This window comes from Myceligenerans halotolerans, assembly GCF_054782975.1.
This window is the reverse complement of sequence record NZ_BAAGRL010000022.1, coordinates 1-56630: the sequence shown is the minus strand read 5'-3', so window position 1 is coordinate 56630 and position 56630 is coordinate 1. Positions and strand designations below refer to the sequence as shown.

Annotated in this window: 51 protein-coding genes and 3 tRNA genes (1 of these 54 running past the window's edge); 35 read left to right on the top strand and 19 right to left on the bottom strand. The window is 72.2% G+C overall.

Annotation, left to right across the window (positions count from 1 at the left end):
- The 10 genes from ACYVK5_RS15165 to nagB all read left to right on the top strand — a co-directional run.
- Positions 1-3135 carry the 3' portion of a family 20 glycosylhydrolase gene (locus tag ACYVK5_RS15165; protein WP_460706415.1) on the top strand. Its footprint begins 540 nt before the window's first position, so the window shows 3135 of its 3675 coding nt (coding positions 541-3675); the start codon falls outside the window, past its left edge; the stop codon is at positions 3133-3135.
- A 17-nt stretch (positions 3136-3152) separates the two neighbouring features.
- A complete protein-coding gene (locus ACYVK5_RS15160) occupies positions 3153-4358 on the top strand; it encodes an alanine racemase (RefSeq protein ID WP_460706413.1) in 1206 nt (401 codons plus the stop codon).
- Between the two features lie 17 nt (positions 4359-4375).
- The gene (locus ACYVK5_RS15155; RefSeq protein ID WP_460706411.1) at positions 4376-4777 is read left to right on the top strand and encodes a RidA family protein; all 402 of its coding nucleotides are present in this window, start codon (positions 4376-4378) and stop codon (positions 4775-4777) included.
- A gap of 243 nt (positions 4778-5020) precedes the next feature.
- Positions 5021-6349, top strand: coding sequence for an extracellular solute-binding protein (locus ACYVK5_RS15150; protein ID WP_460706409.1), 1329 nt, complete (start codon positions 5021-5023; stop codon positions 6347-6349).
- A 73-nt stretch (positions 6350-6422) separates the two neighbouring features.
- On the top strand, positions 6423-7568 hold the full coding sequence (locus ACYVK5_RS15145; protein ID WP_460706407.1) for an ROK family transcriptional regulator: 1146 nt from the start codon (positions 6423-6425) through the stop codon (positions 7566-7568).
- 77 nt (positions 7569-7645) lie between these two features.
- Complete coding sequence (locus tag ACYVK5_RS15140) at positions 7646-8938, top strand: extracellular solute-binding protein (RefSeq protein ID WP_460706405.1); 1293 nt, start codon at positions 7646-7648, stop codon at positions 8936-8938.
- Positions 8939-9044: 106 nt separating this feature from the next.
- Positions 9045-10001 (top strand): carbohydrate ABC transporter permease, encoded by a 957-nt coding sequence (locus ACYVK5_RS15135; protein WP_460706403.1) that lies wholly within the window; start codon positions 9045-9047, stop codon positions 9999-10001.
- Positions 10002-10093: 92 nt separating this feature from the next.
- A complete protein-coding gene (locus ACYVK5_RS15130) occupies positions 10094-10927 on the top strand; it encodes a carbohydrate ABC transporter permease (RefSeq protein WP_460706401.1) in 834 nt (277 codons plus the stop codon).
- Positions 10927-12057, top strand: coding sequence for an ROK family protein (locus ACYVK5_RS15125; protein WP_460706399.1), 1131 nt, complete (start codon positions 10927-10929; stop codon positions 12055-12057). The genes ACYVK5_RS15130 and ACYVK5_RS15125 overlap by 1 nt, the downstream gene beginning before the upstream one ends.
- A complete protein-coding gene (gene nagB / locus ACYVK5_RS15120) occupies positions 12045-12824 on the top strand; it encodes a glucosamine-6-phosphate deaminase (protein WP_460706397.1) in 780 nt (259 codons plus the stop codon). Before ACYVK5_RS15125 ends, nagB begins: the two co-directional genes overlap by 13 nt.
- Positions 12825-12831: 7 nt before the next feature.
- Here nagB and ACYVK5_RS15115 read toward each other — a convergent pair whose 3' ends face one another.
- From ACYVK5_RS15115 to ACYVK5_RS15105, 3 genes are all read right to left on the bottom strand, one after another.
- A complete protein-coding gene (locus tag ACYVK5_RS15115; RefSeq protein ID WP_460706395.1) occupies positions 12832-14322 on the bottom strand; it encodes a nicotinate phosphoribosyltransferase in 1491 nt (496 codons plus the stop codon).
- A gap of 135 nt (positions 14323-14457) precedes the next feature.
- Positions 14458-16284, bottom strand: a complete 1827-nt coding sequence (locus tag ACYVK5_RS15110) for a DEAD/DEAH box helicase (RefSeq protein ID WP_460706393.1) — start codon at positions 16282-16284, stop codon at positions 14458-14460.
- A complete protein-coding gene (locus ACYVK5_RS15105) occupies positions 16281-16634 on the bottom strand; it encodes a DUF3039 domain-containing protein (RefSeq protein ID WP_460706391.1) in 354 nt (117 codons plus the stop codon). The genes ACYVK5_RS15110 and ACYVK5_RS15105 overlap by 4 nt, the downstream gene beginning before the upstream one ends.
- Before the next feature lie 156 nt (positions 16635-16790).
- Here ACYVK5_RS15105 and ACYVK5_RS15100 point away from each other — a divergent pair, with 156 nt between their 5' ends.
- The 3 genes from ACYVK5_RS15100 (at position 16791) to ACYVK5_RS15090 (ending at position 19391) form a co-directional block, all read left to right on the top strand.
- Positions 16791-18146 (top strand): AAA family ATPase, encoded by a 1356-nt coding sequence (locus ACYVK5_RS15100; RefSeq protein WP_460706389.1) that lies wholly within the window; start codon positions 16791-16793, stop codon positions 18144-18146.
- A gap of 115 nt (positions 18147-18261) precedes the next feature.
- The gene (gene clpS, locus ACYVK5_RS15095; protein ID WP_460706486.1) at positions 18262-18597 is read left to right on the top strand and encodes an ATP-dependent Clp protease adapter ClpS; all 336 of its coding nucleotides are present in this window, start codon (positions 18262-18264) and stop codon (positions 18595-18597) included.
- Positions 18594-19391 carry a DUF2017 family protein gene (locus ACYVK5_RS15090; RefSeq protein ID WP_460706387.1) on the top strand — a complete coding sequence of 266 codons (798 nt, stop codon included), beginning with the start codon at positions 18594-18596 and terminating at the stop codon, positions 19389-19391. The genes clpS and ACYVK5_RS15090 overlap by 4 nt, the downstream gene beginning before the upstream one ends.
- Before the next feature lie 52 nt (positions 19392-19443).
- Here the strand turns inward: ACYVK5_RS15090 and ACYVK5_RS15085 are convergent, their stop codons facing one another.
- Both ACYVK5_RS15085 and murI read right to left on the bottom strand, forming a co-directional pair.
- On the bottom strand, positions 19444-20274 hold the full coding sequence (locus tag ACYVK5_RS15085) for an MBL fold metallo-hydrolase (protein WP_460706385.1): 831 nt from the start codon (positions 20272-20274) through the stop codon (positions 19444-19446).
- On the bottom strand, positions 20274-21077 hold the full coding sequence (gene murI / locus ACYVK5_RS15080) for a glutamate racemase (protein WP_460706383.1): 804 nt from the start codon (positions 21075-21077) through the stop codon (positions 20274-20276). The genes ACYVK5_RS15085 and murI overlap by 1 nt, the downstream gene beginning before the upstream one ends.
- Positions 21078-21209: 132 nt before the next feature.
- Here murI and rph point away from each other — a divergent pair, with 132 nt between their 5' ends.
- Genes rph through rdgB form a run of 3 tightly spaced genes read left to right on the top strand, consistent with a single transcriptional unit; the run spans position 21210 to position 23082 of the window.
- A complete protein-coding gene (gene rph / locus ACYVK5_RS15075) occupies positions 21210-21971 on the top strand; it encodes a ribonuclease PH (RefSeq protein ID WP_460706381.1) in 762 nt (253 codons plus the stop codon).
- Entirely contained in the window at positions 21968-22426 is a 459-nt protein-coding gene (locus ACYVK5_RS15070; protein ID WP_460706379.1) for a DUF3054 domain-containing protein, read from the top strand. Before rph ends, ACYVK5_RS15070 begins: the two co-directional genes overlap by 4 nt.
- Complete coding sequence (gene rdgB, locus ACYVK5_RS15065; protein ID WP_460706377.1) at positions 22423-23082, top strand: RdgB/HAM1 family non-canonical purine NTP pyrophosphatase; 660 nt, start codon at positions 22423-22425, stop codon at positions 23080-23082. Before ACYVK5_RS15070 ends, rdgB begins: the two co-directional genes overlap by 4 nt.
- Positions 23083-23103: 21 nt before the next feature.
- Here rdgB and ACYVK5_RS15060 read toward each other — a convergent pair whose 3' ends face one another.
- The 6 genes from ACYVK5_RS15060 to ACYVK5_RS15035 are packed head-to-tail and all read right to left on the bottom strand — an operon-like array spanning position 23104 to position 29088.
- Positions 23104-24306: a sulfotransferase family protein gene (locus tag ACYVK5_RS15060; RefSeq protein ID WP_460706375.1), complete on the bottom strand. Its 1203-nt coding sequence runs from the start codon at positions 24304-24306 to the stop codon at positions 23104-23106.
- Positions 24307-24357: 51 nt separating this feature from the next.
- Positions 24358-25173, bottom strand: coding sequence for a LytR/AlgR family response regulator transcription factor (locus ACYVK5_RS15055; RefSeq protein WP_460706373.1), 816 nt, complete (start codon positions 25171-25173; stop codon positions 24358-24360).
- Between the two features lie 5 nt (positions 25174-25178).
- Positions 25179-26552 (bottom strand): histidine kinase, encoded by a 1374-nt coding sequence (locus ACYVK5_RS15050; RefSeq protein WP_460706371.1) that lies wholly within the window; start codon positions 26550-26552, stop codon positions 25179-25181.
- Between the two features lie 2 nt (positions 26553-26554).
- A complete protein-coding gene (locus ACYVK5_RS15045; protein ID WP_460706369.1) occupies positions 26555-28321 on the bottom strand; it encodes a solute symporter family protein in 1767 nt (588 codons plus the stop codon).
- A complete protein-coding gene (locus tag ACYVK5_RS15040) occupies positions 28318-28662 on the bottom strand; it encodes a hypothetical protein (protein WP_460706368.1) in 345 nt (114 codons plus the stop codon). The genes ACYVK5_RS15045 and ACYVK5_RS15040 overlap by 4 nt, the downstream gene beginning before the upstream one ends.
- 3 nt (positions 28663-28665) lie before the next feature.
- Positions 28666-29088, bottom strand: a complete 423-nt coding sequence (locus ACYVK5_RS15035) for a hypothetical protein (RefSeq protein WP_460706366.1) — start codon at positions 29086-29088, stop codon at positions 28666-28668.
- Between the two features lie 387 nt (positions 29089-29475).
- Between ACYVK5_RS15035 and ACYVK5_RS15030 the strand changes: the two genes are divergently transcribed.
- The 3 genes from ACYVK5_RS15030 (at position 29476) to ACYVK5_RS15020 (ending at position 33367) form a co-directional block, all read left to right on the top strand.
- Complete coding sequence (locus tag ACYVK5_RS15030) at positions 29476-29802, top strand: DUF4212 domain-containing protein (protein WP_460706364.1); 327 nt, start codon at positions 29476-29478, stop codon at positions 29800-29802.
- On the top strand, positions 29799-31475 hold the full coding sequence (locus ACYVK5_RS15025) for a sodium:solute symporter family protein (protein WP_460706362.1): 1677 nt from the start codon (positions 29799-29801) through the stop codon (positions 31473-31475). The genes ACYVK5_RS15030 and ACYVK5_RS15025 overlap by 4 nt, the downstream gene beginning before the upstream one ends.
- A 185-nt stretch (positions 31476-31660) precedes the next feature.
- The gene (locus ACYVK5_RS15020; RefSeq protein WP_460706360.1) at positions 31661-33367 is read left to right on the top strand and encodes an ABC-F family ATP-binding cassette domain-containing protein; all 1707 of its coding nucleotides are present in this window, start codon (positions 31661-31663) and stop codon (positions 33365-33367) included.
- A 121-nt stretch (positions 33368-33488) separates the two neighbouring features.
- Here the strand turns inward: ACYVK5_RS15020 and ACYVK5_RS15015 are convergent, their stop codons facing one another.
- Both ACYVK5_RS15015 and ACYVK5_RS15010 read right to left on the bottom strand, forming a co-directional pair.
- Positions 33489-34211 carry a hypothetical protein gene (locus tag ACYVK5_RS15015; RefSeq protein WP_460706358.1) on the bottom strand — a complete coding sequence of 241 codons (723 nt, stop codon included), beginning with the start codon at positions 34209-34211 and terminating at the stop codon, positions 33489-33491.
- A gap of 92 nt (positions 34212-34303) precedes the next feature.
- Positions 34304-34873 carry an NUDIX hydrolase family protein gene (locus ACYVK5_RS15010; RefSeq protein ID WP_460706356.1) on the bottom strand — a complete coding sequence of 190 codons (570 nt, stop codon included), beginning with the start codon at positions 34871-34873 and terminating at the stop codon, positions 34304-34306.
- A 198-nt stretch (positions 34874-35071) separates the two neighbouring features.
- Between ACYVK5_RS15010 and ACYVK5_RS15005 the strand changes: the two genes are divergently transcribed.
- From ACYVK5_RS15005 to ACYVK5_RS14995, 3 genes are all read left to right on the top strand, one after another.
- Positions 35072-35482 carry a VOC family protein gene (locus ACYVK5_RS15005; protein WP_460706354.1) on the top strand — a complete coding sequence of 137 codons (411 nt, stop codon included), beginning with the start codon at positions 35072-35074 and terminating at the stop codon, positions 35480-35482.
- Between the two features lie 87 nt (positions 35483-35569).
- On the top strand, positions 35570-36118 hold the full coding sequence (locus ACYVK5_RS15000; protein WP_460706352.1) for a GNAT family N-acetyltransferase: 549 nt from the start codon (positions 35570-35572) through the stop codon (positions 36116-36118).
- Positions 36119-36165: 47 nt separating this feature from the next.
- Entirely contained in the window at positions 36166-36345 is a 180-nt protein-coding gene (locus tag ACYVK5_RS14995) for a hypothetical protein (protein ID WP_460706350.1), read from the top strand.
- Between the two features lie 150 nt (positions 36346-36495).
- On the opposite strand, the gene ACYVK5_RS14990 is transcribed toward ACYVK5_RS14995, so the two are convergent.
- From ACYVK5_RS14990 to ACYVK5_RS14980, 3 genes are all read right to left on the bottom strand, one after another.
- Positions 36496-36568: transfer RNA gene (locus tag ACYVK5_RS14990), tRNA-Lys, on the bottom strand.
- 162 nt (positions 36569-36730) lie between these two features.
- Positions 36731-36803, bottom strand: a tRNA-Lys gene (locus ACYVK5_RS14985).
- A gap of 194 nt (positions 36804-36997) precedes the next feature.
- Positions 36998-37357, bottom strand: a complete 360-nt coding sequence (locus ACYVK5_RS14980) for a GroES family chaperonin (RefSeq protein ID WP_460706348.1) — start codon at positions 37355-37357, stop codon at positions 36998-37000.
- A gap of 44 nt (positions 37358-37401) precedes the next feature.
- Here ACYVK5_RS14980 and ACYVK5_RS14975 point away from each other — a divergent pair, with 44 nt between their 5' ends.
- The 10 genes from ACYVK5_RS14975 to ACYVK5_RS14930 all read left to right on the top strand — a co-directional run bounded on the left by ACYVK5_RS14975 (position 37402) and on the right by ACYVK5_RS14930 (position 47445).
- The gene (locus ACYVK5_RS14975; protein ID WP_460706346.1) at positions 37402-37884 is read left to right on the top strand and encodes a peroxiredoxin; all 483 of its coding nucleotides are present in this window, start codon (positions 37402-37404) and stop codon (positions 37882-37884) included.
- Positions 37881-38615, top strand: a complete 735-nt coding sequence (locus tag ACYVK5_RS14970; RefSeq protein ID WP_460706344.1) for an HAD family hydrolase — start codon at positions 37881-37883, stop codon at positions 38613-38615. The genes ACYVK5_RS14975 and ACYVK5_RS14970 overlap by 4 nt, the downstream gene beginning before the upstream one ends.
- Before the next feature lie 122 nt (positions 38616-38737).
- Complete coding sequence (gene phnD, locus ACYVK5_RS14965; RefSeq protein WP_460706342.1) at positions 38738-39730, top strand: phosphate/phosphite/phosphonate ABC transporter substrate-binding protein; 993 nt, start codon at positions 38738-38740, stop codon at positions 39728-39730.
- Between the two features lie 207 nt (positions 39731-39937).
- Complete coding sequence (gene phnC / locus ACYVK5_RS14960) at positions 39938-40717, top strand: phosphonate ABC transporter ATP-binding protein (RefSeq protein WP_460706340.1); 780 nt, start codon at positions 39938-39940, stop codon at positions 40715-40717.
- Positions 40714-41523, top strand: a complete 810-nt coding sequence (gene phnE / locus ACYVK5_RS14955) for a phosphonate ABC transporter, permease protein PhnE (RefSeq protein WP_460706338.1) — start codon at positions 40714-40716, stop codon at positions 41521-41523. Before phnC ends, phnE (ACYVK5_RS14955) begins: the two co-directional genes overlap by 4 nt.
- Positions 41520-42410 (top strand): phosphonate ABC transporter, permease protein PhnE, encoded by an 891-nt coding sequence (gene phnE / locus ACYVK5_RS14950; protein ID WP_460706336.1) that lies wholly within the window; start codon positions 41520-41522, stop codon positions 42408-42410. The genes phnE (ACYVK5_RS14955) and phnE (ACYVK5_RS14950) overlap by 4 nt, the downstream gene beginning before the upstream one ends.
- Positions 42411-42639: 229 nt before the next feature.
- A tRNA-Leu gene (locus ACYVK5_RS14945) sits at positions 42640-42721 on the top strand.
- Positions 42722-42771: 50 nt separating this feature from the next.
- Positions 42772-44088, top strand: a complete 1317-nt coding sequence (locus tag ACYVK5_RS14940) for an acyl-CoA dehydrogenase family protein (RefSeq protein ID WP_460706334.1) — start codon at positions 42772-42774, stop codon at positions 44086-44088.
- A 176-nt stretch (positions 44089-44264) separates the two neighbouring features.
- Positions 44265-45062 (top strand): tRNA (guanine(46)-N(7))-methyltransferase TrmB, encoded by a 798-nt coding sequence (gene trmB / locus ACYVK5_RS14935; RefSeq protein WP_460706332.1) that lies wholly within the window; start codon positions 44265-44267, stop codon positions 45060-45062.
- A 238-nt stretch (positions 45063-45300) separates the two neighbouring features.
- Positions 45301-47445, top strand: coding sequence for an acyltransferase family protein (locus tag ACYVK5_RS14930; protein WP_460706330.1), 2145 nt, complete (start codon positions 45301-45303; stop codon positions 47443-47445).
- Positions 47446-47521: 76 nt separating this feature from the next.
- Here ACYVK5_RS14930 and ACYVK5_RS14925 read toward each other — a convergent pair whose 3' ends face one another.
- Together ACYVK5_RS14925 and ACYVK5_RS14920 are read right to left on the bottom strand one after the other, a co-directional pair.
- Positions 47522-48109, bottom strand: a complete 588-nt coding sequence (locus ACYVK5_RS14925; protein ID WP_460706328.1) for a VanZ family protein — start codon at positions 48107-48109, stop codon at positions 47522-47524.
- A 118-nt stretch (positions 48110-48227) separates the two neighbouring features.
- Complete coding sequence (locus ACYVK5_RS14920) at positions 48228-50570, bottom strand: FdhF/YdeP family oxidoreductase (protein ID WP_460706326.1); 2343 nt, start codon at positions 50568-50570, stop codon at positions 48228-48230.
- 175 nt (positions 50571-50745) lie between these two features.
- On the opposite strand from ACYVK5_RS14920, the gene fdhD reads away from it, so the two are divergent.
- Entirely contained in the window at positions 50746-51660 is a 915-nt protein-coding gene (fdhD, locus tag ACYVK5_RS14915; RefSeq protein WP_460706324.1) for a formate dehydrogenase accessory sulfurtransferase FdhD, read from the top strand.
- 149 nt (positions 51661-51809) lie between these two features.
- Positions 51810-52904, top strand: a complete 1095-nt coding sequence (locus ACYVK5_RS14910) for a GNAT family N-acetyltransferase (RefSeq protein WP_460706322.1) — start codon at positions 51810-51812, stop codon at positions 52902-52904.
- 43 nt (positions 52905-52947) lie between these two features.
- On the opposite strand, the gene ACYVK5_RS14905 is transcribed toward ACYVK5_RS14910, so the two are convergent.
- Positions 52948-54159 (bottom strand): glycosyltransferase, encoded by a 1212-nt coding sequence (locus ACYVK5_RS14905; RefSeq protein WP_460706320.1) that lies wholly within the window; start codon positions 54157-54159, stop codon positions 52948-52950.
- A gap of 255 nt (positions 54160-54414) precedes the next feature.
- Between ACYVK5_RS14905 and ACYVK5_RS14900 the strand changes: the two genes are divergently transcribed.
- The coding region (locus ACYVK5_RS14900; RefSeq protein WP_460706318.1) for a Tex family protein at positions 54415-56630 on the top strand (2216 nt) is incomplete at its 3' end.

Below are 56630 nucleotides of genomic sequence, written 5' to 3'. Positions count from 1 at the left end.
GTCACCGACCATCCCCGGTTCGGCCATCGCGGCGTCCTGCTCGACGTCGCCCGGTACTTCCTGCCCAAGCACGACGTGCTGCGATTCGTCGATCTCGCCGCAATGCACAAGCTCAACGTGCTCCAGCTGCACCTCACCGACGACCAGGGCTGGCGGTTCGAGGTACGCCGCTACCCCGAGCTGACGCAGGCGGGCGCGTGGCGCGCGGAGTCCACGGTCGGCACGTGGCGCACCGGCACCGGCGACGGCACACCCCACGGCGGCTTCTACACGCAGGACGACCTGCGCGAGATCGTCGCCTACGCGCGAGACCGGGGGATCACCGTGGTCCCCGAGATCGACGTCCCTGGCCACGTCGAGGCCGCCACCGCCGCCTATCCGTTCCTCGGGACCCGCAAGGACCGCCGCGGCGTGCGCACCACCTGGGGGATCAGCGAGGACGTGCTGGACCCCTCGGACGAGTCGCTCTCGTTCTTCCGCCATGTGCTCGACGAGGTCGCGGACGTCTTCGACGCCCCCTGGATCCACCTCGGCGGCGACGAGGTCCCGCCGGACCGCTGGGAACGGTCGCCGGAGATCCGCGCCCGGGCCGCCGCGCTCGGTGGCCCGCTGAGTGGTCGGTCCGATGTCGAGAAGTCGGTCCCCCGAGGGACCGACCGCACGGACAACGAGCCGACCACCAGACAACAGACCGACCACACCTACCCCGACGTCGCCCGCCTGCACGGCTGGTTCGTCGCGCGGCTGGCCGATCACGTGCGGTCCCTCGGGCGGCGGGCGCTCGTCTGGGACGAGGCGTTCGGCCCCGAGCTGCCGCGCGACGTCGCGGTCATGGCCTGGCGGGCGGGCAGCCCGAGCATCGCCGCGCGGGCGGCCGCCGCCGGGCACGACGTCGTCGTCGCGCCCGAGGCCGCCTGGTACCTCGACCACCGCGGCGGCGAGCACCCGGGCGAGCCGGTCCCGGTCGGCTTCCTCCGCACCACCGAGGACGTCCTGTCCTGCGACCCGGCCTCGGTCGTCGGCGGGGCCCCACCCGGCCGGCTGCTCGGCGGGCAGGCGCAGGTGTGGACCGAGCACCTGGACTCCGCGCGACGCGTCGACTTCGCGACGTTCCCGCGGTTGGCGGCGGTGGCGGAGGTGCTGTGGTCACCGGCGGCCGACCGCGCGCCCGGGACGCCGTCGTCGGCGGAGTTCCTGGAGCGACTGGCCGAGTACCACCTGCCACGGCTCGACGCCTACGGCGTCGAGTACCGCCCCCTCGACGGCCCGCATCCCTGGCAGCGCCGGCCCGCCGTGCCGGGGGCGCCCCGGGATCTGGCGCGCGAGATGGCCGCGGCGCGCGAGGCCGAGACGACGCTCCACGGCCCCGCCGCGGGTGTGTTCGCGGACGTCTTCGCCCGCCCTGGGGGCACGGCCGAGCCGGAACCCGACCAGGCCGCCGTGCCCGGCCTGATCGCATCCGGCCAGGTCGCGGTGCGATCTGCCGCGCCAGGACCTGCGGCGCGATCGGCCGGTTCGGGCTCCGTCCCGCGCAGGGGCGGGCGGCGCACCGAGCACGTCACGACGGTCCGAGGGGTGCGGCTGCCGCTGCCCGACGGGTCGCTGTCCGAGCTCGCCGACCTCCACCTCGCCGACGGGCGGATAGCGCTGGTGACGCGGAGCGGCGCCGGCCCGTCGCCCAGCGACGGCCGGGTACTCGACGCCGACGGCCGCATCGCGCTGCCCGGCCTCGTCGACGCGCACTCGCACGCCGAAGGCGTCGTGTTCGATCCGGACGTGCAGCACTCGCTCCTGCGGCAGGGCGTCACGACGGTCGTGGCCGGGCAGGACGGCGTCTCGTACGCCCCCGGCGACGGAATGTGGCCCGCCGCGTACTTCGCCGCGATCCTCGGCGACCACCCGGAGTACCGCGGGCCCCGCGTCCGCGACCTCCTGGCCTGCTACGACGACACGGTCCCGGTGAACGTCGCGTACCTCGCCCCGCACGGGACCATCCGGTACGAGGTGCTCGGGGACAACCCGAAGCGCGCCACGAAGAAGGACCTCGCGCGCATGCGCGCGCTCCTGCGCCGGGCGCTGGACGACGGCGCCTGCGGGCTCTCCACCGGCCTCGAGTACGTACCCGGCGCGTACGCCGACGAACGGGAACTGGTGTCGCTCGCGGAGGTCGTCGCGAAGCGCGGCCTGCCGCACGTCAGCCACATGCGCGGGTACGAGGACAAGGCCGGTGACGGGTTCGCCGAGCTGGTGCGCATCGCGCGGGCGTCCGGCGTCGCCACCCATGTGTCGCACTACCACGGGCCCGCCGCCGAGCTGACCGGGTACGTCGACGAGGCGCGGGACGCCGGCCTCGACCTCACCTTCGACTCCTACCCCTACCTGCGGGGATGTTCGATCCTGTCGATGGTCTCGCTGCCGTCCTGGCTGCCGCTCGCGGACCCGGACGCCACGGTGGCCGCGCTGCGGGACCCGGCGGTGGTGGCGCGGCTGCGGCGCGAGCACTTCGCGGGGCTGGCGGAGCTCTGGCCGCGCGTCACGTTCGCGTCCGTGCCGGACCAGGGGCGGCGCAACCTCACCTGGGCGGAGGGGCGCACGCTGCCCGACGTCGCGGGCCTGCTCGGGCTCGACCCCGCCGCCGCCGTCATCGAGATCCTCGTGGCGACCGGGCTGCGCGCCACGTGCGTGTTCGCCCAGCCGCCCACGAACTCCGCCGAGTCGGTGCGGGCGCTCGCGAACCATGCCGCGCATCTGGGCGGGTCGGACGCGATCTACCTGGGCGGGCGCCCGCACCCGCGCGGCTGGGGCGCGTTCGCGCGGATGCTCGGCGAGCGAGTCGGCTCCGGGGACTGGTCGTGGCACGACGCCGCGGAGCACCTGTCCGGCCGGGCGACCCGCCGCTTCGGTTTCGCCGGGCGCGGGTCGCTCGCGGCCGGTTCCGTGGCCGACGTCGTCCTGGTCGACCCGGACACGATCCGCGACCGTGCCACCTACGACCTCCCGCGCGTGGTCGCCTCGGGCATCGACGACGTCCTGGTCGGCGGCGTCCCGGTACTCTCGGACGGCCACCTGACGAAAGCGACCCCGGGCCGCCCGGTGCGGCCCGCGCGGCCCGTGCGCCCCGTGCGGGGGCGATGATCCGGCAGGATGTCCCCGTGCGCATCGACGACTTCTCGCTGTCCTGGCCGCTGCTGACCGTCGACCAGGCGGCGCTCGAGCACAACATCGCCTGCGTGGCCGAGGTGTTCTCGGGTGCGGGGGTGGAGTTCGCGCCGCACGTGAAGACGCACATGTCCACCGGGATCTACCGGCGCCAGGCGGCAGCCGGCACCTGGGGCGCCACGGTGGCCACCCCTGCTCAGCTCCGGGAGGTCGTCTGGTGGGGCAAGGTGGGTCTGCGTACCCGGGTCCTGCTGGCGAACGAGCTCACCGACCCGCGCGAGATCCGCTGGCTGCGCGCCGCGCTGGACGCGGGCGACGTCGAGGAGGTCTGGGTATACGTCGACTCGTCCGAGGGCGTCGCGCTCCTGGACGCGGCGTTCGCCGAGGCGGTGTTCCCCGAGCGGCTCGGCGTGCTGGTCGAGGTCGGCGTGCCGGACGGACGCACCGGGGTGCGGTCGATCGCCCAGGTCGCGGCCCTGGCCCGGGAGGTGACGAGTGCGGGTCTGCGGCTCGTCGGCGTCGCCGGGTACGAGGGTCCGGTGGCGGTCGGGGCCGGCGACGCGGAGCTCGAGGCGGTGGCCGGCTGGTGCGCCGACCTGCGCGCAGCGGGCGCCCGGCTCGCGGGCCTCGTCGACGGCGAGGTGGTGCTCAGCGCGGGCGGAAGCGCGTTCGCCGACGTCGTGCTTCGCGAGCTGACCAAGCCGCTGACCGACCCGGCCGGGGCCGCGGTGGCGACGCGCGTGGTGCTGCGCTCGGGCGCGTACGTCGCCCACGACCACGGCCACTACCAGCGCACCGACCCGTGGCGCCGGCTGGGTGCCGGCCCGCTGCGCCCGGCGCTGACGGTGTGGGGCCAGGTGCTGTCGACGCCGGAGCCCGGCCTGGTCATCTGCGCGGTCGGGCGGCGCGACGCGTCGTCGGACATCGACCTGCCGACGCCGCTCACGGTCCGTACCGTGGACGACGACGGCCGCCTCGGTCCGGCGCGCGACCTGCCCGCCGGCTGGGGCGAGGTCACCGCGCTGAACGACCAGCACGCCTTCGTCCGGGTCGGGTCGGCCGCCGCGAGGGAGATCCGCCCGGGCGACGTCGTCGGTTTCGGCATCTCGCACCCGTGCACCACGTTCCAGCTGTACCGCACTGCGTATCTGGTGGACGGCGACGAGATCGTCGAGCCGCTGCAACTCACGTTCCACTGACACGGGGAGAGAGACCCATGACCAAGGAAGCCATCCGGACCGACTCCGCTCCCGCGCCCGCCGCCAGCTACGGCCAGGCCGTGCGGAAGGGCCCGTTCGTGCAGGTGAGCGGGCAGGGCCCCGTGGACCCGGCGACGGGGGAGTACCTGTACGCGGGCGACGTCGCCGCGCAGACCACGCGCACGCTGGAGAACGTGGCCGCGATCGTGGAGGCGTCGGGCGCGACGTTCGACGATGTCGTCATGCTGCGCGTGTACCTCACCTCGCGGGACGACTTCGCCGCGATGAACGAGGCCTACGCCGCGTTCGTGGCGGAGCGCTGCCCGTCCGGCGTGCTGCCGAGCCGCACCACCGTGATGGTGGGCCTCCCGCGTGCGGAGATGCTGGTGGAGATCGACGCCCTGGCGGTCACGGGCTGACCATGGGCACGAGGTTCCCGACCCAGGGATGAGCTTCCCTACGGCCCTTCCCGGGCGATGCGCGGCAAGCTCATGCGCGGGCCGGAAACCTCGTGCGAGCGGGTGAAGTGCGGGCCCATCCCGCCGTGATCGCTGGACTTCGCGCGCCCGAAGAGGTTCAGTAGGGGACCTAACTTACGAGTCGGCGCACAGGGGAGCCGATGCCGGCGGCGTGGTGCGCCGGCCCGTCGGAAGGGTCCCCGCATGAAGAAGAGCATCTGTCTCCTGGCCGCCGCGACGGCCGCGGTGTCTGCCGCGATGTCGGTCCTCGTGGGCTGTTCGCCCGGAGGTGCGGGCGGCGAGCCGAGCGCGTCCGGGGACCGGGAGCCCGCGACCGTGCGGGTGTGGCTGGCCGGCCAGGACACGCCGGAGGCGGCGATCGACCACCTGACCGCCGCGTTCGCGCAGGAACACCCTGATGTGGAACTGCTGGTGGAGCGGCAGCCGTGGAGCGGGCTGGTCGAGGTGCTGACCGATCGCCTGAGCGGCGGGTCGCACCGGGTGGTGCCCGACGTCGTCGAGATGGGCAACACCCAGGCGTCGGCGCTCGACGCCGGAGGTCTCCTCGCGCCGATCACGCCGGAGCAGTACGAGGAACTGGGCGGCGACGACCTGCTGCCCGGTTTCGTGGAGGCCGGCACCTACGACGGCGTGCGCTACGCGCTGCCGTACTACGCGGGTTCGCGGGTGATCTTCTACTCCGAGCGCCTGCTCGGCGACCGCCCGGTCCCGGAGACGCTCGACGAACTGGTGGACACGGCCGTCGGCATGCGGACCAAGGAGTTCTCCGGCATGTGGCTGCCCGAACGCGACTGGTACAGCGCGCTGCCGTTCATCTGGGAGAACGGTGGCTACGTGGCCGAGCAGCGCGACGACGGCACGTGGGACGCGGGCTTCTCGTCGCCCGGCGGTATCGAGGGCATGCGGCAGGTGCAGCGGCTCATGGTGTCGGCCTCCAACGCCCCGGCCGGGGACGACGGCACGGACCTGGTCGTGCCGTTCTGCGCGGGGATCGTGGGCTTCGTCTCGGCGCCGACGTGGCTGCGGTGGGAGATCGAGGCGCCGGAGGAACCCGAGGGTGACGCCATGCCGGGCTGTGCCTCGACCTACGGGCAGGACCTGAGGGCGATCCCGCTCCCGGGAAGCGAGCCGGGCGAGGTGGCTCCCGTGTTCGCGGGTGGGTCGAACATCGCGATGGCCGAGGACTCCGCGAACCCCGAGCTCGTGTACGACGTCATGCGGATCATGCTCGGGGACGAGTACCAGTCGATCCTGGCCGAGAACGGCCTGATCCCGGGGCGCCTGTCGCTGTCGGACGCGGTGGACCAGTCCGACCCGATCGCCGCGGCGGGCGTCGCCGCCGCCCGGCGGGCGCGCCTCACCCCGGCCACGCCCAAGTGGGGCGACATCGAGGACCACGGGATCATCCCGGCGGCCTTCTCCCGGCTGGCCTCCGGGGCCGACCCCGCCGAGGTCGCGAGGGACCTCGACGCCCAGATCGAGTCGATGCTCAACTGGCGCACCGCCGGGTGAGATCCGGTAACGGTCGGGTAACGGCGTCCCTTCGTGATGGACACCACGGCGTTAATCAGGTGTACTAACAAACATGGCGACGACGACACGAAGCAGCGGAAGAGTGGGGGCGCGCCTCCGCGCCACCTCCAAGGTGCTCCCCGAGCACGCCCGGGCGCACAATCGCTCGCTGGTGCTCCAGCACCTGTTCCACGAGGGCCCCACCTCGCGGGCCGACCTCGCGCGAGCCACCGCCCTCACCCGCGTCACCATCTCCGACCTCGTCTCGGTGCTCATCGCCGAGGGCCTCGTCGAGGAGCTCGGCACCCGGCCCGGCCAGCGCGTCGGGAAGCCCGCGATCCTGGTCGGCCTGCGTGGCGACGCGTTCCAGATCGTCTCGCTCGACCTGACCGACGCCGCCCAGATGCGCGGCGCCGTGATCAGCCTGACCGGCCAGGTGGTCGAGCGCCGCACCCTCGACGTCGACGGCCGCACCGGCGAGGAGCTCACCGACCTGGTCGCCCGCTTCGCGCGCCTCCTCGTCGCCCAGGCCACCTGCCCCGTGCTCGGCATCGGCGTCGGGTCGCCCGGCGTCATCGACGATCACGGCCGCGTCATCGAAGCGCCGAACCGCGGCTGGTACGACGTCCCGCTCGCCGAGATCCTCACCGACCGGATCGGCCTGCCCGTCCAGGTCGCGAACGACGCCAACACGGCCGCACTCGGAGAGTTCACCTACGGCGGCGCCGCCTCCGGAATGCTGCTCCTGCTCGTCGGGCTCGGCGTCGGCGCCGGGATCGTCGTCGACGGCATCCGGGTGCACGGCCTGCGCTTCGCCGCCGGCGAGCTCGGGCACACCACCGCCGTCGACGACGGCGAACTGTGCGCCTGCGGCCGCCGAGGCTGCCTCGAAACCGTCCTGTCCACCCGCGCTCTCCGCAGCGCCGTCGAGGGCAAGGACCCCACAACTGCTGACACCGACCTCGCGGAAGTCGGAAGGGTGCTCGGAACGACCCTGGCACCCGTCGTCAGCGCGCTGAACCTCGCCGAGGTGCTGCTGAGCGGTCCTGCGGACCTGCTCGACGGACCCCTGCGGGAAGCAGCGCACGAGACGCTCCAGAAGCGGACCATGCCGGCGGTCAGCGCCGGCCTCCAGCTCCGGATGTCGTCTCTCGGCCAGGACGTGGTGCTCCTCGGCGCCGCCGTCCTGGTCCTGTCCGCTCAGCTGGGGGTGTCGTGAACACACGGGTGTGGTCACGGGCGGGCGCGGCAAGACACCGCACCGACATCACAGGCAAGACCGAGAGGAACAACTTCGTGAGGAAGAACCGTCTCGTCGCCATCACGGCGGCGGCATCCATGACCATGGCACTGGGCGCGTGCTCGTCCGGCGCCGAAGCCGGCGACGGCGACGGCGGCCCGAGCACCGGCGAGGTCCGCGTCTGGCTGGTCGGCACCGACACGCCCGACGAGGCCCGCGACTATCTGAAGGAGACCTTCGAGGAGCAGAACGAGGGCTCCACGCTCGTCATCGAGGAGCAGTCCTGGGACGGCCTCGTCGACAAGTACACGACGGCGCTCGCGGGCTCGGACGCCCCGGACGTGGTCGAGGTCGGTAACACGCAGGCCTCGGCGTTCACGTCGTCGGGCTACTTCAGCGAGATCACCGCCGAGGAGTTCGAGGAACTGGGCGGCGGCGACCTGCTCCCCGGGTTCGTCGAGGCCGGTGACTGGGAGGGCGCGCACTACGCGATGCCCTACTACGCGGGATCGCGCGCGGTGTTCTACAGCCCGCAGCTCGTCGACAACGAGGCGCCGACCACGCTCGACGAGTACGTGGACACCGCGAAGGACCTCTACGCGGAGGGCAAGTTCTCCGGCGTGTGGTGGCCGGGCCAGGACTGGTACAACGCCCTGCCCTTCATCTGGGAGAACGGCGGCTACATCGCCGAGCAGGCCGACGACGGCACCTGGGAGGCGGGCTTCTCCACTCCGGGCGGCATCGCCGGCATGACCCAGATCCAGGACCTGATGGTCAACGCGTCGAACGCGCCGAAGGACGGGCAGGAGACCGACCTGCAGGTGCCGTTCTGCGAGGGGAAGATCGGCTACCTCTCCGCCCCGACGTGGATCCAGTGGTCCATCAACGCTCCCGAGGAGCCCGAGACCGAGGACGGCGTGCCGGGCTGCGCGTCGACGTACGGCGGCGACCTCGAGGCGTTCGCCCTGCCGGGCAAGGACGGCGGCGCCGCCCAGGTGTTCGCCGGCGGTTCGAACATCGCCATCGCGCAGAAGTCCGAGCAGCGTGACCTGGCCTACGAGGCGCTCAAGATCATGCTGAGCGACGAGTACCAGTCGACCCTGGCCGGGATCGGCCTGATCCCCGCGAAGGTCTCCCTGGCCGGTGAGGTCCCGCAGGACAACTCGATCGGCGCGGCGGGCGTCGAGGCCGCGGCCACCGCGAAGCTCACCCCGGCCACGCCGAAGTGGGCCGACGTCGAGGCGCAGACCGTGCTGCAGACCCAGTTCACGCGCCTCGCCAACGGTGAGGACGTGGAGCAGGTCGCGGCCGACCTCGACGCCGAGATCGAGTCGATCCTCAACGGCTGACCCAGCAGCCCACCTTTCGCGGTCCCCCGCCCGGCAGCCCCGGAGCCCGGGCGGGGGACCGTCACACTGCCCCACTGCTTGCCATCCCGTTCGTGATCGGAAGGCCATGAGCTCCCTCGCCACCGAAGCCGCGGCGCCACCCGCGCCGGCGCCCACGCCGTCGCGTCCCCGTCGCCGGCGCCTCCCCACCGTCCCCTGGCTCCTGCTGTCCGCGTCGATCCTGATCCTCGGCGTCCTGACCGGCTACCCGGTCGTGCGGATGCTGATCATGTCCTTCCAGGAGTACGAGCGCGCCCAGGTCATGGGCATGCCTGCCGAGTGGGTCGGCTTCGACAACTACGTCGCGATCCTGACCGACAGCGGCTTCTGGGCCGTCCTGGGCCGCAGCATCCTGTTCATGGTCGTCGCCGTGACGCTGACCATGGTGCTCGGCACGCTCATCGCGCTGCTCATGATGCGCCTCGGCAAGGGGATGCGGCTCCTGGTCGCCGTCGGCCTGCTGCTCGCCTGGTCGATGCCGCCCCTGAGCTCGACGACGATCTGGGGCTGGATCTTCGACACCGAGTACGGCCTCGTGAACAACGTGCTCACCAGGATCACGGGGGACCGCTGGTTCGGTCACTCCTGGCTGCTCGACCCGCTCGGCTTCTTCACCATCCTGACCTTCATCATCGTCTGGGGCGCCATCCCGTTCATCGCCTTCACGATGTACGCGGGACTGTCGCAGATCCCCGGGGAGGTGCTCGAGGCCGCCCAGCTCGACGGCGCCGGCGCGTTCGCGCGCTTCCGGCTCGTCATGCTGCCGTACGTGCGCACCATCGTCACGGTGCTCATCGTGCTCTCGATGATCTGGGACCTCAAGGTCTTCCCCCAGGTCTACGCGCTGCAGGACATCGGCGGCGACCGCGAGAAGACCAGCACCATGGGCGTGTACATCTACCAGATGGGCATGGGACAGGGGCACTTCGGGACGGCCAGCGCCATCGCGTTCATCTTCGTCGCGATCATGCTGCTGCTGTCGGTCTACTACGTGCGCCGCACCATCAAGGAGGAAGAACTGTGAGCCGGGGTAGGTTGGCGGAGCCGGCGGCTCCACCGCGCAGGTCTGGGAGCGCTGCACCCAGCACGAAGGTTCGCAGGTCACCCGCCAGACGCGTGAAGGACGCCGGGTGGGGGCTCGTCGCCGGCGTCGTCTTCGCGCTGTTCGTGTTCCCCGTCTACTGGATGCTGAACACGTCCTTCCTGCCGAACGACCAGATCCGCGGCGAGGAGATCTCGTTCTTCCCGACGCCGGACGTCTTCACGCTCGACAACTACCGCTCGGCGATGTTCAGCGAGGAGCGCGCGCCGTTCGGGCCCGCCGTGCTGAACTCGATGAGCGCCACCTTCCTCACCCTCGTGGTGTGCCTGGTGATCGGCTTCGTCGCGTCGATCGCGCTGACGCGGTTCACCTTCAAGGGGCGGCGCACCTTCATCATCCTCATCCTCGTGATCCAGATGATCCCGGGCGAGGCGATGATCATCTCCCTCTTCCGGATCATCGACGGCTGGGCGCTGATCAACACGATCATCGGCCTTTCCATGGTGTATGTGGCGGGCGTGCTGCCCTTCACCATCTGGACGCTGCGCGGCTTCGTCGCGGGCGTGCCGAAGGAGCTGGAGGAGGCCGCCCAGATCGACGGCTGCTCGCCGGCCGGGGCGTTCTGGCGCGTCACGTTCCCGCTGCTCGCGCCCGGGCTCGTGGCCACGGGCATCTTCGCGTTCATCAACGCGTGGAACGAGTTCATCATGGCGCTCGTCATCATGCAGCGCCCCGACGCGATGACCCTGACCCTCTGGCTGCGTACCTTCCTCATGGTCACGCAGGCCACCAACTGGGGCGCGGTCATGGCCGCCGCGGTCCTCGTGGCGATCCCGGCCGTGATCTTCTTCCTCATCGTCCAGGGCCGGATGTCCGGTGGCCTGGTCGCCGGCGCGGTGAAAGGCTGATGACGAACACGAGCACCAACCGGTCCGGGGCGGCGGCGCACACCGTCGGCCTGGACATCGGCGGCACCAAGATCCTCGGCGCGCTCCTCGACGCCGACGGCGGCCTCGTCGCCACCACCCGCCTGGCCACCGAGCTCGGGCCCGAGGGCGTCGTGCGGTCCGCCGCCCGCGCCGTGCGCGACGTCGTGGACGCCGCCGGTCTCGGCCTGGCCGTCGTGGGGGGCGTCGGGCTGGGCATCCCCGGCATCGTCGACGCCCGGGCCGGCACCGTGAAGCACGCGGTCAACCTCGGCGTCGGCGACGAACTGCCGCTCGCCGAGCGGCTGTCCGCCGCGCTCGGCGGCATCCCCGTCGTCGTCGAGAACGACCTCAACGTCGCCGCCGTCGGCGCCGCGCACGTGCTCGAACGCCAGGGCTCGACCGGGTCCGACGACGGCGCGGGCGCCGCGCTGGCACCCGGCGCGCCCGCCTCCGTCTACCACGAGGACCTCGCGTTCCTCGCGCTCGGCACGGGCGTCGCGTCGGGCCTCGTCATGGACGGCCGTCTGCGACGCGGCGTGAGCGGCGCCGCCGGGGAGATCGGGCACGTGCCCGTCGATCCCGCGGGTCCCGACTGCTCCTGCGGGCAGCGCGGCTGCATCGAGACCTTCGTGTCGGGCACCGCGCTGGCCGCCGCGTGGCCGGCACGGCACGGCAAGCCGTCACCGGTGGAGCTCTTCGAGGCGGCCGATGCCGGTGACGCCGAGGCGATCCGCGTGCGGAAACGGTTCGCCGACGCCGTCGCGGCGGCCGTGCGCCTGCTCGTGCTGACCGTCGACGTGCACTACGTGGTGCTCGGCGGCGGCGTCGCGCAACTCGGGCAGCCGCTGCTCGACGTCGTGCGCGACTCCCTGCGGGAGCAGGCGGAGGCGTCACCCTTCCTCGCGTCGCTCGGGTTGCCCGAACGTGTCACGCTGGCACCGTCGGACGTGCCCGTCGCCGCCGTCGGCGCGGCGGTGCTGGGCAGGCAGGAGGACCGGCCCGTCCCGCAGGGCGCCGGGCAGACGGTAGCCGCGGAGGATGCGGAGGCTGCCGAACCGGCGGCCCTGGCGGGCACGACGACGAAAGGGACACTGACATGGAGGTCGTGATCGCACCGGCCGACGAGCTCGCGCGGCTGGCCGCCGACTCGATCGAGGCGCTGCTGACCGCGCGGCCCCGCACCGTGCTGGGGCTGGCCACCGGATCGAGCCCGCTGAAGGTGTACGACGAGCTGGCCCGGCGCCACAAGGACGGGCTGTCCTTCGCGCACGCGCGCGCGTTCATGCTCGACGAGTACGTCGGGCTGCCCGCCGACCATCCCGAGCGGTACCGGAACGTCATCGAGCGGGAGATCGCCTCGCGTGTCGACTTCGCGCCCGGCGCCGTGCAGGGGCCGGACGGCAACGCCGAGAACCTGGACCGCGCGTGCGCGGACTACGAGGCCGCCATCGCGGCGACCGGCGGCGTGAACCTGCAGCTCCTCGGCATCGGCACCGACGGGCACATCGCGTTCAACGAGCCGGGCTCGTCCCTGGCCTCGCGCACGCGGATCAAGACGCTGACCCGGCAGACCCGCGAGGACAACGCCCGGTTCTTCGGCGGCGCCGCCGAGGCAGTGCCGCGGCACTGCCTCACGCAGGGCCTGGCGACGATCATGTCCGCGAAGCACCTGGTGCTGCTCGCCACGGGCCGGGCGAAGGCGGAGGCCGTCCACCAGCTCGTGGAGGGCCCGGTCTCGGCCATGTGGCCGGCGACGATCATGCAGATGCACCCGCACGCGAGCGTCCTCGTCGACGACGCGGCGGCGAGCCGGCTCCAGCTCGCCGACTACTACCGCCAGACGTACGCGGATAAGCCGGACTGGCAGGCTCTGTAGCCTGGGATCAGGCGGATCGGTCGGTCAGCGTCAGCGGCGTCGTCGGTAGCGCCGGGTCGCCGTCCGACAGGCGGCGGGCACCGCGCGGGAGTTCCGCCCGCGCGTTGGCGTGGGTCCGGACCGCGTTCTCCACGCCGTACGCCCCGATCCAGCGCGAGTCCACCGCGCCGTCCACGACGAGCGGAGCGTGCAGCAGGCGGATGTCGCGGCTGTCGGGCGTCCATGCGGTGACCAGCTCGTCCGGCCCGGTGACCAGGAGCTCCTCCGTCGCCCGGCCGTCCGGTCCGTACCGCCGGGCGGGCGACTTGCGGCCGCCGTGCGACTGCTTTCCCGGCGACGCCTTCTCGACCGGTTCCAGCCGGCCCGCCGAGTTCTCCCGCGCGACGAGCTTGTAGACCATCCCGCAGGTCGGGGCGCCGGAGCCGGTCACGAGCCGGGTCCCGACGCCGTACACGTCCACCGGCGCCGCCGCGAGGCCCGCGATCGAGTACTCGTCCAGGTCCGACGTCACCACGATCTTCGTGTCGTGGGCGCCCAGCTCGTCGAGTCGCGCGCGCACCTCGACCGCGAGACCGCCGAGGTCGCCGGAGTCGAGCCGGACGGCACCGAGCCCGGTACCCGCCACCTCGACCGCGCGGTCCACGCCGCGCAGCACGTCGAAGGTGTCGACGAGCAGAGTGGTGCCCGGCCCGAAGGCCTCGACCTGCGAGCGGAACGCGGAGACCTCGTCGTCGTGCAGGAGCGTGAAGGCGTGTGCCGCGGTGCCGATGGTGTCCAGGCCGTAGCGCATCCCGGCCTCGAGGTTCGACGTGCCCGCGAACCCGGCGACGACGGCGGCGCGGGAGGCCGCGATGGCGGCCTGCTCGTGGGCGCGCCGCGAGCCCATCTCCAGCACCGGCCGGTCCACCGCGGCGCTGGTCATGCGGGACGCGGCGGACGCGACCGCCGAGTCGTAGTTGAGGATCGACAGCACCAGCGTCTCGAGCAGCACCGCCTCCGCGAACGTGCCCTCGACCTGGAGCACGGGCGAGCCGGGAAAGAACATCTCGCCCTCGGCGTATCCCTGGATCGTGCCGTTGAAGCGGTAGCCGGCGAGGTAGTCGAGGGTCCGTGCGTCCACGACGTGCTCGCGTTCCAGGTAGGCCAGCTCGTCGTCGCCGAACCGGAAGTGCGGCAGTGCCTCCAGGACGCGGCCGGTACCGGCGAGCACGCCGTACCGGCGTCCGGCCGGGAGCCGGCGGGTGAACACCTCGAACACGCAGTGCCGGTTCGCGGTGCCGTCGGCGAGGGCCGCCTGGAGCATCGTCAGCTCGTACCGGTCGGTGAGCAGCGCGACCGACGGCCGCGCCGCGGGGCGCGGCGCGGCGGGCAGGTCCGCGGGAAGGTCTCTCGGCAGGCCCTGGCCCGTTGCGGGTGCCGACGGCGGTGCCGGCTCGACGAGGTGCAGGACAGGCCAGTCGCTGAGCGGGGCGCCAGTGCCCCGGGGCTCGCTGGTCATGCGGTCCACGGTATGGCAGCCGGGCCGGGTGGGCAGGCTGAATGCGCGGACTTTACGCTCTCGTCTCACGATCCGACCGTGTCGGAAACATCACGGGAGGTCCTCGTCACATGGCGTGACCTGGAGTGATCACGGTCAGCGCGCGCCCACGAACCAGCGCCGCACCTTCGCCACCCGCTCCTCGAGCTGCGTTGCCGTGGCCAGCGGGACCTCGGGGCCGCCGCACTCGCGCCGCAGCCGGGTGTGGATGACGCCGTGCGGCTCCCCGGACCGCTTGGCCCACGCCCCCACGAGTTTCGACAGCTCCTTGCGCAGCTCGCCCGCGCGGCGGTGCTCGTGCTCCGCCTTCTCGGCCATCTGCTCGCGATCGGTGAGTGCCTGTGCGGCTTGTGCGGCCCTGGCGCCGCGCGCCTTGACCTGGTCCGCCTGCCGCTGCCGCAGCAGCGTGGTGACCTGATCGGGCTCCAGCAGGCCGGGCAGGCCGAGGAAGTCGAGCTCCTCGGCGGAGCCGACATCGGCGCCGGTGCCGAACTCGCCGCCGTCGAACAGGACGCGGTCGAACGACGCCTGGGCGTCCAGCGCCTCGAACGTGCCTTGCGTGAGGTCGCCCGACGCCTTCTCCTCGCGGTTCGCCTCGGCGAGCAGGCCGGCCTCGGGGTCGTACTCGATCCCCTGCTCCTCGGCCGTGCTGGGCCGGTCCAGCGCGTGGTCGCGCTCGAGTTCCAGCCCGCCGGCCAGCTCCAGGAGCGGCGCGACGGACGGCAGGAAGACCGAGGCGGTCTCGCCGCGGGTCCGGGCGCGCACGAACCGGCCGACGGCCTGGGCGAAGAACAGCGGGGTCGACGCCGACGTCGCGTACACGCCGACGGCGAGCCGGGGCACGTCGACGCCCTCGGACACCATGCGCACGGCCACCATCCAGCGGTCGTCCGACGAGGTGAACTCCTCGATGCGGCCGGACGCCCCGGCGTCGTCGGACAGCACCACGACGGGGCGTTGTCCCGTGATCTCGGTCAGGTGCTTCGCGTACGCGCGGGCGGTGTTCTGGTCGGTGGCGATGACGAGGCCGCCGGCGTCCGGGACGGTGCGGCGCACCTCCGTGAGGCGCTTGTCCGCGGCGCGCAGCACCGACGGGATCCACTGACCCTCCGGGTCGAGGGCAGTGCGCCACGCCTGGGCGGTCATGTCCTTGGTCATGGCCTCGCCGAGCCGGGCGGAGACCTCGTCGCCGGCGCGGGTGCGCCACCGCATGTCGCCGGAGTACGTCAGGAACAGCACGGGCCGCACGACGTGGTCGCGCAGGGCTTCGCCGTACCCGTAGGTGTAGTCCGCCTTCGACCGGCGGATTCCGTCCCGGTCCTCCTCGTACACCACGAACGGGATCGGGGAGGTGTCGCTGCGGAACGGCGTGCCGGTCAGCGCGAGCCGGCGGGTGGCCTCCTCGAACGCCTCGCGTACGGCATCGCCCCAGCTCAGGGCGTCGCCGCCGTGGTGGACCTCGTCGAGGATCACCAGGGTGCGGCCGGCCTCGGTACGGGCGCGGTGCAGTGCCGGGTTGGCGGCGACCTGGGCGTAGGTGAGCGCGACGCCGTCGTAGTGCGCGCCGTGCCGGCCCTGGGCGTTCGTGAAGCTCGGATCGATGCTGATCCCGACCCGGGCGGCGGCATCGGCCCACTGGTGCTTGAGGTGCTCGGTCGGGGCGACGACGGTGACCCTGCGCACCACCCCGGCCTCGAGGAGCTCGGTGGCGACGCGCAGGGCGAAGGTCGTCTTGCCGGCGCCCGGCGTGGCGACGGCCAGGAAGTCGCGCGGCGACCGTTCGCGGTAGAACTCCAGCGCCTCGGCCTGCCAGGCGCGCAGGTTCGACGCCGTGCCCCACGGGGCACGGCGCGGGAAGGCGGGGCTCAGGTGCGAGGCGGCCGCAGACGACGGTGTGCGCGGGAGCTGCGGCGTGTTCGTCACGTGCCGGAACCGCCCCCTGCCGAACCGGAGCCACCGCCCTTGCCGGAGCCACCACCCCCGGAGTTGTCGTCGCCGTCCTGCGGTTCGCGCAGCCCCTCGTAGATCTCCTTGCACACGGGGCACACCGGGAACTTGCTCGGATCGCGGCCCGGGACCCAGACCTTGCCGCACAACGCGATCACCGGCCGGCCGGACAGGGCCGACTTCATGATCTTGTCCTTGCGCACGTAGTGGGCGAAGCGCTCGTGGTCTCCCGGCTGCGCCTCCTCGCGGGTCTCCTCGCGCTCGAGGACGCTCGTGGAACCGCTGGTGCGGGGATCGTCGGGCGGGCTGTCGAGGGGGTCGCTCATGGTTCCGGATTCTACTGCCCGGGACCGACATCGACGCGGGACGAGGGCCCGACGCAGCGCGTCGCCCTCGGGCGTCCCAGGACCGGCATCGACGCGGGCGAGGCCTGGCGGCCGATTTCCCTTTACGTCGTATAGCCCGCCTGATAGACAGGGCCGGTGACCGCACACGACGAGAGGAACACCCTGCACGAAAGCACCCACGACACCGCCCCCGCGGCCCCGGACGGCTCCGTCTGGCCGGATCTCGGCCAGCACGACGACGCGGCCCGCGCGGCCGTCGCCGGGATCGCCGCCCTCCTCGGCCGGCCCATCCCGGAGCGGACGACGGAACCCCGCAACGCCTCCGAATGGCTCGCCCGCACCTGGGACGTCCACGAGGGTTCCCTCGAGACCGTCTCGCGTCCCGTCTCTCCCGTCCTGCACCTGCTGTACGGCTTCGTGCTCGGGCGATGGATCGCCCGGCACGCCGACGACGTCACCCAGCGTGGCCCCGACCGCCGCGCGCCGCAGATGTCCCGGCTCGACCTCGGGGCGGGCATCGGGGTCACGGTCCCGACCGCCGCCACGGTGCTCTTCCCCGCGGGCACCCGCGACGAGCACCCGGTCGCCGTCGAGACCGGGTACCAGTACGGCGACCCGTTCCTCACGGCCCACGCCCTGCCCGGTCACCGCGACGTCGCGGAGCGCGCGCTCGACGCCCTGAGCGACGACCTCGCCGCCGACCACCCGTACCGGGGCCGCACGCTCCAGGCGAACGGCTCGGGCCGGCTCACGATCAAGCCCGTCACGCCGACTCCCCAGGGGCGCGCCGACCTCGTCCTCCCGGACGACATCTGGCACGAGATCGGCCTGTTCTGCGCCGGGGTGACGACCCGCCGCGACGCGCTGCGGGCGCTCGGTCACTCGACGTCGCGCGGCCTGCTGCTGGCCGGGCCGCCCGGCGTCGGCAAGACGAAGCTCGCGCGGGTGCTGGCCACGGAGCTCGTCGGGACCGTCACGGTGGTGCTGGTCACCGCGGACGTGCTGCGCACGTGGATGACCGAGCTCTACGAGGAGGTCCGCACGCTCGGGCCGTGCCTCGTGGTGCTGGAGGAGATCGACTCCGTGGGGAGCAAGGAGAGCCGCGGCAGCACCAGCTTCGGCGAGTTCCTCGACGCCCTCGACGGCGCGCGTGCCACCGACGACGTCCTCACGGTGGCCACCACGAACGACCCGGGCGCGCTCGACCCCGCGGTCAAGCGCCCGGGCCGGTTCGACACGGTCCTGGAGGTCCCGCCGCCGGACGCCGCCGGGCGCGAGGCGATCCTGCGCCTGTACCTGCCGTCGGGCGCGGACGTCGACGCCGGCCTGATCGCCTCGTTCCTCGACGGCGCGACGGGCGCGGACCTGCGTGAGGTGGCCCGCCGCGCCCTGCTGGAGCACGGTGCCGACGGCCTCTCGACGGACCGCGTGCTGGACATCGCCACGTCGGGCCGCTGGAAGCCGGCCGTCGTCGTGGGGAACTACCTGTAAAAAAATTCACCCGGCAGGTCGGAACGATAAATGCCTTCGGATCGTGTGGCCGCCGGATGTGATTCCGACCCCCTGAGATCGCTAAGGTAGGAGGGTGACTTTCTCCGCTGCGCAGATGCCCCTGTCCGCGCCCGCGGCAACAGTCTCAGCCGGGACGGCCACCCAGCAGGAGACCGAGCAGGACGCGGCACATCAGCCCGCCGATCCGTGGGTGACGATCGTGTGGAACGATCCCGTCAACCTCATGTCGTATGTGACATATGTCTTCGAGAGCTATTTCGGTTACCCACAGGCGAAGGCGCACACGCTGATGATGCGGGTACACAACGACGGCAAGGCGGTCGTCTCGAGCGGGGGACGGGAGCGCATGGAGGTGGACGTGCAGGCCATGCACGGGTTCGGGTTGTGGGCGACGCTGCAGGAGTCCGGCGACGTCCAGGGAGCGGTATGACACCGTTCCGCGCCATGCGACGTGGCTACGAGTCGCGGATGGACCCGGTCGAGCGGGCCGTGCTCGCCCGGGTGGCGCGCGACGTCGCCACGATGGTCCGGGACGAGACGGGCCTGCCGGCCGCCGCGCCCGAACCCGACCCGAACGACGTGCCCACCCCCCACACGGGCAGCACCACGCGCGTGTGGAACAAGGGACTGCTCGCCCCCGACGAGATCACCGACGGCGATCTCGCGAAGCTGACCGGGATCTCGTCGGTCGGGCCGATGCCCCAGGACCCCGCCGTCCTCCGCCTCCTGCCCGACGCGAGCAAGGACGACGAGGGCGTCGCGGGGGAGTTCCGCCGCCTGACGCAGAACGACCTGGCCCGGGAGAAGGCCGAGCGCCTGGAGGCGTTCGCCGACCTGCTGGAGCCGCCGCCGGCGGAGGACGATCCCGAGCCGGAGAAGGCGCCGTGGCAGACGCTCGGCCGCCACGGCGCCCCGCCGCCCGTGCGGGTGTCGCGCGAGTCGGCCGACGCCGTCGCGGGGGCTCTCACGGACATGCGGCTGGTCATCGCCCAGCGCCTCGGCCTGGAGTCCGACGACGACGTCAACGCGCTCACCGACCAGGTGATGTGGGATCAGCAGATGGGCCGGGAGATCCCGGTCGCCGCCGACGGGCGCGCGGCGCGGCGCTTCTGGTCCGGGGTGTTCGTCGCGGCGGGTTTCGCGCTGGAGACCCTGATGGAGGTCATGATCGCGGACCTGCGCGGGCGGCCCCGTCCCTCCGAGGGGAACGCGGAGGACAACTGATCCTCGGGCGCCGGCTCGGCCCGTCGGTCCGGTGGGGGCACCGGGACCGTGCTCACACGGTGTACGTCGCCCCCGGCTGGGCCAGGCGGACGTCGCCGTCGTACTCGTCGCGCGCCTCCGCGAGCGTGATCGCCGGCTCGTTCCACACCGGCAGGTGCGTCAGCAGGAGCCGCCTTGCGCCCGACTCGTGCGCGATCCGCCCCGCCCGCCTGCCGGTCAGGTGGATGCCCGGCTCGACGTGGTCGTCCCGCCCCTCGACGAACGCCGCCTCGCTGAGCAGCAGGTCGACGTCCCGCGACAGCGTCACCACGCCCTGGCAGTAGTCCGTGTCGCCCGTGTAGGCGATCACCGCGCGCTCGTCGGGCCGCAGGGTGCTCGGCCCCGTCACCCGGATGCCCCACGACTCCTCCGGGTGGAACACCCGGTACGGCTCCAGGATCAGCGGCCCCACCGCGACGGGCATGCCCTCCTGCCAGGACCGGAAGTCGTAGTCCGCGTCCATGGTCTCGCCGTCGCTCAGCCCGTAGGACCGCGCCGCCTGCGAGGCCGTCGTCGACGGCGACCACACCGGCAGGTGCCTGCCCTTGCCCGTGCGGGCCGACCCGTGCTCCGGGTGGTACCGCAGGTAGACGTACATGCCCGACAGGTCGGCGCAGTGATCAGGATGCAGGTGGGAGATGGCCACCGCGTCGACCTCGAACGGGTCGACGGCGCGCTGCAGCGCGCCGAACGCGCCGTTGCCGAGATCCATGACCACGGTCCAGTCGCGCGCCTCGAATCCGGCCGCCGCGGCCTCCGTCGCGGAGACCTGCACGAGGTACGACGACGCCGGCGAGCCCGGCCCTGGTCCCGAGCCCGAGACCCCGAGAGCGATCAGACGCATCAGACGGCCTCCATGCGGGAGACCTCGGGGCCGAGGAAGCGGTGCGCGAGCGGCCGGACGCTCTCGGGTGCGCCGGTGGTGAGGAACGCGTGGACGGGCGGGCCGGCCTCGGCCTCGCGCTCGAGGTCGTGCTCCACGAGCTTGCGGTACACGTCCTTGGCGGTCTCGTCGGCACTGGAGACGAGCGTGACGCCCTCACCCATCACGTAGCTGATCGGCCCGGTCAGCAGCGGGTAGTGCGTGCAGCCCAGCACCAGGGTGTCGACGCCCGCCTGCTTCATGGGGTCCAGGTACTCGCGGGCGTACTTCAGGACGTCCTCGCCCGAGGTCTGGCCCTCCTCGACCAGGCGTACGAACTCCGGGCACGCCTGGGTGGTGACCTCCAGCCCGGGGGTGACGTGGAACGCGTCGTCGTATGCCAGGGACTCGATGGTCGCCCGGGTGCCGATCACGCCGATACGGCCGGAGCGGCTGGTGCGCACCGCCGCGCGCGCCGCGGGGAGGATGACCTCGACCACGGGGATGCCGTGGCGCAGGGTGTACCGCTCGCGGGCGTCGCGCAGCGCCACCGACGACGCCGTGTTGCACGCGATGACCAGCATCTTCACGCCGTCGGACACGAGCCGGTCCATGACGTCGAGCGCCATGGCGCGGATCGCGCCGAGCGGCTTGGGGCCGTACGGGGTGTTCGCGTTGTCGCCGAGATACCGGACCTGCTCGTTGGGGAGCTGGTCCAGGATCGCGCGCGCGACCGTGAGGCCGCCGAGGCCGGAGTCGAAGATGCCGATGGGCGCGTCGTTCACGGGTGCGATGCTAATCGCGGGAATGTGTCCGTTCCGTTACCAGGGCCACGCGTCGCGGGTGATACCTGCCACGTTTGGCAGGAAGGGCCGGCGGCCGCCTTCGTGTCCCTGTCCGCGAGTACGCTGGCCGCTGTGACTATCAGTACCTCCGACATCACGCGTGCCGACGGGCGCGCCACCGACCAGCTCCGCCCCGTGAGGATCACCCGCGGCTGGCTCGACCACGCCGAGGGCTCCGTGCTCGTGGAGTTCGGCCGCACGCGCGTGCTGTGCGCGGCGTCGTTCGAGGAGGGCGTGCCGCGCTGGCGCCGGGGTTCGGGCGAGGGATGGGTGACCGCCGAGTACGCGATGCTGCCGCGATCCACGAACACGCGCGGCAGCCGCGAGTCCGTCAAGGGCAAGATCGGCGGCCGCACGCACGAGATCTCGCGCCTCGTGGGACGGTCCCTGCGGGCCGTGGTCGACATGTCCGCTCTCGGCGAGAACTCGATCGTGCTGGACTGCGACGTGCTCCAGGCCGACGGCGGCACCCGCACCGCCGCGATCACCGGCGCCTACGTGGCGCTGGCCGACGCCGTCGCCTGGGGGCAGCGGCACGGTCACATCACCTCGCGCGGCAAGCCCGTACTGACCGACTCCGTGGCCGCCGTGTCCGTGGGGATCATCGACGGCACGCCGATGCTCGACCTCCCGTACGAGGAGGACGTGCGCGCCGAGACCGACATGAACGTGGTGGTGACCGGCAGCGGGAAGTTCATCGAGGTGCAGGGCACGGCCGAGCACGCGCCGTTCGACCGGTCCGAGCTCGACACGCTGCTGGACCTGGCGGTGGCGGGCGCGGCGGACCTGACCCGGATGCAGCAGGACGCCCTGGCGCAGGAGCTCGGCGGATGACGACGGCCGGGAGCGCTGGAAGTGGGGGCGCTTCGGGCCGGGGCGCGACGGCCGGCCCCGGCGGGGGATCGGAAGGTGGCACCCCCACCATCCCCGTCGCTCCCGCGATCGTGGCCGACGCCGTAGCGGTCCTGGTGTTCTCGATCGCCGGTATGAGCGCGCACGACACCCTCTTCCTGGAGCTCGGCCAGGTCGCCTGGCCGTTCGCCGTCGCGGCGGCCGTGGGCTGGGCCTGGACCCGCGCCTGGCAGGACCCGTCCCGGATCTGGCCGGTCGGGGTCGCGGTCTGGTTCACCACGGTCGCGCTCGGGATGATCCTGCGCGTCGCGACCGGCGGCTCGTTCGCGATCTCGTTCCTGCTCGTCACCGCCGGGTTCCTCGGCGTCACGATGCTCGGCTGGCGCGGCCTGGTCGCGATGCTGCGGCGGGGCGCAGGGCAGCGGGAGGCGCGATGACGGATCCGGCAGCCGGAGCGCGCCTGGTCATCGCGACCCACAACCGCAAGAAGCTGGTGGAGCTGCGCGTGATCCTCGCCGCGTCCGGTGTCGAGCTGCCCGAGAGTGGCCTGGTCACCTCGGGCGAGCTCGGCGCGCCGGAGCCGGTCGAGGACGGCGTGACCTTCGCGGCCAACGCCCTGATCAAGGCGCGCGCCGTCTGCGCGGCGACGGGCCTGGCCGCGGTCGCGGACGACTCCGGCCTGGCCGTGGACGTGCTGGGCGGCTCACCCGGCATCTTCTCGGCCCGGTGGGCGGGCGGGCACGGCGACGACCAGGCGAACCTCGATCTGCTCCTCGCCCAGCTCGCCGACGTGCGGCCGGAGCACCGCACCGCCGGATTCGTCTGCGCGGCCGCCCTCGTCACGCCGGGCGGCACCGAGGAGGTCCGCACCGGCGAGATGCGTGGCGTCCTCACGCAGGCCCCGCGCGGCACGAACGGCTTCGGCTACGACCCGATCCTGGTCCCCGGCGAGCAGCCGCCGTCCCCGGACGGCTCCCCGGGCACCCGCACGGCCGCCGAGCTGGCCCCGGCCGAGAAGAACGCCATCAGCCACCGCGGCAAGGCGTTCCGCGCCCTGGCCCCGCTCGTGGTGCGCGCCCTGAGCAGGACCTGACCGTCAGGCAGGACCTGACCCTCAAGGCAGGACCGACGGGATCCTGTACCCCGCGAACGCCGCCGCCACCTGGAGCTCGTCGAGGCCGTAGCGCTCCAGCGTGTACTTGTGCCCCCGGTGGTGCGGGCGGTCCTGCGCCGTCGTGAGGTTGGCGTCGTCGGCGTCGCCCCACGTCATGCCGAGATGGTCGAACACGCCGCGCATCACCTTGACGGGCTCCTCGACGAGGTCGTTGTACGAGACGTCCACCAGGACGCCGTCGTCCAGCTGCTCACGCTGGGCGAGCGCGCGGTCCACGCCTTCGGAGAGCATCGTCAGCCACTCGGCGCCGATCGCGTCGAGGTCGACCGCGCCGGGCTTGTAGTGCATGTTCCGCATCGACTCGGACATGGAGCAGCCGGAGGCCAGTGCCTTCCCCGGGGCGCGGTGCGTCCAGACGAACCTCACGTCCGGGAACACGCGCTGGATCTCGGGCATCCGCCACAGGTTCCCGGGGTGCTTCAGGACCCACCGGGGCGGCTCCTGCCCGAACGACATCACCTGCAGCGCCTCGCGCAGCAGGACGTAGTCGTCGGTGAGGTCCGCTCCGGCCAGGTACCGGCGGTACTCCGGCACGGCCGACGCCGTCGTGTGCAGCTCGGAGTGGTCGCGCAGGAAGAAGTCCTCCTCCTCGCTGGCCGCGATCAACGGGTGGATCTGCGACCAGTCGGGGCTGAGCCGGTCGACGAACGAGATCCGCTTGGTGGTGCGCTCGGCGATCCGCGCGCGTTCCGCCGGGTCCTCGACCGGCAGGCCGAGGTTGAGCATCTCCCACAGCAGCGGACCGCGGTTCCCCGGCGAGCGTGCGATCAGGTTGTACGTGAACGTGGTCCCGGTTCGCGGCAGGCCGGTCACGAACACCGGTGCCGTGACCGGCTGCTCCTTCACCCCGGGATGCTTCGCCTGGATGTCCCGGATGATCACGCGGTTCCGGAGCCGGTTCCGGATCACCTCCTGCACGGTCACCCAGCCGAAGGGACTCAGGTCGGGGTTCGCCGCGTGGGCCCGCAGGAGCAGGCGCAGTGGTTCGACGGCGGCGAGGTCCCCCGTGCCGAGCGGCAGGTGCCCGCGCTGCGCCTGGGCGAGCAGCTTCTCGAAGGCGGCGTCGGGATCCTTGCGGGTGCGCGCCACCGGCAGGAGAAGCACGTTCAGCACCCTGAGCATGGGGGGTGTGGCTTGGGACATGCAGGTCATACTGCCCATTTGCGCAGGTCAATACAAGAGGGATGAATTCTCCTATGCCCCGAGGCGCCGGCGCAGCTCCGCGGCCTGGCGCCGCGACACCTCGACCCGGCTGCGCTGGCGGTCGTTCATCACGCAGGCCAGCGCGCCCTTGAAGTCCGGGACGAGCTCCCGCACGTGGTCGAGGTTCACGAGGTAGGAGCGATGCGTGCGGAAGAAGTGCCCGCGCAGCCGCCGCTCGAGCTCGTTCAGCGAGTACGTGACGAGGAAACGCTCGTCGGCCAGCTTGAGGTACGAGTAGCCGCGCGCGGCGCTCGCGTAGACGATCGCCCGCTGGTCCACCAGTACGGTCCGCCCGTCCTTCTGCACGGGCACCTTCGCCAGCGGCGGCGGCAGCCCCGGCTCGGGGTCCTCCGGCGACGGGCCACGCGCGCCCGGCGTGTCGGCACGCGGGCTGCCGGAGCCCCCGCCCGCGACGCCGTCGTCGGCCCCGGACTGCGTCAGCGCTCGCTCGACCGCACGGGCCAGCCGGGCGGCGTCGAACGGCTTGACCAGGTAGTCTGCGGCCTCCAGGTCGAACGCCTCGACCGCGTGGTCGGGGTGCGCGGTGGTGAACACGATCCGCGGCGGCCGCGGCAGCTTCCGCGCGGCCGCGGCGACCTCGAGGCCGCTCGTGCCAGGCATCCGGATGTCGAGGAGCACGAGGTCGTACGGGATCGACTCCAGCAGCTGCAGGGCCTCGCCGCCGTTCGCGGCCTCACCCACCACCTGCACGTCGCCGAGTTCCTCCAGCAGGTACCGCAGCTCGGCCCGGGCGGGCGCCTCGTCGTCGACGATCAGCGCACGCGGGCGGGTGTCGTCGTCGCGCACGGACATCAGCGTAGTGGGACGCGCAGGTCGACCACGGTCCCCTCGTCCGGCGTGGACCGGACGTCCAGGGAGAAACGCCCGCCGAACAGGGTGGTGAGCCGCTGCGAGATGTTCCGCAGTCCGACACCCGTGTGCTGCCCCGTGCCGCCGCCCGGCACGCCGGACGCGGAGCCGCGGTCGTCGCCCCCGGTGGCCCGCGCCCGCTGCCCGACGTCGTGTCCCGCCGCCAGGTTCGGGCCGTCCAGCCCCTCCAGCACCTCGGGAGACATGCCGACGCCGTCGTCGGACACCCGGATGGACGTCGTGCGGGTCAGCGGGTCCACCCGCGCCCGGAGTGTCACCGTGCCGCCGTCCACCTTGTCCGCCAGGCCGTGCTTCACCGCGTTCTCCACCAGGGGCTGGATCGTCAGCACCGGTACGTGGGCCGTGAGCACCTGCGGGTCGATGTCGTACCGCACGCGCAGCCGGTCGCCGAACCGCGCCTGCTCCAGCGTCAGGTAGGTGCGCACGAAGAAGTACTCCTGCGCGAACTCCGCCATCTGCCCGTCCTGCCGCACCGCGTACCGGAAGAAGTCGCTCAGCCGCAGCAGCAGCGCCCGCGCCTCCTCCGGGTCGGTGCGGGACTTCGAGGCGATCGTGTTCAGGACGTTGAACAGGAAGTGCGGGTTGATCTGGGCGCGCAGCGCGTGCAGGCGCGCGTCGGCGGCGAGCTCGCGCTCGCGGTCGGCCTCGGCGAGCTCGAGGTGCAGGGACAGGATGCCCGCCATGTCCTCCACCTGTCCGCGCGCAGCGGGCTCGGAACCCGTGCGGAGCACGACGAGCGCCCCCACCACGCGGCCGGCGACCATCAGGGGCGCGGCGACGGCGCCCGCGAGCGGGCAGTCGGGCTCGCCGCAGCCGAGGTCGGCCGTGCTGCGCGACGTCGCGCTGCGCCCGGTGGCGATCGCCTTGAGCGTCACGGACGCGCGCACCGGCCCGCCGGCCCGGTGGTGGTCGTCGCCCGGCCCGACGAACGCCAGGAGGCGCTCCGTGTCGGTGATCGACACGGCGTCGCCGCCGAGCAGCGGGCGCAGCAGGTCGGCGGTACGGCGCGCGGCGTCGGCGGTCAGGCCCGACCGCAGCGGCATGGCGCGCCCGTCCGCCACGATGCCGCGGGTGCCGCCGCGGCGCGGCTCCGGCCCGCGCCGCAGCGCGGTGGCCGAGCGCGGCCCCCGCAGCGCCGACGGATACCCGAGGACGACGGCGATCGTGGGGACCACGCCCGCCACGACCGTGGTCCCCACCCCGAGCGGTGGATCCACGATCACCTGCGTGACCAGGTACACCACCCCCCAGGTCACCGCGATCCCCGCTGCGAGCTGCACGCTCCCCGAACGCATTCTCAGTCCCCCTTCTGCAGTCCTCGCGGTGCCCGGCGTTCCCGCCCCGCGGAGGCAGTATCTTTCCCTCCGGACGCGGTGCCCCGGCGTCGGCTGCCTCGGCCGGGGCCGTGGATCGTGAGGTGCGCGAGGCGTTCCGCCTGCCGGTCGGCCGCCGTGCCGTGCATGATCAGCCACTGGCGGTCGACGTCCGGCGGCGCCTGCGTCACCCGCGACACCAGCACGCAGACGGCGGCGGCCAGCGGCGCCGCCACCAGGGTGGGCGTCATGAGCATCTCGCCGATGCCGGGCCCGATCGGCAGGACGCCCAGCACGAACATGCTGATCGAGGTCAGGCCGCCGGTGAGCATGCCCGCGACCGCACCGGCCGCCGTCGTCCCGCGCCACCAGATGGCCAGCACGAACACCGGCGTCAGCGCCGACCCGGCGATCGCGAACGCCCACGTCACCATCGCGGCCACGATGGACGGGACGGAGGGCGCAAGACTGTCCGGCTGCAGGACCATGGCCATCGCGGCGGCGGCGAGCGCGACGACGGCCGTGCTCGCCCGGCCGGCCCACACGGCCTGGCGCTGGGTGGCGTGCGGGTTGATGTGCCGCTCGTACACGTCGTGTCCCCAGGACGCGGCGGCCGCGAGCAGCAGGCCGGCGATCGTGGACATCACCGCGACGAGCGCCCCGGCCGCGATGACGGCGAGCCCGATGTCGCCGCCGTAGAGCCGGCCCAGGACCGGCAGCGCGTGCTCGGGGACGCGCAGGACGCCGTCGGTGGTGAGCGCGGCGAGCCAGGCGTGCTCGTCGGCGGCGTCGGCGATCTTCTGGCGTGCGGCCGTGCCGAGCATCACCGCCAGCGCGTAGAACAGGCCCGCGAGTCCCAGCACCCACACCGTCGTCATGCGCGCGGCGGTGCCCGTGGGGCTGGTGAAGTACCGGTTCATCACGTGCGGCAGCCCGGCCGTGCCCATCACGAGGGTGAGGATGAGCGCGAACTGGGCGAGCGGGCCGTAGGCGGCGCCCGGCTCGCCGAAGGTCGCGGCCGTACCGGGGTCGAGCTGGTCGGCCTCGGCGCGCAGCATCCAGCCGGCGTCGCCGGGGACGGGGTTGGCCAGGGGGGTGGCCGAGAGCTCGGAGACGGCCTCGGGGTAGCGGAACCCGGAGCCGATGGCGGCCAGAGCGAGCCAGACCAGCGCCCCGAGCAGCACGAGGAACTGCACGGCCTGCGTCCACGTGGTGCCGCGCATGCCGCCGAACGCGACCAGCGCGGCGACGAACATCGTGGACAGCAGCACGCCCGTCCCGTAGGAGTCGAGGCCGGGCAGGCCGCGGCCCACGAGGAGCTGCCAGGTGATCCCGCTGCCGACGGCCTGGGGGATCAGGTAGCTGAGGATGACCACCTGCACGACGCCGACGGACACCAGCCGGACCCTCTCGGACCCTAGGCGCCGGCCGAGGAAGTCGGGGATCGAGAACTCGCCGAAGCGTCGCAGCGGCGCGGCGACGAACAGCAGGACGGGCACGAACCCCGCCGCGAAGCCGACGGCGTACCAGACGCCGTCCAGGCCGGAGACGTACACGGCCGCCGCCACGCCCAGGAACGACGCCGCAGAGAAGTAGTCGCCGCAGATCGCCAGGGCGTTGGTCGCGACGCCGACGCGCTGCCCCGCCAGGTAGAAGTCCACCGTGGAGGCGCCGCGCGGCCGCACCAGCCAGGCGACGAGGACGAGCGTCGTGACCAGGACGATCAGGGCGGTGGCGCCGGCGGGGGTCACGGGGCGTCCCCGGCGTCGGCGTCCCCGGTCTCGTCGTGGACGCCGCCGAGCATGCGCGCCTCGACGGCGGACGAGAGCGTGGCCGCCGCGAGCCCGACGGCGAGGAAGAACACGTACAGCCCGAACGCCGCCATGGCGAAACCGGGGCTCATCCCGCCGTCGATCCGTGCGCCGGACCACCACCCGAGCGTGAGGGACAGGGCGGGCACGCCGAGCACCACGGCGAGGAAGAGGACGAAGTGCCAGACGGCGACCCGGCGCAGGGTGCGGAAGGCGGCGTCGACCTCCGCGGGGGTGTCGTGCTCGTCGATGTCGAACGGGTCGCCGCCGTCGCTGCCCATCACTCAGGGGGGCGGGAGCCGGTACAGGCGCCAGGCCGTGGCCAGGATCACCGTGGCGCCGGTGGCGGTCAGGACCAGGCCCTCGCCCGCCCAGACGTGCCACCAGGCGTCGGTCGAGGCGACGACGCCGCCAAGCTCCACGGCCTGCCACGCGGCGATGAACGCGACGGGGATCCCCGCCACGGCGCAGTGGACGATCGCGGAGACGCGGTGCGGGATCACCGCACCCGCGAAGAGGAGGAGTGCGAGGCTTCCCGTGACGAGCCCCCCGCCTCCGTAGCCGGGCAGGTTGCCCGCCGCGGTGCGGACCCACGGGAGCATCGACCCGAAGAGGATGCAGAGTGCGCCCACGATCATCATCGTGCTGCCGGGGTGGAGGATCCGTCGGCGCGCGGTGGGCCGGGATGCGCTCGACGTCGAGGACATGAAGTCGATCGTAGGGCAAATTCCGGGCAATGAGGTGCCATGGCGACCCGCGAACCGGACGGTGTGACCGGCCGGCGCGCGAGCGGGGGTGCGGGGCTCCTCAGCGGTCGGTCTTGTCCCGCGAGTGGCGCTCGCCGCCCGGCGGTGCCGCTGACCTGCCGCAGGTGACCGCTCGCGGCCCCGCGACCGCCGTCGGACATCCTGGCCCTTGCAGGCCGGAGGACGGAGCACTTGGCTCATCGTGGGAAGAGGTGACGGATCGGGCGATCGGCCGACCCTGGATCGCCGGTGAAGAAGCCGCGACCCGGGCCGCAGGCCACGTCCGGCCGCGATCTTCCGGCACTGCTCTTCCGGTACTGGCCGGACCGAGACGCAAAGGAGCGCAACATGTCCGACGACGTCATGACGCCGGAGGGCGGCCCACCGCCCGGTGGCGCGAACAACGGGTGGCGGAAGGAGTACTGGCGCAAGAACCTCCGCCTCATGGTCGTTCTGCTGGTCGTCTGGTTCGCCGTCTCGTTCGGCTGCGGGATCATCTTCGTGGAGCAGCTCAACCAGATCGTGATCGCCGGCTTCCCCCTCGGATTCTGGTTCGCCCAGCAGGGCGCGATCTACACGTTCATCGTGCTGATCCTCGTCTACGCCGTCCGCATGGACCGGCTCGACCGTGAGTACGGCGTGCACGAGCGCAACCACGACGGAGGGCTGACATGACTGAGACACAGGTCTGGGCCCTCGTATTCGTCGCCCTGACGTTCGCCCTCTACATCTACATCGCCTGGCGCAGCCGGGTGAAGGAGACGAAGGGCTTCTTCGTCGCCGAGCAGAACGTGCCGGCGGTGGCCAACGGTGCCGCGGTCGCGGCGGACTGGATGTCCGCGGCGTCCTTCATCTCGATGGCCGGGCTCATCGCGTTCCTCGGCTCGGACGGCTCGATCTACCTGATGGGCTGGACCGGCGGCTACGTGCTGCTGGCCCTCCTCCTCGCGCCGTACCTGCGCAAGTGGGGCAAGTTCACGGTCCCGGAGTTCGTCGGTGACCGGTTCAGCGAGACCGTGCGGTCGGTGTCCGCGGTGGTCGCGATCATCGTGTCCTTCACCTACGTGGTGGGGCAGATGGCCGGCGGCGGAATCGTGTTCTCGCGGTTCCTGGAGATCCCGCAGGCCGGCGGCGTCGCCATCGCGGCGGCCGTCATCTTCACCTACGCCGTGTTCGGCGGCATGAAGGGCATCACCTGGACCCAGGTGGCCCAGTACACGGTGATGATCGTCGCCTACCTGATCCCGGCGTGGGCCGTGGCCTACATCACGACCGGCATCCCGATCCCGCAGGTGTCGTTCGGGCAGATCCTGGCGGAGCTCAACGCGCTCCAGGCGGAGTTCGGGCTCGACCAGTACACGCAGGCGTTCACCGCCCGGCCGCAGATCGACGTGTTCCTGGTGACGATGGCCCTGATGATCGGTACGGCGGGTCTGCCGCACGTGATCATCCGCTTCTACACCACCAAGTCGGTGCGCGGGTCGCGCTGGTCGGCGCTGTGGGCCCTGGTCTTCATCGCCCTGCTGTACACGACGGCCCCGGCAGTCGGCGCCTTCACCAAGCTCAACCTGCTCGAGGGCGTGCAGGGGAAGGCGGTCGACGCGCTGCCGCAGTGGGTGCAGACCTGGCAGGCCACGGGCCTGGTGTCGGTCTCCGAGACCTCGGAGACCGTCAACTCGGTCACGAACAACGCAGGCGTGTTCGAGTCGGGCGGGGCCGACCTGCTCGTGAACAACGACATCCTGGTGCTCGCCAGCCCGGAGATCGCGGGCCTGCCCGCACCGGTCGTCGGGCTCGTGGCGGCCGGTGGCCTCGCGGCGGCGATGTCGACGGCGGCCGGGCTGCTGCTGGTCATCTCCTCGTCCGTGTCGCACGACCTGTACTTCCGGTACGTGGACCACCACGCCTCGGAGGCACGGCGCCTCGGGGTGAGCCGGATCGCGATGGGGCTCGCCGTGCTCGTCGCGATCTACTTCGGCATCAACCCGCCGGCGTTCGTGGCACAGGTGGTCGCGTTCGCCTTCGGACTGGCGGCCTCGACGTTCTTCCCGATCCTGGTGCTCGGCATCTTCTGGAAGCGGGCGAACGCCGCCGGCGCGGTGTCCGGCATGCTCGCCGGCCTCGTGTTCACCTCGAGCTACATGATCTACACGCTCGAGGTGTTCGGGACGAGTGCCAACGAGCACATCCTGGGCATCAGCCCGGAGGGCATCGGCACCCTCGGCGCCGTCGTCAACCTCATCGTGACGGTCGTGGTCTCGCTGGCGACCCGCCCGCCGTCGCCGGAGATCCAGGAGATGGTGGAGCAGATCCGCTACCCCTCCGAACGCGAGGAGACGCACGCCTGACCGAACCCCCTCGACCGTCGGAGCGTGGCGGGCCCAGCACACCCCGCCACGCTCCGGCCTGAGACCCGGCCCGGTGCCGGGAAGTCCTCCTCCCCCTAGCGACGGACTTCCCGGCACCGGGTCGACCACGCCCGGCCGGAAGCCGGCCGGATCAGACCACCGGAGGGACCTTCTAGGGTTCTCCTATGCACCTCGCCGCCGACGACCTCGCCTTCGCCTACCCCGGGCGGGACGTGCTGCGCGGGGTGAGCGTGTCCGTGAACCCCGGCACACGGCTCGGCGTCGTCGGCGAGAACGGGTCCGGTAAGTCCACGTTCCTGCACCTCCTGGCCGGGCAGCTCCACCCGACCGGGGGAGAGGTCCGGCGCGCCGGCACCGTCGCACTCGTGGAGCAGGAACTGCACGCCGCACCCGGGCAGACCGTCGGAGGCCTGGTCGCCGCCACGCTCGACGGGCTGCGACGGGCCGCCGAGGAGCTGGACGCCGCGGTCGCCGCCTTCGACCACGACACCGGGGACCTCGCCGAGCTCACCCGGACGCTCGCCCGCGCCGAACACCTCGCCGTCTGGGACGCCGACCGCCGCGTCGACGTCGCGCTCACCCGCCTCGGCGCCCCCCGCGCCCCCGCCCGCCCCCTGGCCGAGCTCAGCGTCGGCGAGCGGTACCGCGTCCGCCTCGCCTGCCGGCTCGCCGAACGCACCGACCTGCTGCTCCTCGACGAACCCACCAACCACCTCGACACCAGCGCCATCGAGTTCCTCACCGGCGAGCTCGTCGCCTGGCGCGGAGGAGTGGTCGTCGTCACCCACGACCGCGAGCTGCTCGACGACGTCGCCACCGCCATCCTCGACCTCGACCCCTCCTGGGACGGCAAGCCCGTGCTCTACGGGCAGCCCGGCTACCTGTCCTACCGGTTCGTCAAGAGCCAGGCCCTGCACCGCTGGCGGCAGCGCTACCGGGCCGAGCGCAAGCGCGCCGCCCGCCTCGCCCAGGTGCTCGACGCCTCCTACGAGGGCCTGTCCGACGAATGGCGCCCGCCCAAGGGCTCCCAGACGCACCGCCGCGCCACCCGCGCCCGCATCCACGTCAAGGCCGCCGACCGCCTCGTCCAGAAGCTCGAGGCGGAGGCCATCGAGGTGCCGGTGCCGCCGCCCGCGCTCGCGTTCCCCGACCTGCCCGCGATGTCGCCGGGCTGGGACCCGGCGGAGGCTCTGGTCGAAGTGCGGAACCCGCGCGTCGTGGTGGCCGACGGCGGTCGCGGGGGAGAGGTCGCCCACCCCGCCGGGCAGGACGGTGCGGGCATCGGTCGTCAGAAAAGCGTGCCAAGCGTGCTGCTCGACCTGCCGGGGACGCGGGTGGCGGTGCCGCCGTCGGGCCGGCTGCTGGTGACGGGGCCGAACGGGACAGGGAAGTCGACACTGCTCCGGACGCTCGCGGGGGACGCCGGGCTGGCTCGGGGGAGCCGGGTGTCGCGGGAGGGCGTGCGGATCGGCGTCGTCGGACAGGAGAGTCCGGCGCTCACGCCCGAGGCCGCGAGCCGGACCGGGTTCGAGACCGCCGCCGACGAGGCGCTCGCGCTGCTCGCGGCGGGGGAGCTCGATCCCGACCACGTGGTGGCCGTGGCGTCGCTCGGGCTGCTGTCGGAGGAGGACCTCGACCGGCCGCTCGGCGAGCTGTCCGTGGGGCAGCGCCGGCGGTTCGAGCTGGCGCGTGCGCTGCTGCACGTGCCACACCTGCTGCTGCTCGACGAGCCCACCAACCACCTGTCGATCGACCTGGTCGACGAGCTGACGCGCGCCCTGGCGACCACGCCGGCCGCAGTCGTGGTCGCCACCCACGACCGCCGCATGCGCGCGGAACTGGCGGACTGGCCGGAACTGGCGCTGACGTGACTCTCACCGCCTGAACTCCCGGCACGCGACCACGCCATTCTGTGTGGTGGTTGCGTTCCCATCGCACGAAATGGCGTGGTCGCCGAAATGGCGTGGTCGGCGGCGCCGGAGCGGTCCCGGGCTACCGGTTCAGCATGCCGCGTTCGCGGCCCAGGTGGCTGCGGATGGTCGTCGCCAGGTCGCGGAGGTCGAGGTCGGCGCGGTCCACCGCCGTCTCGTCGAGGGTGACGCCCAGCAGGTAGCGGCCCGAGCCGTGGTGCACCTCGACGACGAAGACCGCGCCCTTCTCGACGTCGAGCACCATGCGGAGCACGCGGCCGGAGTCGAGCTGGACGAAGTCGTCGTCCAGCAGCTCCACCAGGGCGCGGAGTCCCTCGCCGTAGCGTTCGTAGACGCGGCGGTGCTCCTCGGCGTCGGCGAGGCCGAGGAGCGGGGCGAGCGCGGGGTCCCCGAGCACGTCGACCCGGAAGATGCCCTTGCCGCGCGTGTGGTACTGCAGGTAGTGCAGGGTGCCCGGGGCGAGGCGGGCGATGCAGAGCGCGACGACGCCGTCGGTCTCCGGGCCGTAGGGCCGCAGCGCGTGGTGCGAGACGTGCTCCGTCCGGGTCGCCATCTCGCGGGCGGCGCGGGCCTCGGCCCGCCGGGCACGCAGGTGGCCGAGCCGATCGACGCCGAACAGCAGGGCGCTGACCCCGCCGAGCACCCCGACGAACAGGATGCCGCGCCGCAGGCTGAAGTTCTCGTCCAGCAGCGACGCCATGCCCAGTTCGACGAGGAACGGGAGCAGCAGCGAACCGCCCAGGCCCGTGGCGACCTTGCCCGCGAGCTTCGTCTGCTGCTGCATGCGCCTCCCCGTCCGCGGGTGCCCGGGTGGCACCTGGGAAGTTATACCCCATCAGGGTCATCTCGGGCGGTGCGGCCCGACGGCGGAACCCGTCAGGGCAGCCGGCCGACGTGCGCCATCGCCTGCCGCACGAGCATGCCCTGACCGTTCATCATCTCGGCCTGCACGGTGTCGGCGCAGGCCTCCTCCGGCGTCATCCAGGCGAGGTCGAGCGCGTTCTGCTGCGGGCGGCAGTCGCCCGTCACCGGCACCACGTAGGCGAGAGAGATCGCGTGCTGGCGCGGGTCGTGGAAGGCGGTGATCCCGGGAGTGGGGAAGTACTCCGCGACGGTGAACGGCTGCGGCGACGGCGGCACCTGCGGCAGCGCGACCGGGCCGAGATCCTTCTCGATGTGGCGGAGCAGCGCGTCCCGCACCCGCTCGTGGTACATCACCCGGCCCGACACCAGCGCGCGCGTGATGGCGCCCTGTGTGTCGACGCGCAGGAGCAGTCCGACGGAGACGACGTCGCCCGAATCGTCCACCCGGACCGGCACGGCGTCCACGTACACCAGCGGAAGCTGCGCGCGCACCACCGCCAGATCCTCCTCCGTGAGCCACCCGGAGGTCTGGGAGTTGTCACGGTAGAAGTCGTCGGCGGGGTAGTCCGCGGTGTCGGTCACGGACCTTTTCTACCAGGATCGGGTGCATCCGGTTGGAAAAGCGGCGATTCCGGGACCGTGCGACGGTGCACACCGGCGTGTCGCGGGCCCGGCGCGGTCGCGGTGCGGTCGCGGTGCTTGGAGCCAGTGATCGCGGAGCCGTGTGGGATCGTGGGGCCCTGGTCTTGCGTTTCGCGTCGGATGTGCTGCGCTGGAAGGATGTACCCGCGTATCCGCCAGGTGGTGCTCGACACCACCGATGCCCGCGCTCTCGCCGAGTTCTACCGGAAGCTCCTCGGGCTGACCTATCGCCCCGGCGACGAGGCGCCGCCGCCGGGTGAGCCCGACCCGAAGGGCCGCGACTGGCTGGTCCTGCGGAACGGGGCGGGTGTGCCGCTCGCGTTCCAGCAGGTCGACGTCCTGCCGAGGTCCACCTGGCCGGCGCCGGACGTGCCGCAGCAGCTCCACCTCGACACCACGGTGCCCGACGTCGCCACGCTCAACGAAGTCCGGGACCACGCCCTCGCGCTCGGCGCGACACAGCTCAACGACCGGTCGGAGGACCCGGTCGAACCGCTCTACGTCTTCGCGGACCCGATGGGCCACCCGTTCTGCGTCTTCGTCGAGTGATCCGTTCTCCGCGTCCGACGTCGCGGACGGGGTGATCCCGCCGAAAACCCTGTGCGGGCCGCCGTGAGCCGCCCTTACCCTCCGGGCATGAATCTTCGCGGGGAGAAGCCGGGCGACAGGCAGGTCGTGCGGGACGTGCATCTCCGAGCGTTCGGCGATCACGGACGCGTCGTGGCGGACCTCGTCGACACGCTGCGGGACACCATCGCCTCCGAGGACGGTCTCTCGCTGGTCGCGGACCGGGACGGGCAGGTCGTCGGCCACGTCATGTTCACGCGCGGTGTGCTCGACGCTCCTCGGCGGCTGGTCGACGTGCAGGTCCTCAGCCCGCTGGCCGTGGTGCCCGAACTGCACGGGCGCGGCATCGGCTCGGCCCTGGTCCGCCGCGGGCTGGCGATCCTCGCCGAGCGCGGGGTCCCCGTGGCCTTCCTCGAAGGTGACCCGGGCTACTACTCGCGCCTCGGCTTCGAGCCCGGTGGCGGCCTCGGCTTCCGCAAGCCGTCCCTGCGCATTCCGGACGCCGCCTTCCAGGTCGTCCGGCTCCCGGCGCACGAGCCCTGGATGACGGGGACGCTGGTCTACTCGGAGCCGTTCTGGCGGCACGACGCGGTCGGCCTCCGCGCCCCCGACGCGTAGCCGTCAGGGGTGCGGGCGGGTTCCTGGGGCCGAACGACGGTTCCGCGGTGCTCGAGGTCAGCGTGGACGGCCAGGTCGTCGACGCTTCCGCGACGACATTCGACTCCGATCGGCTGTACCAGGCATTCACGCTGCGGGGCCTGAGCGACGACACGCACACCGTGCAGGTCAAGGTGGTCAGCGGCACCCTCGTCGTGGATTCCGTCGGGGTCGTCCCTGCCGGATAGCCGCTAGCGCCGGGTTGAGCAGGAGGTTCCTTACGCTTCAGGCCCTCGAGGCGTAAGGAACCTCCTGCTCGCCAACCCGGAACCCGCAACCATCGGCCCGGAGATGACGAAGCGGCGTGGGCCCGAAGGGCCACGCCGCTTGCTGTCGAGTGCGCCATCAGGGACTCGAACCCCAAACCCGCTGATTAAGAGTCAGCTGCTCTGCCAATTGAGCTAATGGCGCCTAACCCCTCCCACGCCATGATCACACCGTACGACCGCAACGGACGCAACCACGGAGGGGGTCCGGAGGCGTGCCCCCGGGCGGGGTGTGGGGGCTGCGCCCCCACAAGACATCAACGAAGCGAAAGGGCCGACGACGTCGGCACAGATCACCCCCGCTGAGTGCGCCATCAGGGACTCGAACCCCAAACCCGCTGATTAAGAGTCAGCTGCTCTGCCAATTGAGCTAATGGCGCGTGACGGAGAGCAACACTACCAGGACGGCCGCCGGGACTCGCAACCGGATAGGACGTGACCTGCGTGACAGCCCCGGGCAGCGGTCGCCGGCCCGCTCTGGCGGCCGGCCCGCTCTGGCGGCCGGCCCGCTCTGGCGGCCGGCCCGCTCTGGCGGCCGGCCCGTCAGGGCGCGCCCCGCCGATCCGCCGTGCGGCTACAGGTACAGGCCGGCCGCGCTCTCCCCGCCGTCGACCGTGTGCACGCCGTGCACGTCGCGCTCCCGGAGAAGCACGTAGTCGGTCCCGCCGAGATCCACCTCGGCGCGGTCCTCCGGGTCGAACAGCACGCGGTCTCCGACGCCGACCTGCCGCACATGCTCGCCGGCCGCGACCACCTTCGCCCAGGCGAGCCGCTTCGGGCCGGCCGCGGTGGCCGGGATCACGAGCCCGCCCGTGGACTGTCGTTCGGCCTTGTCGGTCTCGGGCTCGACGAGGAGCCGGTCGTGCAGCATGCGGATCGGGAGGCTGCCCGAAGGCGCCTGCTCTGAGGCAGGATTCTTGACTACGGAACTCACACCCCCAACGCTACGCGACGTGCAGGTCGCGTAGCGTTGGGACCATGACCACACGGCTCGAACCCGGCGACAAGGCTCCTGACTTCGACCTCCCGGCCGCCGGCGGCGGCACCGTCTCGCTCGCCGATCTGCGCGAGATCGCCGGCAAGGGCGTCGTCGTCTACTTCTACCCGGCGGCCGCCACGCCGGGCTGCACCAAGGAGGCGTGCGACTTCCGCGACTCGCTGGCCTCGCTCCAGGGTGCGGGCTACGCCGTGGTCGGGATCTCGCCGGACAAGGTCGCCAAGCTGGAGAAGTTCGCCGACACCGAGTCGCTCACCTTCCCCCTCGCCTCCGACGAGGACCACACCACCCTCGAGGCCTACGGCGCCTGGGGCGAGAAGCAGAACTACGGCAGGACGTACGTGGGTGTCATCCGGTCCACGGTCGTCGTGGCGCCGGACGGCATGGTCTCCCTCGCGCAGTACAACGTCCGCGCCACCGGCCACGTGGCCCGCCTGCGCAAGGCGCTCGGCGTCGGCGAGTGAGACGAGTGGGCGGCCGCACCCTCGTCCTCGACTTCGACGGCACCGTCTGTGTCGGTGACGGGCCGGTCCTCCTGTACGCCGAGGAGGTCGCCCGCCGCACGGGCCTGGACGTGACCGACGACGTCGCGCGGTTCCTGCGTACCGGTCACCTGCCGGGGAACGCCACGCAGGAGGTGCCGGCACCCGAGGACGGGTACCAGGCGGTCCTCGCCCTGGCGTTCGCCGGCGAACGAAGCGAGCGGCCCGACCGCACCGTGCTCGACGCCGCCTACCGCGCCTCGCGCGCCCGGTTCGCCGACGACGGCGCCGGGACCTCCGCGCCCGAGGGGCTGCACGAGTTCCTGGGCGGGGTGCGCAGCGCGGGGACACGCGTCGTGCTGGTCACGAACTCACCGCTCACCGGTGTCACCGACTGGCTGGAGCGGGAGGGTGTCGCGCCGTTGCTGGACGACGTCGTCCCCGATGCGGGCAAGCCCGCCGCGATGCCCGGGATCCTGCGGCGTCTGCTGCCCGACGCCGGCACCGCGGCGGACATGCTCGTCTCGGTGGGAGACGTCCACGCGAACGACGTCGCGCCGGCCCTCGCCGTCGGGGTGCGCGGCGCGCACATCGACCGGTGGGCGTCCCGGCCGGGCCCTGCGACGTGGTCCGCGCCGGCCTTTCCTGCACTCTTCGAACCTCTTGCGGCATGGGCCGTTGGCGAAAAAATGTCCGCCGAGTCCATACTGTGACCTCGAATTTGCCGGTACGTAACCCTATGGAAGGGACGGGACTCCGACCTGTCGGTAGCGTGACGCGCGTTCGCGGGGGTCGATACCGCCCGCGCGCCACCATCTTCACGAGGAGACATCTGATGAAGCGATCTGTGAGCATTGCCGCCGCCGCGGCGGCCGCGGCCCTCGCCCTGACCGCCTGCGGCGGCGGCACCGACGACGGGTCGGGCACGGAGGAACGCGATCTGCCCGAGACCCTGACCCTCGGCCTGGTTCCCTCCCAGGACCAGGACCAGCTGGTCGAGGACGCCGAGGTGCTCGGCGACCTCCTCGGCGAGCAGCTCGGCGTCGAGGTGGAGACCTCCGTGTCGACCGACTACGCCGCCCTCGTCGTGGCCATGCAGACGGAGCAGGCCGACATCGGCATGTTCGGCCCGGTCGCGCTGGTCCAGGCCGTGGACCAGGCCGACGCCGAGGCCGTGCTGCAGTCCGTGCGCTACGGCTCGTCGACCTACCACACGCAGTGGATGACGAACGACCCGGACACGTACTGCCTGGACGACGTCATCACCGAGACGGACGACGACGGCAACGAGTTCGCGTTCTGCAACGGTGCCGAGGCGGTCGAGGGCCCCACCGGTGAGGAGGCGCTCGCGCTCATCGAGGAGGGCACCACGATCTCCTTCGTCGAGGAGGGGTCGGCCTCCGGTTACTACTACCCGGCCACCCAGCTCGCAGAGGTCCAGGGTATCGACCCGCTGACCGACATCACGTCGATCTACGCGGGCGGCCACCCGAACTCGGTGCTGAACGTCGTGCGCGGCGACGCCTCGATCGGTGTCTCGTTCAACGACGCCCGCGCCGAGGTCCTCGAGGAGGAGGCGGACGCCGGTACCCAGGCCGTCGTGTTCGCGTCGTCGCCCGAGATCCCGAACGACGGCGTGGCCGTGTCGGGCTCGTTCTCGCCCGAGGCGAGCAAGGAGATCACGGACGCGTTCGTGGCACTGGCCGAGAGCGACGAGGGTCTCGCGGCCCTCGACGCGGTGTACGGCATCGAGGGCCTGGAGCCCGCCGACCTCGACGCGCTGGACGCCGCCCGCCAGGTCGCGGCGAACTTCGGCGACGCCGAGTAAGCCGAGCAACCAGACCAAGCCGGAGGTCACCCGCGCGGAGGCCGCCGGCACGGTCGAGGGCCTTCCGTGTGGTCGGGGGTTTTCCGTGTGGTCGGGCGCTTACTTGCCCGACCACACGGAAAACCCCCGACCACATGCCCCGCCTCATCCCCGGCCCGGCGCCGAGTAGCGTCAGGCGCGGACCTGCAGCAGCGAACAAGGAAACCGATGATCAGCTTTCGTGACGTACACGTCACCTATCCGACCGGGACCAAGGGGCTCGACGGCGTGTCCCTGGAGATCCCCGACGGCCAGTTCGTCGTGGTCGTGGGACTGTCCGGGGCGGGCAAGTCCACCCTCATCCGGGCCATCAACGGGCTCGTGCCCGTGACGTCCGGCGAGCTGGAGGTCAACGGCCAGCGGGTCGACGGCGCCGGCGGGGCCAAGCTGCGCCGCCTGCGGGCCGACGTCGGGATGATCTTCCAGGGCTTCAACCTGGTCACCCGCGTCAGCGTGCTGAAGAACGTCCTCATGGGCCGGCTCGCGCACTCCCCGGTGAGCTCGCTGTTCGGTCTGTACGGCGCGGCTGACAAGGAGATCGCGTTCGACGCGCTCGACCGCGTCGGCATCATCGACAAGGCGTACGTGCGGGCCTCCCAGCTGTCCGGCGGCCAGCAGCAGCGCGTCGCGATCGCGCGCGTCCTGACCCAGCAGGCCCGGGTGGTGCTCGCCGACGAGCCCGTGGCCTCCCTCGACCCGCCCACCGCCAACGCCGTCATGGCCGACCTGCGGCGGGTCCAGCGGGAACTGGGCATCACCACCGTCGTCAACCTGCACTTCCTGGACCTCGCCAAGAACTTCGCCGACCGCATCATCGGCATGCGCGCCGGGAAGGTCGTGTTCGACGGCTCCGCCGCCGAGGCCGACGACAAGGTGTTCGAGGACATCTACGGCCGCTCCCTGAGCGTGGAGGACGTCTCGACCGTCGAGGTGGACCGCCTGACATGACCGCCACGACCAGCGCCGCGCCCGCTCGCGGCCGCGCGGCGCCGCCGAAGCCCCGCCCGCCGTTGGGCCTCTACGCGGGACTCTCCGTCTGCGCGGTCATCACCGTGTGGGCCGCGATCGGTATCGACTTCACGCTCGCGCCGCTGTTCTCGGACCTCACCCGGGGCCGGGAGGTCGTCGCCGAGTTCTTCCGCCCGGACTGGGCATTCGCCTGGCGGGTGCGGGAACAGTGGCTGGAGACGCTCCAGCTCGCCGTCGTCGCCAGCTTCTTCGGCTGTCTTCTGGCCCTCGTCCTGGCCCACATGGCCAGCGACGTCACCGCCCCGCCCTGGATGGCCCGCACGCTCAAGGCCCTGCTCGCCGTCGAGCGCTCGCTGCCCGACGTCGCGTGGGCGCTGCTGGCGGTCGCCGTCGTCGGCAACGGGGCACTGGCGGGCATCCTGGCCCTGTTCGCGTTCAACGTGGGTGTTGCCGCCAAGCTCACCGCGGAGAGCGTCGACGCCGTCGATCGCGGGCCTGTCGAGGCCGCGACCGCCGTGGGAGGAGGCGCGGTGCAGCGCGCCGTGGCGGCGGTCCTGCCGCAGGTCATGCCGAACTTCCTGTCGTACTCGTTCTACGTCTTCGAGCTGAACATCCGCGCCTCGCTCGTGATCGGTCTGGTCGGCGCCGGAGGCATCGGCCAGGTCATCAAGACCGAGCTGTCCCGCTTCCAGTACTCGCACATCTCCGCGATCGTTGCGGTCTTCATCATCGTGGTGTTCGTGCTCGACCAGGTTTCCGCGTGGCTGCGCAGGAGGCTGATATGACCACCGTCGACACCCGCCCGCCCGCCTCGGGCGCGGCCCGCACCGCGCGGCCGAAGCGGCCCAACCCGTGGAAGCAGGTCACCGGCTCCCTGGTGACCGCCGTGATCGTGGTGCTGTGCGTGGTCACCGTGGACGCCCAGTGGTCCCGCCTGTCCGAGGCGCCCGGCATCCTCGGCGACTACCTGCGGCTGATGACGCGCGGCGTGCTGCAGAACCCGATGGCCGACCCGTACACCGACTACTGGGCCAAGGCCTTCGAGTACATGGTCGAGTCCCTGCAGATGGCGTGGATCGGCACCCTCGTGGGGGCCGTGCTGTCGTTTCCGATGGCGTTCCTCGCCGCCCGGAACATCTCGCCCCGGCCGGTCGTGTTCGTCACGCGGCAGATCCTCAACGTGATCCGTGCGATCCCCGAGCTCATCCTCGCGATCGCGATCATGCTGCCGATCTTCGGGCTCGGTCCGCTGGCGGGCGCGCTGGCGCTCGGCGTCGGCTCGGTGGGGACGCTCGGCAAGCTCGGGAGCGAGGCGATCGAGGCGGTGGACCCCCGTCCCATCGAGGCGGTCTCGGCAACCGGTGCGCGGCGGCCCCATGTGCTCGCCTGGGGCGTCCTCCCGCAGGCGCTGCCGGAGATCGTGGCGCTGTGGCTCTACCGGTTCGAGATCAACATCCGGGCCGGGGCGATCCTCGGCGCGGTGGGCGCCGGCGGCATCGGGTCGATCCTCACGCAGCTCTTCGCCGCCCGGCTCTGGGACCGGATCGGGATCACGCTGTTCATCATCATCGCCGTCACGGTCCTGGTGGACCAGATCTCGGCGTGGGTGCGCCACCGCATTATCGCGGGCGGCGGCAAGGACCTGGCAGCGGAGGCCGAGGCGCTCGCGTAGCGATCGGGCGCGGCCCGGCCCGCAGCGGCGGGTGCGGTCGGTCATTCCGTGAACGATCGGCAGTTCGATCTGCCGATCGTTCACGGAAGTACCGACCGCGGCTGGCCGGATCGGCCGGACTCCCGGTCGGGCGCTGGACCAGCCGGGCACGGCCCAGCCGGTCAGCCCCGACGTCGCATCGGGCGGGTCGCGTCGGGCCGGTCGTCGGGGCGCATACACTGTGGTCCGCGCGCGAGTGGCGTAATTGGCAGCCGCGCCAGGTTTAGGTCCTGGTGTCTTCGGACGTGCGGGTTCGAGTCCCGCCTCGCGCACCGGCAGCAATGCCACCGAGGTGGTACTGCCGTGGCATACAGTCCGTGCCATGGCCGACGTCGTTCATTCCTCCTCGCCCGCGGATCTGCTGGACATCGAGTCCGAGTTCAGCGCCGCCGAGCTCGAGGTCCGCGACCGCGTGCGCGAGTTCGCCGATCGGCGGATCCGGCCGGACATCGCCCGGTGGTTCGGCGATGGCGTGTTCCCGCGCGAGATCGTGCCGGAACTCGGCGAGCTCGGGGTGCTGGGCATGCACCTGGACGGGTACGGCTGCGCGGGCCGGTCCGCCGTCGAGTACGGCCTGGCCTGCCAGGAGCTGGAAGCCGGAGATTCCGGGATTCGGACGTTCGTGTCGGTGCAGGGCTCCCTCGTGATGTCCGCGATCCACAAGCACGGCTCGGCCGCGCAGAAGGAGGAGTGGCTGCCGCGCCTCGCGAGCGGCGAGGCGATCGGCTGCTTCGGCCTCACGGAGCCTGGCGCCGGCTCCGACCCCGCGAGCATGACGACGCGCGCCCGCCTCGACGGCGGCGAATGGGTGATCGACGGGGTCAAGCGGTGGATCGGCCTCGCGTCGATCGCGGACGTCGCGGTGGTCTGGGCCAAGGTCGCCGAGTCCGACGACGACGGCGCGGGTGGCGGCAGCGAGTCCGGCGGCCCGGGTGGCGACAGCGGCGCTGCGGTCCGCCGTGACGTCGGCGGTGACGTGAGGACGGGCGAGCCCGGTGCCCGGGAGCGCGGCCGGACTCGCGAGCGGGTGCGCGGCTTCCTCGTGCCGACGTCGTCGGCGGGCTTCACCGCCATGCCCATCGAGCCCAAGCTGTCGATGCGCGCCTCGATCCAGTGTGACGTCGTGCTCGACGACGTCCGTGTGCCCGAGGACGCGATCTTGCCCGAGAACCCCGGCCTGCGCGGGCCGTTCGCCTGCCTCGACGAGGCACGCTACGGCATCGTCTGGGGCTCGGTGGGCGCGGCGCGCGACGCGTTCGAGGCGGCCCTGACGTACGCCGGCGAGCGCGTCCAGTTCGGCGTTCCGGTCGCGTCGCACCAGCTCACGCAGGAGAAGCTGGTGAACATGGCGCTCGAGATCAGCAAGGGCCAGCTCATGGCGTTGCGCATCGGCCGGCTCAAGGATGCCGGACGGCTGGAGTCCCACATGATCTCGGCGGGCAAGCTGAACAACGCCCGCATGGCGATCGAGGTCTGCCGCACCGCGCGCACGGTGCTCGGCGGCAACGGGATCACCCTCGACCACTCGCCGCTGCGGCATGCGAACAACCTGGAGTCCGTGCGCACCTACGAGGGCACCGACGAGGTCCACACCCTGATCCTGGGCCGCCACCTGACGGGCATCCAGGCCTTCCGCTGAGCGCCGGGGCACGATCCGCGCAGTTGGCGCCGGGATACTCTCGTGCGCCGGTGCGTGGTCGGGGGTTTTCCGTGTGGTCGGTCAAGCACTTGACCGACCACACGGAAAACCCCCGACCACACCACACGATCGGCTCCTCGGCGCGGCGGACGCGGCGAGACGCGTACCATTTTCCGGTGAGTCAGCAGCAGTCCACCTCGGGTCCGCCCCGGTTCCGCACGTCTCCGGTGAGTTTCGCGTCGCGGTCCGGGCGCCTGACCGCCGGGCAGCAGCGCGCCTGGAACACCCGGCGTGATTTCTACCTGGTGGAGGCCCCCCGGCACTTCGGGCGGATGTCGGTGGATCCCGCATGGCGGTTCGACGCCGCCGCGGTGTTCGGGCGGACGGCGCCGCTGGTGCTGGAGATCGGGTCGGGTCAGGGCGACGCGATCGTCACGGCCGCCGCCGCCGATCCGGACCGTGACTACCTGGCCGTCGAGGTGTACCGGCCGGGCGTGGCCCAGGTGATGGTGCGAGCCGACCGCGCCGTGCGGGAGCGCGCCGGTGAGCCCGGTGAGGGCCAGGACGCGGAGCAGCCGGACGGGCCCGGCCTGCCCAACCTGCGCGTGATGCAGGTCAACGCCGCCGAGCTGCTGGACACGGCGATCCCGGCCGGGTCGCTCGACGAGGTGTGGACCTTCTTCCCCGACCCGTGGCACAAGTCGCGACACCGCAAGCGGCGTCTCGTGGCTCCGGCGTTCGCCGAGAAGGTGGCACGCGGCCTGCGTCCTGGCGGCGTCTGGCGGCTCGCGACGGACTGGGCGGAGTACGCCGAGCAGATGCTCGACGTCCTGGAGGTCGCCCCGGGGCTCCGCAACGACCACGGCCCCCGCGCGGCGGCGCCCCGCTTCGAAGGCCGCGTCATCACGGGCTTCGAGCGGAAGGCCCACAAGGCGGGCCGGGACATCACGGACCTGACCTACGTCAGGGCATAGCCGGAACTCGGGCCGAGGCGAGTGGTGAGAGCAACCTCACCCCTTCCTCGGTGTCCGCGGAATCTGGCGGTTCCCGGATTCCTGTGTGTTCACATCGTTCGCCGCGCGGGTGAATTTTCTTCATGGATCGATTCGGAAGCGGCGGACTCTTCCTGCTAGTTTCCGGTGCCGCGACAACGACCACCGTCGCGCCCCTGGATGCGCCGGGATGCAGCGCAGAGTCGATGAATACGGTGCCATGTTCTCCGATACGAAGACCCGGCCGCGCCATGTGGCCATCGTCGCCCCGATCCGGTCGGAGCAGCGGGCCCGGATCGAGGAGATCCACGGCCTGCGGGGCGTGGCGCTGGTCCTGGTGGCGGCCTTCCACCTGTTCGGCAACGGGCGGGTGTCCGGGGGCGTCGATGTCTTCCTCGTCGTCTCGGGGTTCCTGGCGACGCGTTCTCTTCTGGGCCGGGTGACGCGCGGCGAGCTGAGTCTGATCACGTACTACGGGCGGACGTTCCTGCGTCTCGCGCTCCCGGCACTCGTGGTACTCGGCGCGGTCTGGGTACTGATGTTCCTGGTGGCGCCGGAGGCGTCGTGGCATCAGACAGGACGCGAGATCGTCGCCGCGGCCCTGTACGGGTTGAACTGGGAGATGATCTCGGGCCAGCTCGCCTATGGCGCGGCCGGGCCGGACACGAGCTCGCTGCAGCACTTCTGGTCGCTGTCGGTACAGGGGCAGTTCTTCGTGGTCTGGCCCCTGGTGATCCTCGCGCTCGCGTACGTCGTGCCGAGAGCGAGGACCAGGATGTCGTCGCTACCAGGACTGGTGGCCGTCGTCGTCGGGCTCGGGACCGCGGCTTCGTTCCTGTTCGCGGTCTGGCTGTCGGGTCAGAACCAGGCCGAGGCGTACTTCCACACCGGCGCGAGGTTCTGGGAGCTCGGCGTCGGGGCGCTGGCTGCCCTGATGCTTCCGAAGATTCGCATGTCCGACCCGGTTGCGGGACTGCTCGGCGTCGCCGGGCTCGTGCTCGTCGTGTCGTGTGGCTTCGTGATCGATGGCGGGCCGGCATTCCCCGGCCCGCTCGCGCTGTGGCCGGTAGCGGGTGCGCTGCTCGTGGTGCTGGGCTCGGTGAGCGAACGGCCGACCATGGTCAGGCGTGTCCTGCGCCTGCGACCGGTCACGTTCGTCGCCGACATCTCCTACGGCCTCTACCTGTGGCACTGGGTCCTGCTGGTCGCGTTCCTCCAGTGGCGCCGCCACGACACCGTGGCCGTCCCGCATGCCGCGGTGATCCTCGTGGCAGCCGTGTTGCTCGCCTGGATCACGCACAAGGTCGTCGACCCGCTGCCCGCCGCTGCGATGCGGCGTTCGCCCGGAACCCCGCTCATCGCCGTCGCCACCTGCGTCGGGCTCTTCGCAGCCACGTCCGTCGTCGGCCTGAACCTCCTGGACCGTGCTCGGGCCGAGGAGAGCGCACGGATCGAAGCAGTCATGGCAGGCGCTGGTCAGCGCTGCCTCGGAGCAGCGGCTCTGGACCCCGAGAAGCAGCCGTGCGTGGATCCTGGCCTGGAAGGTCTCCTGGTGCCGGCCACCTCCTCGCTGGACACCGATCAGCACAGCGTCAAGGGCTGCTGGTCCAACCGGGAACGTCCTGTGGAGCTGCGAGTCTGCACGGTCGGACCTACCGAGGGGTTCACGAGGCATCTGTTCGCCGTCGGCGACTCGCACAACCACGCGCTCGTCGGTGCCTACCAGCAGATCGCCGACGAGCACGACTGGCGCATCGACATCGCCGGACGGACGGGGTGTCACTGGAACGCCCGGCCTCGTGTCAGCGACGAACCCGAACTGACCCGGCTGTGCAGCGAGTGGAACCGGCTCGTGGACGCCCACGTCGGGTCCCGCCCTGAGCTGGATGCGATCATCGTGACCCACTCGGCCCGTGCGGCAGTGGAGTCCGAACCCGGTGAGGACCGGGTCGAGGCGCTGGCCACCGGCCTGGAGCAGGCGTGGGCGAAGCGGCCCTCGGAGACGACACGGATCCTGGCCATCAAGGACCTACCGATCTTCGAAGCGAACGCGAACGTGTACTTGCGCGACGTCGTGCACTGCGTCGAGGAAGCAGGTCCGGAGAAGGCCGGGGCCGCCTGCAGCCGGCCCCGCTCCGCCGTCGTCATTGACGAAGGGCTACGGCAGGCGGCCGGGCGCGACCCGAACGCCGTGTTCATCGACCGCACCGACCTCTACTGCGGGCCGGAGATGTGCTCGCCCGTGGTCGGACACACCATCGTGTACCGCGACGGATACCACCTCACCGGTATGTATGCCCGCACCATCGCCCGCTACCTCGGAGAGAGTCTCGCCGAGGCACTGGACCAGGAGCCGGGCACCTGAAACCGCACGATCTCCGATCGGTCCGATCGGGCACGGACCCTGCTGTTGCCGAGTGATGGGCCCGCCGGCCCGGCCCCTATACCTGGCGGGCTTCGGCCAGGCGGCGCTCGCGGGCGTTGAGCGCGCCCGTCGTCATGCCGTAGATCGCGATGGCGCCGAGCACCTGGACGAGCACGTCGTCGAACGACACGTTCCGGCCGCGGCCCAGGACGCTCTGGAGGATCTCGGTGGTCCCGGCGATCACGGCCGCGGCCACGATGATGCGCCAGCCGGACGCGAGCGCCTTCCACCGCAGCGGGGCGACGGCGGCGAAGGGCGCGAGCAGGAGGAAGTTTCCCGCGACGACCGCGACCTGCGGTGGCACCTGGGTGAGGCCGTGCCGGGGGATCCAGTTCGTGAACCAGTGCTCGAAGGTGCTCGCCAGGTCGGTGAACGGGATGAGGTTCGGCGACAGCGCCCCGGGGCTCGCGTGGATTCCCAGGACCACCCAGACGTAGACGGCGGCGTGCAGTGCCAGGACGACGTCGAGTATCCAGCCCGCCTCGGCGGCGCGTTCCGCGTCCGAGCGGATGCTTGCGTGGTGCACGATGGCGATCGCTGCCGCCACCAGGCTGATCGCGATGGCGATCGGGGCGAGGTCGAGTCCGCCGAGGACTCCGGGCATGGGTACTCCTGAAGGGTTGGTGCGGGGCAAACCAGACCAAATCTATCGGCTCCGGTCGCGCGGCCGCCTCACCGTCCCGGCTGCCCGGCTGCACGTCCGCTTGCCCCAGCTGCCCGCCTCACCGCTCCAGCCGGATCACCACGGACTTCGACGCCGGTGTGTTGCTGCCCTCGGCCGTGTGGTCCAGGGGAACCAGCACGTTCGTCTCGGGATAGTAGGCGGCGGCGCATCCCTTCGCCGTGGGGAACGCGACGGCGCGGAACCCCGCAGCCCGGCGGTCCGTCACCCGGCCCCGGCCGTCCGGCCACTCGGAGACCAGGTCGACGGTCTCGCCGTCGGCGACGCCGAGTTCCTCCAGGTCCAGTGGGTTCACGAACACGACGCGGCGCCCGCCCGTCACGCCGCGATACCGGTCGTCCTGACCGTAGATCGTGGTGTTGAACTGGTCGTGGCTGCGGATGGTCTGCAGCAGCAGTCGCCCTTCCGGCACCCGCACCACCTCCAGCGGGTTCACGGTGAATCGCGCCTTCCCGGTCGCCGTCGGGAACTCGCGGGCGTCCCGCGGCGGGTGGGGCAGGACGAATCCGCCGGGCTCGGCGACGCGGCGCTCGAAGTCCTCGAACCCGGGCACCACGCGGGCGATCGACTCGCGGATCCGGGAGTAGTCCTGTGCGAACTCTTCCCACGGTGCCGGGTCGTCCGGGCCCAGCACGCGCCGGGCAAGGTCGGCGACGATCGTCGGCTCGCTCCGCAGGTGGTCCGACGCCGGCCGCAGGGTGCCGCGGGAGGAGTGCACCACGCTCATGGAGTCCTCGACGGTCACGAACCGCGGGACCGCCGCGGAGGCGGCTGCGTGCCCGCGACCGCCGTCGTCCCGCTCCGTTCTGCCGAGGCAGGGGAGGATCAGCGACCGGCGGCCCGGGACGACGTGTGAGCGGTTGAGTTTCGTGGAGACGTGCACCGTCAGCGGGACGCGGCGCAGCGCCTCCTCGGTGAGGGCGCTGTCCGGCGTGGCGGCGGCGAAGTTCCCGCCCATCGTCATGAAGACGTCGATCCGGCCGTCGCGCATCGCGCGGACCGTGTCGACGGTGTCGTGGCCGGGCTCGCGCGGCGGATCGAAGGCGAACTCGGCGCCGAGCGCGTCGAGGAACGGCGCGGGCGGGCGCTCCCAGATGCCCATCGTGCGGTCACCCTGGACGTTGCTGTGCCCGCGGACCGGGCAGGCGCCCGCGCCGGGGCGGCCCACGCTGCCGCGCAGCAGCAGGAAGCTGACCACCTCGCGGATGGTCGCGACGGCCTGCTTGTGCTGGGTGAGCCCCATCGCCCAGCACGCGATGATGTTCCGCGCGCCCACGACGTCGTCCACGAAGGCCTCGATCTCGGAGCGGTCGAGGCCCGTGGCGGCGTCGACGTCGGACCACGACAGCGCGCGCCAGGCGGCGGCCGCGTCCTCGAAGCCGTCGGTGTGCTCGGCGATGAAGTCGTGGTCGAGCACGGGTTCGCGACCCGCCGTGCGCGCGTCGTCGTCGCGCTCGAGCAGCAGGCGGTTCACCGCCTGGAACAGGGCGAGGTCGCCGGCGAGCCGGACCTGGAGGAAGCGGTCGGCGAGCCGCGTCCCGCGGCCCACGACACCGCGGACGCGCTGCGGGTTCTTGAAGGTCTGCAGTCCCGCCTCGGGCAGGGGGTTGATCGCGACGATCCGCGCGCCCCGGTCCTTCGCCGTCTCCAGGGCGGTGAGCATCCGCGGGTGGTTGGTCCCGGGGTTCTGCCCGACGACGACGATCAGGTCCGCGTGGTCCGTGATGTCCGCCAGCGACACGCTGCCCTTGCCGATGCCGAGCGTCTCGGTCAGCGCCGCGCCCGACGACTCGTGGCACATGTTCGAGCAGTCCGGCAGGTTGTTCGTGCCGAGCTTGCGCGCGAGGAGCTGGTAGAGGAACGCCGCCTCGTTGCTGGTGCGGCCCGACGTGTAGAACGCGGCCCGGTCCTGGGCGCCGGCCGCGCGCAGGCCACGGAGCTCGCCCGCGACGAGGTCGAGGGCCTCGTCCCAGGTCACGGGGCGGTAGTGGGCGGCGTCCGTGTCGCGCAGCATCGGTTCGGTGAGCCGGCCCGACTTGCCCAGGCGATGGTCGGTCCAGGTCGCGAGCTCGGCTATGGGGTGCTCGGCGAAGAACGCTGCGTCGGCCCGGGCGCGCGTGGCCTCCTCGGCGACGGCCTTGGCGCCGTTCTCGCAGAACTCCGCCAGGTGCGGCTTGCCGGGCTCCGGCCAGGCGCAGCCGGGGCAGTCGAAGCCCCCGTGCTGGTTGACGAGGCGGAGGGCCTTCAGCCCGCGGCCGAGGCCGGGCTCCTCGACGACGTCGGCCAGTGCGTGCACGACGCCGGACACCCCCGCCGCCTCGTGCTTCGGCCCGGAGACACGCAGACTCCGCTCCGGACGATCACCTCGGGCATCTTCACTCACACCGGCGACGATACGCCGCCGTCGCTCCGTTCGGTGCGGGGCTGTGATCGGTCGGTTGGCGAGTGGTCGGCTGGTTGTCGGATGATCGGCCGCTCGGGGGGCCGATCATCCGACATCCGGCCGACCACTCGACGTCCGGCCGACCACACCGCGTACGCGCGGGACACTGGGGTGTATGGGAGTGATCAGTGAGCGGCGGAGGGTTGTCCGGGTGCGCGTCGGGGGCGGGGTCGCCGGCGACGGGATCGCCGGGTCGGCGCGGTCGGCGCGTCCCGACGCCCTGGCCGTCGAGGAGCCGCTCATGGTGCGGCTGGTGCGTGGCGGCGGGCCGGTGCGGTCGCCGTCGCCAGCGGGATCGGCGGGATCGGCAGGATCGGCGGCGGAACCGCTCACGCTGACGATGCGCACGCCCGGGCACGACTTCGACCTGGTGGCCGGGTGGCTCGTCGGGGAGGGCGCCGTCGGCGCGGCGTCGGACATCGTGGGCATGAAGGCGTGCAGCGACGAGGAGAACACGATCGACGTCGCGCTCGCGCGCGGCGTCGAGCCGCCGCGGCCACGGGCCCACCTGACGACGAGCGCGTGCGGGGTGTGCGGGTCGGACACCGTGATCGAGGTGGCGGGGGCGCTGCGCTGGCCCGTGGCAGGGGACCCGGTCACGGTCGGCGCCGACGTGATCGCCGCCCTCCCGGAGCTGCTGCGCGCACGACAGCGGGCGTTCGACCGGACCGGCGGGCTGCACGCGGCCGGCCTCTTCACGGCCGACGGCGACGTGTTGTACGTCCGCGAGGACGTGGGCCGGCACAACGCCGTCGACAAGGTGGTCGGCGCCGCGTTGCGCGACGACCGCCTGCCCGCTGCCGGGACGGTGCTCCAGGTCAGCGGGCGGGCGTCGTTCGAACTGGTGCAGAAGGCCGCGCGGGCCGGGATCCCGGTGCTGTCCGCGATCTCGGCGCCGTCGACCCTCGCGACCGACCTGGCGCACGAGTGCGGCCTGACCCTGCTCGGGTTCGTGCGGGGTGAGTCGATGAACGTCTACACGCGGGCGGACCGGGTCAGGGGAGACCGACCGGTCAGCAGTTCCGGATGAACCAGACCGGCCCCAGCGCGACGACGTTCGGCGGTGGGTGAAGGCTTCGGTCCTGGCCGGAACGACCGGCCGACGCAGGAACCGGAAGGCATGCCCCGGCGGGAGGAAAAAGCGTGGCCCGATCGCGGATCTCCGATGAGACTGGCCGCATGCGCATCATCGAGGCCCCGCACCCGCCGTCCCTGGATCATCCCGACGCCTGGGCGTATCACGGCATCGGCGAGATCGGGCGTGCCGTGTCCCTGGAGACGTGGGGTGTCGACGACACGGCGATCAGCGCCAACGACGTCCTCGTCACCATGTCGAACCAGCAGTACGCGGACAAGGTCCGCCTGGTTGCCGTCGAGGACGACGGCGGGCCGACGCCGGACGTCATCGGGCACGCGATGCTCTACTTCCCCACGAGCTCCAACCCGCACCTGGTCCACGTCCCGGAACTGGAGGTGGCGCCCGGGTCGCGCGGCAAGGGTGTCGGGCGCGCCCTCGCCGAGGCCGCCCTCGAGCACGTGCGGGTGGTCGGCCGGACGACGGTGCTGTTCGGGGTGGACTTCGGCGAGGAGGACCAGGACGTGACCGAGTGGGTCACGGCGTCGTCCGGGAAGGGCCGGGTCGCCGCGAACCTTCCCGGGATCCGGCTGACGCGCTCGCTCGGGGCCGAGTGCGCCATCGTGGAGCGCAAGTCCCTGCTGGAACTGCCGCTCGCGCCGGGCGCCCTCGAGGCGTTCGAGACGGAGAGCAGGGCCGTCGCGGGCGACGCCTATCGCCTGCACACCTGGCGCGACAACATCCCCGAGGAGTGGATCGACGCCTACGCCGACCTGGAGACGGCGCTCGGCGCCGACGAGCCGCGCGGCGACCAGGACGTCGAGACCGATCCGTGGGACGCCGAGCGGGTACGGACGGCCGACGCGCAGCACGCCGCCCGGGGCAACGGCTACGTCATCACGGCCGCCGAGCACCTCGGGACCGGCGAGCTCGCCGCCATGACGATGCTCCTGTACCCGAAGGACGAGACGCGCGAGTACGCCGAGCAGGAGGCGACGGTGGTGCTCCGCGCCCATCGCGGCCACCGGCTCGGCATGCTGGTCAAGGCAGTGAACGCCGGGGCCCTGCTCGACGCCAAGCCGAACGCCAAGCGCGTCTGGACGTGGAACAACGAGGAGAACCCGCACATGCTGGCCATCAACGTGGCCATGGGTTTCCGCCCGGCGGGCGGCTGCGCGGAGATGCAGTGCAAGGTCTAGATGTGCCGTCACACCGTCGGGACAATCTCCCTGAACGTCACATCTAGGCGACACTGTCCAGCAGGAGCTTCGCGGCTGTCGTGGCGCCGTCGGGGCGGATCGTGCCGGCCACCTCGGCGGCCCGGGTTCGCGTCTCCGGAGTCAGGGCCGTGTCGAGCGCGGCCGACAGGGAGCCGGAGGTCGGGGTGGGGCCGTCGTGGGCCGCGCCGATGCCCAGAGCAGTCACGCGGCCGGCCCAGTACGGCTGATCCGCCACCTGCGGGACGATCACCTGTGGCGTGCCGGCGCGGGCGGCCGTCGTGGTGGTGCCCGCGCCCCCGTGATGCACGACGGCGGCCACCCGGCGGAACAGCGCCTGCTGGTTGACCTCGCCGATGACCTGGCAGTCATCGCCCTCGTCGATCGGTGCCAGCTCGGCCCAGCCGCTGCCGAGCAGGATGCGGCGGCCATGGGCACGGACCGCGTCGAAGGCGGCCCTGGCTGTCCTCTCGGCGTCGTGCAGGGGCATGCTGCCGAAGCCCACGTACACGGGCGGCGGGCCGGCCTCCAGGAACGCCTCCAGGCCGGCGGGCAGCGGGCGCTCGTCGGGGCGGGTCCACGCGCCGGTCTGCGTCACGTCGATGTCCGCGGTCGGCCGCCACGGCCCCAGGACCGGGTCCGACGCCAGGAGCGGGTGGTCGCCGAGGATGAGGTCGCGGACGTTGCCGGTCGGCGGCAGGCCGGCCGATGCCCGGAGGGAGTTGATCGGCGGGCCGAACAGTCCCTGCAGGTGTTCGGCGTTGAGGTACCAGAGCACCCGGTTGTCGGTCTCCTCGTCCGGCACAGCCTGTCCGGGCCAGGGCACCGGCGGGTGGTGCGGCGACGGGACGAAGTTCGTGGAGAAGGTCGCCCCGGTGCATGGGATTCCCCGCTTCTCGGCCGCCGCCTGCACCCCGGCCTGCATGCCGATCACGCCGGCGGACACCACCGCGTCGCAGTCACCGGCGGAGGCGACCGTCTCGTAGGCCATCGCGGCCAGTTCGGCCGTGATCTCCGGAAGGGTCTTCGGCGCCTCGTCGGCGAGCAGGCCCGTCGCCAGCGCGCGGATCGGCCATCCGACGGGCACCGGCGGGACGCCGGCGTCGTCGAGCAACTCCGCGAAGTCAGGCGGCGCGCAGACCCGCACGTCCACGCCGAGCTCCTGGAGTGCCAGGGCGAGCGCCACCATCGGCTCGACGTCCCCGCGTGAGCCGTAGGTCGTCAGCAGTACACGCATCGTGTGTCCTCCGTCGTCGGCAGTACCGGTCAGGTCCGGCGATTCTGCGGGACGACGGGGGCCTTGCCGCAAGACCCCCGGTGCGCTATATGTTGAGAGTGGCAGGGAGAGGGCACCTCTCCCTGCTTTGGTGTTCCTCGTGTGCTGTCCGTCGAGCCGAGGCGACGGGTGTCAGTGTCTCCTGGCATGATCTGATGCGGCCCGCGGAGGCAGGGCCGTTGGCAGAGCCGGTTGGATTCGACGAGGTAGGGGACAGTGCAGAGCATCAACGCGCGCATCGCCGAGGAGCTGGGTGTCCGGGAGAATCAGGTCGCCGCTGCGGTCGGCCTGCTCGACGACGGGGCGACGGTCCCGTTCATCGCCCGGTACCGCAAGGAGGTGACGGGCACCCTCGACGACGCGCAGCTGCGCACCCTCGAGGAACGGCTGCGTTACCTGCGCGAGCTGGAGGAGCGCCGGGCGGCGATCCTGCAGTCGATCGACGAGCAGGGCAAGCTCACGGACGAGCTGCGCGCGCAGATCCTCACCGCGGACACGAAGTCCCGGCTCGAGGACATCTATCTGCCGTACAAGCCGAAGCGGCGCACCAAGGCGCAGATCGCGCGCGAGGCCGGGCTGGAGCCGCTGGCCGACGCGCTGTTCGGCGACGCGACCCTCGACCCGGAGGAGACGGCGGCCGCGTACGTCGACGCCGAGAAGGGCGTGGCCGACGTGAAGGCCGCCCTGGACGGCGCTCGCGCCATCCTGGTCGAGCGCATGGGCGAGGACGCCGACCTGCTGGGCACCCTGCGCGGGCGTCTCTGGGCGCGCGGCCGCATGATCTCCCGGGTGCGGGACGGCGCCGCCGACAAGGGGGCGAAGTTCGCCGACTACTTCGACTACTCCGAGGAGCTCGCGAGCCTCCCCTCACACCGCATCCTGGCGATGTACCGCGGTGAGAAGGAAGAGGTGCTGGACCTGGTGATCGAGCCGGAGCCCGACGCCGAGCCCGGGGTGCCGACGTCGTACGAGGCAACGATCGCGGACCGGTTCGGCATCCGGCAGCAGGGCCGGCCCGGCGACAAGTGGCTCGGTGACACCGTGCGCTGGGCGTGGCGCACGAAGATCCTCGTCCACCTCGGGATCGACGCGCGCCTGCGGCTGCGCACCGAGGCCGAGGACGAGGCCGTGCGGGTCTTCGCCGCGAACCTGCGCGACCTGCTGCTCGCGGCGCCCGCCGGGTCCCGCGCCACGATGGGCCTGGACCCCGGCCTGCGCACGGGCACCAAGGTCGCCGTCGTCGACGCGACAGGCAAGGTGGTCGACACCGCGACCATCTACCCGCACGCGCCACGCAACCGCTGGGACGAGGCGCTGGCGACGCTCGGTGCGCTCGTCGCGAAGCACCAGGTCGAACTGGTCGCGATCGGCAACGGCACGGCCTCGCGAGAGACGGACAAGCTCGCGGCCGAGCTCGCGAAGAACCTGCCGGGTCTGACGAAGGTCATGGTGAGCGAGGCGGGCGCGTCGGTGTATTCGGCGTCGGCGTTCGCGTCCGCGGAGCTGCCGGACCTGGACGTGTCGCTGCGTGGTGCGGTGTCGATCGCGCGCCGCCTGCAGGACCCGCTCGCGGAACTGGTGAAGATCGACCCGAAGTCGATCGGCGTGGGTCAGTACCAGCACGACATCACCGAGACCAAGCTGTCGCGCTCGCTCGACGCCGTCGTGGAGGACTGCGTGAACGGGGTGGGCGTGGACCTGAACACGGCGTCGGCGCCCCTGCTCTCGCGGGTCTCGGGGATCACGAAGACGCTCGCGGACAGCATCGTCTCGCACCGGGACGTGAACGGGCGGTTCGCCTCCCGGTCCGGGCTGAAGGACGTCGCGCGCCTCGGGCCGAAGGCCTTCGAGCAGTGCGCGGGCTTCCTCCGGATCCGTGGTGGCGACGAGCCGCTCGACGCGTCGTCGGTGCACCCGGAGGCGTACCCGCTGGCGCGCAAGATCGTCACGGCGGCCGGGTCCGAGGTCACCGGCATCGTCGGGAACCAGGGTGCGCTCAAGGGCGTGAAGCCCACCGACTTCGTGGACGACCAGTTCGGTCTGCCCACCGTGACCGACATCTTCGCCGAGCTCGTGAAGCCCGGCCGCGATCCGCGCCCGGAGTTCACGACGGCGTCGTTCACGGACGGCGTGGAGACGCTGGCCGACCTCGTGCCTGGCATGATCCTGGAGGGTCAGGTCACGAACGTCGCCGCGTTCGGCGCGTTCGTCGACGTGGGCGTGCACCAGGACGGGCTCGTGCACGTGTCGGCGATGTCCAAGCGGTTCGTCGAGGACCCGCGCGACGTCGTGAAGTCCGGCGAGATCGTCAAGGTCAAGGTGCTCGACGTGGACGTGGCCCGCAAGCGGATCGCGCTCACGCTGCGCCTGGACGACGAGGTCGGCGCCGGGGACGGCGCGGCCGCCCGCGGCGCGCGGGGCGGCGACGGGTC

What these genes read in the sequence shown, in the direction of transcription:
- ACYVK5_RS15145 (WP_460706407.1), top strand. Translation starts at nt 6,423, where the DNA reads ATGGCGACGACGACACGAAGCAGCGGAAGAGTGGGGGCGCGCCTCCGC.
- ACYVK5_RS15030 (WP_460706364.1), top strand. Translation starts at nt 29,476, where the DNA reads ATGTCCGACGACGTCATGACGCCGGAGGGCGGCCCACCGCCCGGTGGC.
- ACYVK5_RS15000 (WP_460706352.1), top strand. Translation starts at nt 35,570, where the DNA reads ATGAATCTTCGCGGGGAGAAGCCGGGCGACAGGCAGGTCGTGCGGGAC.
- phnD (WP_460706342.1), top strand. Translation starts at nt 38,738, where the DNA reads ATGAAGCGATCTGTGAGCATTGCCGCCGCCGCGGCGGCCGCGGCCCTC.
- ACYVK5_RS14930 (WP_460706330.1), top strand. Translation starts at nt 45,301, where the DNA reads ATGTTCTCCGATACGAAGACCCGGCCGCGCCATGTGGCCATCGTCGCC.
- ACYVK5_RS15115 (WP_460706395.1), bottom strand. Translation starts at nt 14,322, where the DNA reads ATGACCAGCGAGCCCCGGGGCACTGGCGCCCCGCTCAGCGACTGGCCT.
- phnE (WP_460706336.1), top strand. Translation starts at nt 41,520, where the DNA reads ATGACCACCGTCGACACCCGCCCGCCCGCCTCGGGCGCGGCCCGCACC.
- ACYVK5_RS14975 (WP_460706346.1), top strand. Translation starts at nt 37,402, where the DNA reads ATGACCACACGGCTCGAACCCGGCGACAAGGCTCCTGACTTCGACCTC.
- ACYVK5_RS14925 (WP_460706328.1), bottom strand. Translation starts at nt 48,109, where the DNA reads ATGCCCGGAGTCCTCGGCGGACTCGACCTCGCCCCGATCGCCATCGCG.
- ACYVK5_RS15125 (WP_460706399.1), top strand. Translation starts at nt 10,927, where the DNA reads ATGACGAACACGAGCACCAACCGGTCCGGGGCGGCGGCGCACACCGTC.
- phnE (WP_460706338.1), top strand. Translation starts at nt 40,714, where the DNA reads ATGACCGCCACGACCAGCGCCGCGCCCGCTCGCGGCCGCGCGGCGCCG.
- ACYVK5_RS15150 (WP_460706409.1), top strand. Translation starts at nt 5,021, where the DNA reads ATGAAGAAGAGCATCTGTCTCCTGGCCGCCGCGACGGCCGCGGTGTCT.
- nagB (WP_460706397.1), top strand. Translation starts at nt 12,045, where the DNA reads ATGGAGGTCGTGATCGCACCGGCCGACGAGCTCGCGCGGCTGGCCGCC.
- ACYVK5_RS15060 (WP_460706375.1), bottom strand. Translation starts at nt 24,306, where the DNA reads ATGTCCCAAGCCACACCCCCCATGCTCAGGGTGCTGAACGTGCTTCTC.
- ACYVK5_RS15085 (WP_460706385.1), bottom strand. Translation starts at nt 20,274, where the DNA reads ATGCGTCTGATCGCTCTCGGGGTCTCGGGCTCGGGACCAGGGCCGGGC.
- ACYVK5_RS15025 (WP_460706362.1), top strand. Translation starts at nt 29,799, where the DNA reads ATGACTGAGACACAGGTCTGGGCCCTCGTATTCGTCGCCCTGACGTTC.
- ACYVK5_RS15015 (WP_460706358.1), bottom strand. Translation starts at nt 34,211, where the DNA reads ATGCAGCAGCAGACGAAGCTCGCGGGCAAGGTCGCCACGGGCCTGGGC.
- ACYVK5_RS15005 (WP_460706354.1), top strand. Translation starts at nt 35,072, where the DNA reads ATGTACCCGCGTATCCGCCAGGTGGTGCTCGACACCACCGATGCCCGC.
- ACYVK5_RS14910 (WP_460706322.1), top strand. Translation starts at nt 51,810, where the DNA reads ATGCGCATCATCGAGGCCCCGCACCCGCCGTCCCTGGATCATCCCGAC.
- clpS (WP_460706486.1), top strand. Translation starts at nt 18,262, where the DNA reads ATGCCCCTGTCCGCGCCCGCGGCAACAGTCTCAGCCGGGACGGCCACC.
- ACYVK5_RS15105 (WP_460706391.1), bottom strand. Translation starts at nt 16,634, where the DNA reads ATGAGCGACCCCCTCGACAGCCCGCCCGACGATCCCCGCACCAGCGGT.
- ACYVK5_RS15090 (WP_460706387.1), top strand. Translation starts at nt 18,594, where the DNA reads ATGACACCGTTCCGCGCCATGCGACGTGGCTACGAGTCGCGGATGGAC.
- ACYVK5_RS15070 (WP_460706379.1), top strand. Translation starts at nt 21,968, where the DNA reads ATGACGACGGCCGGGAGCGCTGGAAGTGGGGGCGCTTCGGGCCGGGGC.
- phnC (WP_460706340.1), top strand. Translation starts at nt 39,938, where the DNA reads ATGATCAGCTTTCGTGACGTACACGTCACCTATCCGACCGGGACCAAG.
- ACYVK5_RS14940 (WP_460706334.1), top strand. Translation starts at nt 42,772, where the DNA reads ATGGCCGACGTCGTTCATTCCTCCTCGCCCGCGGATCTGCTGGACATC.
- rdgB (WP_460706377.1), top strand. Translation starts at nt 22,423, where the DNA reads ATGACGGATCCGGCAGCCGGAGCGCGCCTGGTCATCGCGACCCACAAC.
- ACYVK5_RS15050 (WP_460706371.1), bottom strand. Translation starts at nt 26,552, where the DNA reads ATGCGTTCGGGGAGCGTGCAGCTCGCAGCGGGGATCGCGGTGACCTGG.
- ACYVK5_RS14905 (WP_460706320.1), bottom strand. Translation starts at nt 54,159, where the DNA reads ATGCGTGTACTGCTGACGACCTACGGCTCACGCGGGGACGTCGAGCCG.
- ACYVK5_RS15135 (WP_460706403.1), top strand. Translation starts at nt 9,045, where the DNA reads ATGAGCTCCCTCGCCACCGAAGCCGCGGCGCCACCCGCGCCGGCGCCC.
- ACYVK5_RS15035 (WP_460706366.1), bottom strand. Translation starts at nt 29,088, where the DNA reads ATGTCCTCGACGTCGAGCGCATCCCGGCCCACCGCGCGCCGACGGATC.
- ACYVK5_RS15155 (WP_460706411.1), top strand. Translation starts at nt 4,376, where the DNA reads ATGACCAAGGAAGCCATCCGGACCGACTCCGCTCCCGCGCCCGCCGCC.
- ACYVK5_RS15040 (WP_460706368.1), bottom strand. Translation starts at nt 28,662, where the DNA reads ATGGGCAGCGACGGCGGCGACCCGTTCGACATCGACGAGCACGACACC.
- fdhD (WP_460706324.1), top strand. Translation starts at nt 50,746, where the DNA reads ATGGGAGTGATCAGTGAGCGGCGGAGGGTTGTCCGGGTGCGCGTCGGG.
- ACYVK5_RS15020 (WP_460706360.1), top strand. Translation starts at nt 31,661, where the DNA reads ATGCACCTCGCCGCCGACGACCTCGCCTTCGCCTACCCCGGGCGGGAC.